Source organism: Larkinella punicea, from assembly GCF_003334855.1.
GTDB lineage: Bacteria > Bacteroidota > Bacteroidia > Cytophagales > Spirosomataceae > Larkinella > Larkinella punicea.
Window position 1 is genome coordinate 1 of record NZ_QOWE01000010.1, and the last position, 57,671, is coordinate 57,671.

50 protein-coding genes (1 of these 50 running past the window's edge) are annotated in these 57,671 nt (G+C 51.1%); 24 read left to right on the plus strand and 26 right to left on the minus strand.

From position 1 onward, the window contains the following. The first annotated feature begins 370 nt into the window (after positions 1 to 370). The 4 genes from DUE52_RS13350 to DUE52_RS13365 all read left to right on the plus strand — a co-directional run bounded on the left by DUE52_RS13350 (position 371) and on the right by DUE52_RS13365 (position 7,025). Positions 371 to 682, plus strand: a complete 312-nt coding sequence (locus DUE52_RS13350; RefSeq protein WP_114406520.1) for a DUF6922 domain-containing protein — start codon at positions 371 to 373, stop codon at positions 680 to 682. 16 nt (positions 683 to 698) lie between these two features. After that, the gene (dnaE, locus tag DUE52_RS13355) at positions 699 to 4,271 is read left to right on the plus strand and encodes a DNA polymerase III subunit alpha (RefSeq protein WP_114406521.1); all 3,573 of its coding nucleotides are present in this window, start codon (positions 699 to 701) and stop codon (positions 4,269 to 4,271) included. A gap of 74 nt (positions 4,272 to 4,345) precedes the next feature. Beyond that, a complete protein-coding gene (trxA, locus tag DUE52_RS13360; protein ID WP_114406522.1) occupies positions 4,346 to 4,666 on the plus strand; it encodes a thioredoxin in 321 nt (106 codons plus the stop codon). Between the two features lie 166 nt (positions 4,667 to 4,832). Further along, positions 4,833 to 7,025 (plus strand): penicillin acylase family protein, encoded by a 2,193-nt coding sequence (locus tag DUE52_RS13365; protein ID WP_114406523.1) that lies wholly within the window; start codon positions 4,833 to 4,835, stop codon positions 7,023 to 7,025. A gap of 42 nt (positions 7,026 to 7,067) precedes the next feature. On the opposite strand, the gene DUE52_RS13370 is transcribed toward DUE52_RS13365, so the two are convergent. From DUE52_RS13370 to DUE52_RS13380, 3 genes are all read right to left on the minus strand, one after another. Next, entirely contained in the window at positions 7,068 to 7,988 is a 921-nt protein-coding gene (locus DUE52_RS13370; protein ID WP_114406524.1) for a DsbA family protein, read from the minus strand. 26 nt (positions 7,989 to 8,014) lie between these two features. Then, positions 8,015 to 10,117, minus strand: coding sequence for an HRDC domain-containing protein (locus tag DUE52_RS13375; protein WP_114406525.1), 2,103 nt, complete (start codon positions 10,115 to 10,117; stop codon positions 8,015 to 8,017). Positions 10,118 to 10,251: 134 nt separating this feature from the next. Continuing rightward, positions 10,252 to 10,731, minus strand: a complete 480-nt coding sequence (locus tag DUE52_RS13380) for a carbonic anhydrase (RefSeq protein ID WP_222930278.1) — start codon at positions 10,729 to 10,731, stop codon at positions 10,252 to 10,254. Positions 10,732 to 10,964: 233 nt separating this feature from the next. Between DUE52_RS13380 and DUE52_RS13385 the strand changes: the two genes are divergently transcribed. The 3 genes from DUE52_RS13385 to DUE52_RS13395 are packed head-to-tail and all read left to right on the plus strand — an operon-like array spanning position 10,965 to position 16,092. Further along, positions 10,965 to 11,639 carry a FadR/GntR family transcriptional regulator gene (locus DUE52_RS13385; protein ID WP_222930279.1) on the plus strand — a complete coding sequence of 225 codons (675 nt, stop codon included), beginning with the start codon at positions 10,965 to 10,967 and terminating at the stop codon, positions 11,637 to 11,639. 48 nt (positions 11,640 to 11,687) lie between these two features. After that, positions 11,688 to 14,975, plus strand: coding sequence for an efflux RND transporter permease subunit (locus DUE52_RS13390; protein ID WP_114406527.1), 3,288 nt, complete (start codon positions 11,688 to 11,690; stop codon positions 14,973 to 14,975). Beyond that, the gene (locus DUE52_RS13395; RefSeq protein ID WP_114406528.1) at positions 14,959 to 16,092 is read left to right on the plus strand and encodes an efflux RND transporter periplasmic adaptor subunit; all 1,134 of its coding nucleotides are present in this window, start codon (positions 14,959 to 14,961) and stop codon (positions 16,090 to 16,092) included. The genes DUE52_RS13390 and DUE52_RS13395 overlap by 17 nt, the downstream gene beginning before the upstream one ends. A gap of 18 nt (positions 16,093 to 16,110) precedes the next feature. Here the strand turns inward: DUE52_RS13395 and DUE52_RS13400 are convergent, their stop codons facing one another. Further along, positions 16,111 to 17,310: an aspartate aminotransferase family protein gene (locus DUE52_RS13400; RefSeq protein WP_374755902.1), complete on the minus strand. Its 1,200-nt coding sequence runs from the start codon at positions 17,308 to 17,310 to the stop codon at positions 16,111 to 16,113. 91 nt (positions 17,311 to 17,401) lie between these two features. Here DUE52_RS13400 and DUE52_RS13405 point away from each other — a divergent pair, with 91 nt between their 5' ends. Then, a complete protein-coding gene (locus DUE52_RS13405; RefSeq protein WP_133299835.1) occupies positions 17,402 to 18,301 on the plus strand; it encodes a hypothetical protein in 900 nt (299 codons plus the stop codon). Positions 18,302 to 18,390: 89 nt separating this feature from the next. Here DUE52_RS13405 and DUE52_RS13410 read toward each other — a convergent pair whose 3' ends face one another. The 6 genes from DUE52_RS13410 to DUE52_RS13435 form a co-directional block, all read right to left on the minus strand. After that, the gene (locus DUE52_RS13410) at positions 18,391 to 19,581 is read right to left on the minus strand and encodes a hypothetical protein (protein WP_114406531.1); all 1,191 of its coding nucleotides are present in this window, start codon (positions 19,579 to 19,581) and stop codon (positions 18,391 to 18,393) included. Positions 19,582 to 19,634: 53 nt separating this feature from the next. After that, positions 19,635 to 20,432, minus strand: a complete 798-nt coding sequence (locus DUE52_RS13415; RefSeq protein ID WP_114406532.1) for a type 1 glutamine amidotransferase — start codon at positions 20,430 to 20,432, stop codon at positions 19,635 to 19,637. 140 nt (positions 20,433 to 20,572) lie between these two features. Beyond that, positions 20,573 to 21,673 carry a carboxylate-amine ligase gene (locus DUE52_RS13420; protein WP_114406533.1) on the minus strand — a complete coding sequence of 367 codons (1,101 nt, stop codon included), beginning with the start codon at positions 21,671 to 21,673 and terminating at the stop codon, positions 20,573 to 20,575. 31 nt (positions 21,674 to 21,704) lie between these two features. Further along, positions 21,705 to 22,733: an ATP-grasp domain-containing protein gene (locus DUE52_RS13425; RefSeq protein ID WP_229312159.1), complete on the minus strand. Its 1,029-nt coding sequence runs from the start codon at positions 22,731 to 22,733 to the stop codon at positions 21,705 to 21,707. A gap of 51 nt (positions 22,734 to 22,784) precedes the next feature. Beyond that, a complete protein-coding gene (locus tag DUE52_RS13430) occupies positions 22,785 to 23,255 on the minus strand; it encodes a DinB family protein (protein WP_114406534.1) in 471 nt (156 codons plus the stop codon). 316 nt (positions 23,256 to 23,571) lie between these two features. Further along, entirely contained in the window at positions 23,572 to 24,276 is a 705-nt protein-coding gene (locus DUE52_RS13435; protein WP_114406722.1) for an esterase family protein, read from the minus strand. Between the two features lie 158 nt (positions 24,277 to 24,434). Between DUE52_RS13435 and DUE52_RS13440 the strand changes: the two genes are divergently transcribed. Then, positions 24,435 to 25,307, plus strand: a complete 873-nt coding sequence (locus DUE52_RS13440; protein ID WP_114406535.1) for an alpha/beta hydrolase — start codon at positions 24,435 to 24,437, stop codon at positions 25,305 to 25,307. A 72-nt stretch (positions 25,308 to 25,379) separates the two neighbouring features. Next, entirely contained in the window at positions 25,380 to 26,177 is a 798-nt protein-coding gene (locus DUE52_RS13445) for a glycoside hydrolase family 16 protein (RefSeq protein ID WP_114406536.1), read from the plus strand. Here DUE52_RS13445 and DUE52_RS13450 read toward each other — a convergent pair. From DUE52_RS13450 to DUE52_RS13460, 3 genes are read right to left on the minus strand one after another with little or no spacing between them, the layout of a single operon-like run. Further along, positions 26,171 to 28,972 (minus strand): CHAT domain-containing protein, encoded by a 2,802-nt coding sequence (locus DUE52_RS13450; protein WP_114406537.1) that lies wholly within the window; start codon positions 28,970 to 28,972, stop codon positions 26,171 to 26,173. The two genes, DUE52_RS13445 and DUE52_RS13450, sit on opposite strands and share 7 nt — an antisense overlap. Before the next feature lie 12 nt (positions 28,973 to 28,984). After that, positions 28,985 to 30,475 carry a S8 family serine peptidase gene (locus DUE52_RS13455; protein WP_114406538.1) on the minus strand — a complete coding sequence of 497 codons (1,491 nt, stop codon included), beginning with the start codon at positions 30,473 to 30,475 and terminating at the stop codon, positions 28,985 to 28,987. Positions 30,476 to 30,494: 19 nt separating this feature from the next. Continuing rightward, positions 30,495 to 31,196: a tetratricopeptide repeat protein gene (locus DUE52_RS13460; protein ID WP_114406539.1), complete on the minus strand. Its 702-nt coding sequence runs from the start codon at positions 31,194 to 31,196 to the stop codon at positions 30,495 to 30,497. Between the two features lie 235 nt (positions 31,197 to 31,431). On the opposite strand from DUE52_RS13460, the gene DUE52_RS13465 reads away from it, so the two are divergent. Next, the gene (locus DUE52_RS13465) at positions 31,432 to 31,806 is read left to right on the plus strand and encodes a response regulator (RefSeq protein WP_114406540.1); all 375 of its coding nucleotides are present in this window, start codon (positions 31,432 to 31,434) and stop codon (positions 31,804 to 31,806) included. A gap of 27 nt (positions 31,807 to 31,833) precedes the next feature. Here the strand turns inward: DUE52_RS13465 and DUE52_RS13470 are convergent, their stop codons facing one another. Together DUE52_RS13470 and DUE52_RS13475 are read right to left on the minus strand one after the other, a co-directional pair. Continuing rightward, positions 31,834 to 32,559: a tetratricopeptide repeat protein gene (locus DUE52_RS13470; RefSeq protein ID WP_114406541.1), complete on the minus strand. Its 726-nt coding sequence runs from the start codon at positions 32,557 to 32,559 to the stop codon at positions 31,834 to 31,836. After that, positions 32,556 to 33,137 (minus strand): RNA polymerase sigma factor, encoded by a 582-nt coding sequence (locus tag DUE52_RS13475; RefSeq protein WP_114406723.1) that lies wholly within the window; start codon positions 33,135 to 33,137, stop codon positions 32,556 to 32,558. The genes DUE52_RS13470 and DUE52_RS13475 overlap by 4 nt, the downstream gene beginning before the upstream one ends. Before the next feature lie 128 nt (positions 33,138 to 33,265). Between DUE52_RS13475 and DUE52_RS13480 the strand changes: the two genes are divergently transcribed. Next, positions 33,266 to 33,997, plus strand: coding sequence for a hypothetical protein (locus tag DUE52_RS13480; protein WP_114406542.1), 732 nt, complete (start codon positions 33,266 to 33,268; stop codon positions 33,995 to 33,997). Between the two features lie 78 nt (positions 33,998 to 34,075). Here the strand turns inward: DUE52_RS13480 and DUE52_RS13485 are convergent, their stop codons facing one another. Next, positions 34,076 to 35,095: an acyl-CoA reductase gene (locus tag DUE52_RS13485; protein WP_114406543.1), complete on the minus strand. Its 1,020-nt coding sequence runs from the start codon at positions 35,093 to 35,095 to the stop codon at positions 34,076 to 34,078. A 184-nt stretch (positions 35,096 to 35,279) separates the two neighbouring features. Between DUE52_RS13485 and DUE52_RS13490 the strand changes: the two genes are divergently transcribed. The 3 genes from DUE52_RS13490 (at position 35,280) to DUE52_RS13500 (ending at position 38,608) form a co-directional block, all read left to right on the plus strand. Continuing rightward, the gene (locus DUE52_RS13490; protein ID WP_114406544.1) at positions 35,280 to 35,633 is read left to right on the plus strand and encodes a 4Fe-4S binding protein; all 354 of its coding nucleotides are present in this window, start codon (positions 35,280 to 35,282) and stop codon (positions 35,631 to 35,633) included. Positions 35,634 to 35,993: 360 nt separating this feature from the next. After that, on the plus strand, positions 35,994 to 37,211 hold the full coding sequence (locus DUE52_RS13495; RefSeq protein ID WP_114406545.1) for a porin: 1,218 nt from the start codon (positions 35,994 to 35,996) through the stop codon (positions 37,209 to 37,211). Positions 37,212 to 37,279: 68 nt separating this feature from the next. Continuing rightward, positions 37,280 to 38,608: an ammonium transporter gene (locus tag DUE52_RS13500; RefSeq protein WP_114406546.1), complete on the plus strand. Its 1,329-nt coding sequence runs from the start codon at positions 37,280 to 37,282 to the stop codon at positions 38,606 to 38,608. 233 nt (positions 38,609 to 38,841) lie between these two features. On the opposite strand, the gene mtaB is transcribed toward DUE52_RS13500, so the two are convergent. Beyond that, positions 38,842 to 40,191, minus strand: coding sequence for a tRNA (N(6)-L-threonylcarbamoyladenosine(37)-C(2))-methylthiotransferase MtaB (mtaB, locus tag DUE52_RS13505; RefSeq protein ID WP_114406547.1), 1,350 nt, complete (start codon positions 40,189 to 40,191; stop codon positions 38,842 to 38,844). Between the two features lie 161 nt (positions 40,192 to 40,352). Then, positions 40,353 to 42,185 (minus strand): LTA synthase family protein, encoded by a 1,833-nt coding sequence (locus DUE52_RS13510; RefSeq protein WP_114406548.1) that lies wholly within the window; start codon positions 42,183 to 42,185, stop codon positions 40,353 to 40,355. 319 nt (positions 42,186 to 42,504) lie between these two features. Between DUE52_RS13510 and DUE52_RS13515 the strand changes: the two genes are divergently transcribed. The 6 genes from DUE52_RS13515 (at position 42,505) to DUE52_RS13540 (ending at position 49,111) form a co-directional block, all read left to right on the plus strand. After that, positions 42,505 to 44,694, plus strand: a complete 2,190-nt coding sequence (locus tag DUE52_RS13515; RefSeq protein ID WP_114406549.1) for a glutamine synthetase III family protein — start codon at positions 42,505 to 42,507, stop codon at positions 44,692 to 44,694. A gap of 214 nt (positions 44,695 to 44,908) precedes the next feature. Next, complete coding sequence (locus tag DUE52_RS13520) at positions 44,909 to 46,105, plus strand: M28 family peptidase (RefSeq protein ID WP_229312160.1); 1,197 nt, start codon at positions 44,909 to 44,911, stop codon at positions 46,103 to 46,105. Between the two features lie 93 nt (positions 46,106 to 46,198). Continuing rightward, positions 46,199 to 46,768: a hypothetical protein gene (locus tag DUE52_RS13525; RefSeq protein WP_114406551.1), complete on the plus strand. Its 570-nt coding sequence runs from the start codon at positions 46,199 to 46,201 to the stop codon at positions 46,766 to 46,768. 29 nt (positions 46,769 to 46,797) lie between these two features. Continuing rightward, positions 46,798 to 47,499 (plus strand): 16S rRNA (uracil(1498)-N(3))-methyltransferase, encoded by a 702-nt coding sequence (locus tag DUE52_RS13530; RefSeq protein WP_114406552.1) that lies wholly within the window; start codon positions 46,798 to 46,800, stop codon positions 47,497 to 47,499. Positions 47,500 to 47,501: 2 nt separating this feature from the next. Beyond that, entirely contained in the window at positions 47,502 to 48,173 is a 672-nt protein-coding gene (locus DUE52_RS13535) for a DUF4159 domain-containing protein (RefSeq protein WP_114406553.1), read from the plus strand. Between the two features lie 125 nt (positions 48,174 to 48,298). Continuing rightward, on the plus strand, positions 48,299 to 49,111 hold the full coding sequence (locus DUE52_RS13540) for an acyl-CoA desaturase (RefSeq protein WP_114406554.1): 813 nt from the start codon (positions 48,299 to 48,301) through the stop codon (positions 49,109 to 49,111). Between the two features lie 167 nt (positions 49,112 to 49,278). On the opposite strand, the gene DUE52_RS13545 is transcribed toward DUE52_RS13540, so the two are convergent. The 4 genes from DUE52_RS13545 to DUE52_RS13560 form a co-directional block, all read right to left on the minus strand. Next, complete coding sequence (locus tag DUE52_RS13545; protein WP_114406555.1) at positions 49,279 to 49,806, minus strand: 5' nucleotidase, NT5C type; 528 nt, start codon at positions 49,804 to 49,806, stop codon at positions 49,279 to 49,281. After that, the gene (locus DUE52_RS13550) at positions 49,803 to 50,420 is read right to left on the minus strand and encodes a hypothetical protein (RefSeq protein ID WP_114406556.1); all 618 of its coding nucleotides are present in this window, start codon (positions 50,418 to 50,420) and stop codon (positions 49,803 to 49,805) included. Before DUE52_RS13550 ends, DUE52_RS13545 begins: the two co-directional genes overlap by 4 nt. A gap of 123 nt (positions 50,421 to 50,543) precedes the next feature. Then, positions 50,544 to 51,869, minus strand: coding sequence for a dihydrolipoamide acetyltransferase family protein (locus tag DUE52_RS13555; RefSeq protein WP_114406557.1), 1,326 nt, complete (start codon positions 51,867 to 51,869; stop codon positions 50,544 to 50,546). Between the two features lie 10 nt (positions 51,870 to 51,879). Beyond that, the gene (locus DUE52_RS13560; RefSeq protein WP_114406558.1) at positions 51,880 to 53,133 is read right to left on the minus strand and encodes a competence/damage-inducible protein A; all 1,254 of its coding nucleotides are present in this window, start codon (positions 53,131 to 53,133) and stop codon (positions 51,880 to 51,882) included. A gap of 194 nt (positions 53,134 to 53,327) precedes the next feature. Between DUE52_RS13560 and DUE52_RS13565 the strand changes: the two genes are divergently transcribed. From DUE52_RS13565 to DUE52_RS13575, 3 genes are all read left to right on the plus strand, one after another. Further along, positions 53,328 to 54,080, plus strand: coding sequence for a DUF4197 domain-containing protein (locus DUE52_RS13565; protein WP_114406559.1), 753 nt, complete (start codon positions 53,328 to 53,330; stop codon positions 54,078 to 54,080). A 202-nt stretch (positions 54,081 to 54,282) separates the two neighbouring features. Beyond that, complete coding sequence (gene gldC, locus DUE52_RS13570; protein ID WP_114406560.1) at positions 54,283 to 54,633, plus strand: gliding motility protein GldC; 351 nt, start codon at positions 54,283 to 54,285, stop codon at positions 54,631 to 54,633. Between the two features lie 90 nt (positions 54,634 to 54,723). Then, complete coding sequence (locus tag DUE52_RS13575; RefSeq protein WP_114406561.1) at positions 54,724 to 55,917, plus strand: thioredoxin domain-containing protein; 1,194 nt, start codon at positions 54,724 to 54,726, stop codon at positions 55,915 to 55,917. Positions 55,918 to 55,920: 3 nt separating this feature from the next. Here DUE52_RS13575 and DUE52_RS13580 read toward each other — a convergent pair whose 3' ends face one another. The 4 genes from DUE52_RS13580 to ispG form a co-directional block, all read right to left on the minus strand. Beyond that, positions 55,921 to 56,469 (minus strand): tetratricopeptide repeat protein, encoded by a 549-nt coding sequence (locus DUE52_RS13580; protein ID WP_114406562.1) that lies wholly within the window; start codon positions 56,467 to 56,469, stop codon positions 55,921 to 55,923. 64 nt (positions 56,470 to 56,533) lie between these two features. Continuing rightward, positions 56,534 to 56,887, minus strand: a complete 354-nt coding sequence (locus tag DUE52_RS13585) for an MmcQ/YjbR family DNA-binding protein (RefSeq protein WP_114406563.1) — start codon at positions 56,885 to 56,887, stop codon at positions 56,534 to 56,536. Then, positions 56,884 to 57,072, minus strand: coding sequence for a DUF6728 family protein (locus DUE52_RS13590; protein ID WP_114406564.1), 189 nt, complete (start codon positions 57,070 to 57,072; stop codon positions 56,884 to 56,886). Before DUE52_RS13590 ends, DUE52_RS13585 begins: the two co-directional genes overlap by 4 nt. A gap of 90 nt (positions 57,073 to 57,162) precedes the next feature. Further along, positions 57,163 to 57,671, minus strand: the end of a protein-coding gene (ispG, locus tag DUE52_RS13595; RefSeq protein ID WP_114406565.1) for a (E)-4-hydroxy-3-methylbut-2-enyl-diphosphate synthase. The gene runs 1,510 nt beyond the window's last position; only the last 509 of its 2,019 coding nucleotides appear in the window; the start codon falls outside the window, past its right edge; the stop codon is at positions 57,163 to 57,165.

Sequence of the window (57,671 nt, forward strand, 5' to 3'; positions counted from 1 at the left end):
CTACTTCAAAAAATCATTTTGCTTTAAAATCACTGCTGACGATGAACGCGATGAAATTGGCGATGCGAGACCTAAACAGTCTCAAAAGTCAATCTACTCTATTGGCTAAGGCTGCGTAACATCAGTTAATAAGCAGTACGGATTGAAATTTGAAACGAATTACCGCGAAGAAAAAATTGCAAATCGCTTATTTATAATTAAATCTCCAATGTTGCCTTCCAATACTTATCAAATATGCCACCCTAATCGACTGCGATTCATGAATGGAGGTTTTACAAAAAATGCAGATGAGATCATACAAGCCATTACTATTGAAGTTCTAAAATAAAGAGGATCTATAACATTGCCAATAGCCAAGAACGCTAAATTGATGAAGCCAGAAATCGGTAAAAACCGCCCCGCTATCTCGCCAACCGCTTTCTGGGATGTCGATTTTGAGCACCTTGACTTCGAAATCAAATCCCGGTTTGTGATTGAGAAAGTATTGAATTATGGCCTCTGGGCGGATATTACCGCTTTATTCCACTACCACGGTTTTGAACGGGTTAAAGCCGAAGTACTCGAAATTGCTTACCTAAAAAAGAAAACGCTTTCGTTTTGTTGCGTTATCTTTGACCTGAAGCCCGAGCAATTTCGATGTTATACACGGCAACAGTCCAGCCCGGTACCCTGGAATTACTAAAGTAACATACATTACCATGCAATTCTCACACCTCCATTGCCACACCCAATATTCGCTGCTCGATGGGCAGGCTGAGATCAAAAAGCTGATTAAAAAAGCCAAATCCGACAACATGCCCGCCGTCGCCATCACCGACCACGGCAACATGTTCGGGGTGTTCGAGTTTGTGGCCGAAGCCGCCAAACAGGGCATCAAACCGATCGTCGGCTGTGAGTTTTACGTCGTTGAAGATCATACCAAAAAGCAGTTTACCAAAGAACAGAAAGACATTCGCTACCACCAACTGCTGCTGGCGAAGAATCCACAGGGCTATAAAAACCTGATCAAACTCTGTTCGCTGGGCTATACGGAAGGACTCTACGGGAAGTACCCCCGGATTACGAAAGAACTGATCGATCAATACAAGGAAGGACTGATTGCGTCCACCTGCTGCATCGGGGCGTCGGTTCCGAAAACCATTCTGAAAAAAGGCGAGGAAGCGGGTGAAAAGGAGTTTCAGTGGTGGCTCGACCGGTTTGGGGAAGATTATTATGTGGAACTGCAACGCCACGAGATTCCCGACCAGATCAAAGTTAACGAAGTGCTGGTCAAGTTCGCCCGGAAATACAACGTCAAAATCATTGCCTCCAACGACTCCCATTACGTCGACCGGGAAGACTGGGTGGCGCACGACATCCTGCTGTGTGTCAATACGAACGAAAAACTGAGTACGCCTTCCGAAAAGGAATTCAATGATGAGGAAGGTTCTAAAAAAGGAACCCGTTTTGCGTTTTTCAGCGACCAGTTTTACTTCAAAAATACCCAGGAAATGTCGACGCTGTTCCGCGATTTGCCGGAAGCGATCGATAACACCAACGAGATTGTCGACAAGGTCGAAACGCTGAAACTGAAGCGTGATATTCTGCTGCCCAACTTCGTGATTCCCGACGGTTTTGCATCCCAGGATGATTATCTCGAATTTTTGACTTTCGAGGGTGCTAAACAACGGTATCGGGTGTTGACGCCCGAAGCCGATGAGCGGTTGCGGTTTGAGCTGGGGGTGATCCGGCAGATGGGTTTTGCGGGCTACTTCCTGATCGTTTCGGATTTCATTCAGGCCGGGCGTGATTTAGGCGTGATGGTGGGGCCGGGCCGGGGCTCGGCGGCAGGTTCGGCGGTGGCCTATTGCATCGGGATTACCAACATCGACCCGATCAAGTACAACCTGCTGTTTGAGCGGTTTTTGAACCCCGACCGGAAGTCAATGCCCGATATTGACACTGACTTTGACGACGAAGGTCGCCAGAAGGTGATCGATTATGTGGTAAAAAAATACGGTAAGCAGCAGGTAGCGCAAATTGTTACCTACGGTACGATGGCGGCCAAATCGGCCATCAAGGATGTGGCCCGCGTGATGGAACTGCCGCTGGCTGAATCGAACGCGCTGGCGAAACTGGTGCCCGACAAGCCGACCTACAACATGACCCTCAAGAAGATTTTTGAGGACTCGATCGATACGCTGGGCATGATGATTCAGCCGGAAGAGGTCGAGAACGTGAAAAAGATGCGGGCCATAGAAGCAGGAAATGACTTGCAGGCAAAAGTGCTGAAACAGGCCCGGAAGCTGGAAGGCAACATCCGGAATACCGGTATTCACGCAGCCGGCATCATCATCGCGCCGGAGGATTTGTCGAACATTGTGCCGGTTTCGACGTCCAAAGAATCCGACCTGATCATTACCCAGTATGAAGGGAAAGTGATTGAGGATGCGGGCGTTATCAAGATGGACTTTCTGGGTCTGCGAAACCTCACGATCATCAAGGAAAGCCTGCGGCTGATCAAGCAAAACCACGGCGGTTTGTTTGTCAACGGGGTCGAAACCGACATTGACGACATTCCGCTCGACGACGAGGAAACGTACAAAACCTTCCAGCGTGGTGAAACGAACGCGATTTTCCAGTTCGAATCCGACGGGATGAAGAAATACATGAAAGACCTCAAACCGGACCGTTTTGAGGACTTGATTGCGATGAACGCCCTCTATCGCCCCGGCCCGATTGCCTACATTCCGAACTTTATCAACCGGAAACACGGGCGCGAAGAAGTCAAATACGACTTGCCCGAAATGGAAGAATATCTGGCGGATACGTATGGCATTACGGTTTATCAGGAGCAATTGATGCTGCTGTCGCAGAAACTGGGCAACTTCACGAAGGGAGATGCCGACGTGTTGCGGAAGGCGATGGGGAAGAAAGACCGCGCAACGCTCGACAAAATGAAGGGCAAGTTTATGGATGGTTGTGCGGCTAACAAGCTGGCCATCAAGACCTGTGAGAAAGTCTGGACCGACTGGGAAGCTTTTGCGTCCTACGCCTTCAACAAGTCCCACTCGACCTGTTACGCCTTTGTTGCGTACCAAACCGCGTATTTAAAAACGCATTACAAGTCGGAATACATGGCTGCGGTTTTGACCAGTTCACTGGGCAACATCGAAAAAATTACCTTCTTCATGGAGGAATGCAAAGCGATCGGCATTCCGGTTTTGGGGCCGGACATCAACGAATCGGAGCGGTTTTTCGGGGTGAACCAGAAAGGAGAAATCCGGTTTGGATTGGGGGCCATCAAGGGCACGGGCGACGCAGCGGTAGATTCCATCATTGAAGAACGCAAAAAAGGCGGGCCGTTTAAAGATGTGTACGATTTCGTGATTCGGATCAATCTGCGAACGGTCAATAAAAAGACGCTGGAAAGTCTGGCCTACGCGGGAGCCTTTGATAATCAGGAGGAATTCCACCGGGCGCAGTATTTTACCCCCGCCGAGGGAGAAACCGCCACGTATATTGAAAAACTGACGCGATACGCCAATAACTACCACGCCGAAAAATCGGCGGCCCAGCAGTCGCTGTTTGGCGGAATTGGCGGAGAACCCAACATTGCCCGGCCTAAACCGCCCGTTGTAGAGCCCTGGAGTGAGATTGAGCGGTTGAAATTTGAAAAAGATGTGGTCGGTTTTTACATCTCCGGTCACCCGCTGGATGAATTTCGGATTGAACTGGAAAGTTTCTGTACGTGTACGCTCGATAAACTGTTCGATGAAGCGAATCAGGGACGGGAAATTACCGTGGGCGGTATTGTGACAACCAAGCAACTCCGGCAGTCGAAAAACGGAAATCCGTTTGTGATTTTCAAGCTGGAAGATTACAACGGAACGGTCGAAATGAGTTTATTCGGGGAGGATTTTGTGCGAATGGGCAATTACATCGAAGAAGGTTTGTTTCTCCATGTAAAAGGTAAACTGCAAAACCGCTGGAACTCCGACGCCTTCGAATTTCGCCCGAATTTTATTCAGTTGCTGACCGAAGTCCGGAAAAAATACAGCAAAGAACTCTGTGTTCAACTCGATTTGAAGCTGATTAACAACGAGTTTGTGGCCAAAATAGCTGATCTGGTGAAGACTTATCCCGGTTCCTGCAACCTGGTGTTGCGGGTAACGGACGATGAAGACCGGGTTGACGTCAGCATGTTGTCGAGGCCGTTTAAAATCTCGCCGGTCAATGAATTACTGAAAGAATTGGACGCGATCGATGGAGTCGGCTATCGTTTGAATTAGTGTTGAACTTTTTTCCAATTCAAAACATTGTACGTACATAAGAGTTAAAGTAGACAAAAAATCGAGATACAATCATGGCAAAAGCGATTGAAATAACCGACGCCAACTTCGCAGAAGTAATCAATTCTGATATACCGGTACTTGTGGATTTTTGGGCTGAATGGTGTGGCCCCTGTAAAATGATCGGACCCGTTGTGGAACAACTGGCTGGCGAATACGAAGGCAAAGCCATCGTGGCGAAAATGGATGTGGACATGAATGCCCAGATTCCGGCCCAATTCGGTATCCGCAGCATTCCGACTTTGATGGTGTTTAAAAACGGAAAAATGGTGGACAAGGTCATTGGTGCCGTTGCCAAATCCGTTCTGGAACAGAAATTAGTAGCCCAATTGTAAGAATTGCGTGCTATTTTATCATAGATTGCCAAAGCCCGACAGCCATGTTGGGCTTTTTTGTTTGCATTTTGGGTGATTGAGTCACAATCTAATTGTCAAAGCTTGCCCGGTTTCGCGTTTTGGCCTATCTTACGAAAGAACGAATACCGTCTTTACACCCAGTACGATGCGATCACTTTTTCTCCTGATTTTTCTCCTGAATTCATTCCCAGCCTGGACGCAGGCTTTCCGTCCCGACGAAGTCAAACGCTGGCAGCAACGGGCGAAAGGCATAACCATCACTCGCGATACCTGGGATATTCCGCATATTTACGGAAAAACCGATGCCGACGTCGTTTTCGGGTTGTTATACACACAATGCGAAGACGATTTTGCGCGGGTAGAAGAAAATTACATCGACGCCATTGGCCGCATGGCTGAGGTCGACGGTGAAGACGCCCTGTACCACGATCTCCGCGCCCGGCTTTTTATGGATACCACGCAGGCCATGGCGATCTACAAAAAATCGCCGGCCTGGATGAAAAAACTGCTGGATGCCTTTGCCGAGGGGACGAACTATTATTTGGCCACACACCCCAATGTCAAACCCCGGTTATTGACCCGGTTTCAGCCCTGGATGCCCCTCATGTTCAGCGAAGGCAGCATCGGCGGGAACCTAAGTGTTATTTCTACGGAGCGGATCAAAGCGTTTTATACCAATTCGAAATGGTCGGCGCAGGCATATGATTTTGAGAAGACCGACCGCGAACCCGTCGGCTCGAACGGTTTTGCCATTGCGCCTTCTAAAACCGCATCGAAAAACGCCATGCTGCTGATTAATCCTCACACCTCGTTCTATTTCCGGTCGGAAGTGCATGTGGTCAGTAAAAAAGGCTTGAATGCGTATGGGGCTGTCACCTGGGGCCAGTTCTTTGTTTATCAGGGGTTTAACCAGAATTGTGGCTGGATGCACACATCGGGTGACGCCGATTCGATGGACGAATACCTGGAAACGGTTGAAAAGAAAGACGGGATTTACCAGTACAAATCCGGTGCGGAATGGCGTCCGGTGAAAACCGAAAAGATCTCGTTGCCCTACAAATCCGGGAATGAAATCAAGCACAAAGACTTTACGATTTACCGCACGCACCACGGTCCGGTGGCGGGTCAGCTCGGTGACAAGTGGATCGCCATTAGCATGATGAACGACCCGCTGAATGCGCTGGCGCAATCGTATCTGCGGACGAAGGCCAAAGATTACAAGAGCTATCAGAACGTCATGAAGCTGAACGGCAATGCGACCAACAACACGGTTTATGCAGACCGCAAAGGAACGATTGCGTACTGGCACGGAAATTTTATCCCGAAACGAAACCCGAAATTCAACTGGAACGAGCCCGTCGATGGGAGCGATCCGGAAACAGACTGGAAAGGCCTGCACGACATCACCGAGATTGTTCAGGTGAAAGATCCGGTCAGCGGCTGGATTCAGAATTGCAATTCAACGCCGTTTTCCGTTTCGGGACCCAGCAGCCCGGCCATCAGCCAGTTTCCGACCTACATGGCACCAGATGCCGAAAATTACCGGGGCGTCAACGCGGTTCAGGTATTGAGCCAGAAGACGGTTTTTACGCTGGACACGCTGATTGTAGCCGCCAACGATCCGCATCTGCCCGGCTTCGACGACCTCATTCCGTCGTTGCTTCAAGCCTACAAAACCGTTTCTGCCAAGTCAGAAGAACCGTCCAAACCACTGGCCGAAGCCATTGACCTGCTAAACAATTGGGATAAAACGTACGGAACAACTTCGGTGGCCACCACGCTGGCGGTTTTCTGGGGTGAAAAGATTCAACGCCTGGCCCGCGCGCAAATCAAAGGTAATCAGCGGTTTGACTTTTTGACGTTTACCGATTACGTCGTGAAAAACACAAGCCCGGAGGATAAAGTGAAGATGCTCGCCGAGGTGCTGGAGGAACTCACACGAGACTTTGGCACCTGGAAAACCCCCTGGGGCGACATCAACCGGTTTCAGCGGCTGACCGGAAAAATTAAAGAAACCTTCGATGATCAGAAGCCCAGCTTTCCGGTCGGGTTCACCTCCGCCACCTGGGGATCGCTGGCGTCGTTTGGGGCAAGGACCTATCCCGGAACGAAAAAAAGATACGGTAGTGTGGGCAATAGTTTTGTCGCTGTCGTGGAGTTTGGCGATCGCGTAAAAGCCCGGACGGTTGTCAACGGTGGCCACAGCAGCGACCCTGCTTCCCCGCATTTCAATGATCAGTCCGCGCTATTCAGCGCCGGAAAATTCAAAGACGTCTGGTTCTACCCGGAAGATATTCAGCAGCATGTTGGCAAAACGTATCACCCGGGAGAAAAATAAATGACATTCCGCCTGCGATCAAAACCGCAGGCGGAATGCTTCCTAATTAACAGAAAGCCACAAAAACCCATTTTTGGAGGACACGCGTTCAATCGAACCCGCTTTTTCCCAATCGGAAAGTATTTTCTCGGCACTTGCGAAATTCTGCCCGGTAATTACCGCAAATTCCTGGGTGGTCAGACTGCGAAATTTGTGAAACAGCTCCATTGCCGGTGACATAAAAGCCGTTTTCTGAATGTCAGGTTTTAGAAAGTGCAGTTCTTCTTCGAACAGGGAGTACGGTTTGAAGCCATAGATTTTGGTTTGTCGGGTAGCCGTTTCGAGAAACAGGGTTGGAAATCCGCGCACACCCAACCGTTTGGCAAAAGCCAGGTCGTCTTCAAAACCGGCTATAGCACTGTGTTCATAATCGAACCGGAACCGTTCCACATCAAGCCCAACCCAGGAGGCTGCCTGAGCGAGATGCTCCCACCTCGTGATATTTTTCTTGTGCAGGAAAACCATTTCACGAATGAGCCGCAGAAACAGGATGGCTTTTTCCGGACTTTGGTACCGGGCTGCTACAAACGCCACGGAGGGCGGATAGGAGGAAGGAAGCGGATCTTCCAGCCAGACATCGCCATCGATGGGCATCTGGTAATGCTGGCTAACTTCGTCCCAGTGGTGGGCCACATCGGCGGGTTTGCTAATGCCGCCACTGTTGTAAACGTCCCACGAAGGCAGCAAACCGCCCATGCGATAGTCGATGGTCAAAGACCGGCCATATTCCAGCTTCAATTTGCGAAGCTGCGGTTCAATGCCCCAACAGGTCGAACAAATCGGATCGGTAAAATACGTAATGTGAATTTGATCGACCGGAGTGCCGTCGGAAACTGAGGCCAATGGTTCATTTCCGGCACTTAACACGTGATCCGGAATTTCGCAGACACCCGAAACCGGGTTGCACAGAAGTGGATTAGTCATTGTATTGATAAACAGGTTGTATGAATCTAGTCGGTAAACTCCCGGATAATGCTCAGGACTTCTTCGCCGATCATTTTGACTTTCGTTTTTCCGAACCCTTTTACGGTTAATAATTCATCCAGCGTTTTGGGCCGGATGCGGCTTAGTTCCAGAATCGTTTTCCGGGGAAGCACCATGTATCCGGCGCTGTCGTTTTCCCCGGCCAGATCGTCCCGCCATTTCGTCAGGGCTTTGTAGAGGCTGGTACCGGCTTTATTGCCGCTGCTTTCGGATGGCTCACCGGCTTTCCGACGGTCCTTCAATTTCCGGTTTGGCTGAAAGACCAGTTCGGATTCGTTCCGGGCTTTCAGATAAGCCAACGCTTCAAAACCGCTCCGGCAACCGTCGAAACAGTGCATTTTGATGAACAGTTCTTTTTCGAGTTCTTCCAGCGATTCGCGCAGTGACTCCTGAACGAGTTTATTATCGGAACCGGTTGGATAATGATAAAGAATGGGTAATAGTTCATTGTTGACCAGGTTGTAGAAGTAAACGCCCGCTTTTCGAATGCGCTCTTGTAACGGCTGGTTATCCTCCGGCAAGAGACTTTCGGCGAAGTAAGCCGGGAGCTGTTGGCGGAACCGTGTGGCCAGACTACCGGCTTTTTCGTGGAAGAGGTTTTTGAAATGACTCAGGATTTGCTCAGCCCCTTCGTCCAGACTGGCCGCATTTTCGACCACCAGCCGAAGCGATTTGTTGATTAAATACTCCGATCGGTCGAATAAAAACAGGTCCAGCAACAGGTTTTCCTGGTTGACTTGTTTCGAATTCCACAACTCCTGTTCGTCGGGCGTTTGCAATTGAACCTGTTCGTGAAATTCCTCCAACATCAGCTCGGTTTTGATGCTGTGGGATGGAATGGGTGCGCGCAGCACCATACCATCCAGCGATTTACAGCGGCTCAGTGCCACATACACCTGCCCGTGGGCAAAAGCCGAAGCCGCATCGATGATCGCTTTTTCGAACGTCAGTCCCTGGCTTTTATGAATCGTAATGGCCCAGGCCAGTTTGAGGGGATATTGAACAAATTTACCGACCGGTTCTTCTTTAATTTCATTCGTAGTCGCATCCAGGGAGTACCGGATATTCGTCCACTCCATTCGATCCACGGCAAGTGTTTCGGTTTCTTTGGGACATTTGACATAAATAAAATCGTCGTCGATGTCAGTTATCCGCCCGATTTTTCCGTTGTAAAACAGTTTTTCGCGGGAAATGTCGTTTTTGACAAACATCACCTGAGCGCCAACTTTCAGTTCCAGACTGGCTTCGGTTGGGTAAGCGTGGGCCGGAAAGTCGCCTTCGATGGTGGCTTCAAAGGTGTGGGAGGACGTCTTTAAAGCCCGCAATTTCTGGTTGTTGATTTGCTGGGCCGCGTTGTTGTGGGTCGTCAGGGTGATGAATCCTTCGCTGTCGTCCGGTGAAAAATCAGCAATGTACCGTTGGTTCAACTCGTCCAATTGCAAACGCGTGACGCGTTTTTCGCGAATGCTGTTCAGGATGTCAATAAAACGCTGGTCGGATTGCCGGTAAATGTGCTGTAGTTCAATGGAAATGTACGGTGTTTTTCGCAGGGCGCGGCTCCCGAAAAAATAGCCGGTTTCGTAATACGGTTTTAGAAAAGCCCAGTCATCGTCCCGAATCACCGGCGGCAACTGCTGCATGTCGCCAATGAGCAGCAACTGCACACCACCGAAGGGTTCCGGGCGGTGGCGGTAGCGTCGCAACACCTCATCGATGCCATCGAGCACATCGGCGCGAACCATGCTGATTTCATCGATAATCAACAGATCCAGTGTCCGGAATAATTTGATTTTTTCCCGGTTTATTTTTTTGGATTCCTGGCCTGCCGTTCCCGGAACCAATGGGCCAAACGGCAATTGAAACAACGAGTGAATGGTGACGCCCCCGGCGTTGATAGCGGCCACGCCGGTGGGAGCAACCACCGCCAGTCGTTTGGATGTCAACTGTTTAATCTCGTGCAAAAACGTCGTTTTTCCCGTGCCCGCTTTTCCCGTCAAAAAGACATTACGATTCGTATGCAGAACGAAGTCGTGCGCAAGTTGGAGCTTTTCGTTAACAATGGTGGGCATAAAGTAACATAATGTAAATTCAAGACCGTCAGAGAGTTACATTAAGTTTTAAGAACTCGCCGGTCATTCCTGAAAGGATCTCAAGATACGAAAAGGAATGATCACAGACTATGCATTTCGGGCCTTTTTGATTTCTATACGTTGGGCGATGCCGGCAGGTATTCGAGTATGGAAACCTCACCCCGCAAGTCCATCAGAAGCGTTCTGACATTCAAGGTATACTGGTGGGCATCACTCCACGAATGAATCCGTTTTGCCAACTCAACCGCATGGATCTTGTGAAGTTCCTGTTCTTTTTTCTGATCTTCCGTTGAATCGTCAAAGGTACCTTCGTCGCCCAGGAATTTCTCGTAAGCCCCGCAATGGCGGTGTTCGAGAATATAGACATCCTGAATACCATGCAGTTCCACTGCCGTTTCGATGTGTTGAAAAAAGACCTCGTTCCAGGCACCATGCAGGTTGGCTCCCAGCGAACTACCGGCTAAAATAAACTGGTCGTACCGATTGGCCAGGTTGTCACGGTGCATAAACCGCACGATGTCGTCCAGCAGCCGCAGATCCATACAACTCAACAAAAGAACATTTTTACGGGGAGCGGGGTAGGTACTGGGCATGATTGACTTTTGCTTAGTATGAGAATGTGAAGTGTAATTTTAAGTGGCCTCCGCCTGCAATATACGGTATTCAAGGTAAACAGGAGGCACTTTTTGGCTTGAATTGTATTTGAAATAGCACTATTCTCTTAACAAGCGTTACTTATCGAATCTGTCGGTTTAATGAAAAAATCATATTGCTTCCATACCTTGCGCTTTTGCCGTATACGACTTATTTTTACTCATCAGATGATATGATGACTACTGATACGATCCTTATCAAGCGCGAAAGTCTGGCCGATGCGGTTGTCAACAAGCTCCAGCACCAAATCGCGTCGAATCACTACAAAATTGGCGAAAAGCTCCCTTCCGAACCTGAACTCATGCAGCAGTTTGGCGTGGGCCGCTCGACCATCCGCGAAGCCATCCGCATCCTGGCCAACAAGGGGTTGATCCGGGTGCAGCAGGGACTGGGTACCTTCGTGGAACTCCAGCAGAACAGCGTCGAACCATTTCACCAGAGTCTGTCGCGGGCCGAGGGCGACGATGTGAACGAGGTTCGTCAGTTGCTGGAACTCAAAATTGCCGAAAAAGCCGCCCTGAACCGGACGCAGGAAGACATCGAACTCATGACCGGTTATCTCGAGAAACGGCACGAGGCCGCCCTGCAAAACCGCCCGGAAGAATGCATCGAAGCGGATATTCAGTTTCACATCCGCCTGGCGATGGCGTCGAAAAATGAAGTTCTCGTGGATCTCTACAGGATCATAGCCAATAAAATGAAGAAGTCGTTCATGGAAGTTTTTATAACGACGGAGACGTTGCTGAGTAAACAGAACATGCACACCTCCCTGCTGCAAAGTGTCGCCGACCGTGATCCTAAAAAAGCATGGTATTGGGCGGCAAAGATTACGGGCCAGATCCGGTAGTGCGTTCGATACCCGTAGATTCCAACTTCTAACCAATACCAGTACGTTATGGATTTAATCCGATCAGCCCTTCGTAAACCCATTACCGTGCTGGTACTGGTTGCGGGATTATTTTATTTCGGTGTCGGTGCCGTTCGCACGATCAAAATCGACATTTTTCCCAATCTGGATTTGCCGGTTATTTATATTTCTCACCCCTTTGGCGGCTACACGCCCAACCAGATGGAGTCGTTTTTCGGGAAACAGTACGTCAATCTGTTGCTCTACGTGTCGGGCGTTAAAAGCATCGAAACCAAGAACATTCAGGGGCTTACGCTGATCAAACTGTCGTTTTACGAAGGCACGAACATGGCCCAGGCGGCCGCTGAAGTGTCGTCGTATACCAACCGGGCGCAGGCTATTTTTCCACCCGGGTCCCAACCACCTTTCATTCTTCGGTTCGATGCGTCGACGCTGCCGGTGGGACAGTTGGTATTGAGCAGCCCGATCCGAACCAACAACGAATTACAGGATTTAGCCAACGTCTATGTCCGGGCGCGGTTCAGTGCCATTCCGGGTCTGGTGGCTCCGGCCCCCTTTGGTGGTAACTCGCGAACGATTGTGATCCGGGCCGATCCGGCACTGCTGCGCTCCCACAACCTGACGCCCGACCAGCTCGTACTGGCTTTGCGGGCCAACAACCAGGCGACGCCGGCGGGTAACGTGCGGGTGGGCGATCTGAATTATTTTACGCCGGCCAACACCACCATCCGGGAGGTGAAAGACTTTGGAAACATTCCGTTGTATACCGGATCAGTTCAGAGTTTGTATCTGAAAGATGTGGCGCAGGTAGAAGACGCGGCTGATATTACGTCGGGTTATGTGCTGGTGAATGGCCGCCGGTCGGTGTATTTGCCCATTACCAAATCGGCGGATGCGTCGACCTGGGAAGTGGTGCAGAATTTGAAAAAAGAGCTGCCTAATTTTCAGTCGTTATTACCCGAAGACGTTACGTTATCGTATGAATTTGACCAGTCAGTTTACGTCATCAATTCGGTCGAAAGTTTGATCACCGAAGGCGTCATTGGGGCGATTTTAACCGGGTTGATGGTCCTGCTTTTCCTGGGCGATCCACGGGGTGCTCTCATCGTGATTATCACCATTCCGATCTGTATTATTTCCGGGGTTTTATTCCTGTCGTTATTCGGGCAAACCATCAACATTATGACGTTGAGCGGTTTGTCATTAGCCATCGGGATTCTCGTGGATGAATCGACGGTAACGATCGAGAATATTCACCAGCACCTGGACATGAAAAAGCCCAAAGCGCTGGCGATCTGGGATGCCTGTCAGGAAATTGCCTTTTCCAAACTGCTGATTCTCTTTTGTATCCTGGCGGTTTTTGCCCCGGCCTTTACCATGAAGGGTATACCAGGGGCTTTGTTTTTACCGCTTTCGCTGGCGATTGCTTTTTCCATGATTACGTCCTACATCATGGCCCAGACGCTGGTGCCGGTATTGGCGAACTGGCTGATGAAAGCACACGTCATCAAAACCAACGGAAAAGCCGGGAAACACGACGCCCAACAGGCCCAGTCGCTTCCGGTAACGGCCCTGTCGTCGGAAGAACGAATCCTGAGCGGAAAACAGAAATTAGCGCACCAGGCTGACCTCAATAACGACGGAAAAATTGGCCGTTTCGAGCGGCTACGGATTAATTTCGTGCGCTTTATTTCGTGGACTCTTCCGTATAAAAAATCCATAACCGTTGGCTATGTAGTGGTCGCACTGGCCAGTACGGCTTTCTTTTTGAGCACCATTGGTCGCGATGTTTTACCGCGCGTCAACGCCGGTCAGTTTCAGGTTCGGCTGCGCGCGCCGGATGGTACCCGACTTGAAAAAACCGAGCTTACCATGTTGAAGGCCATCGATATTTTGCACCAGTTGGTGGGGAAAGAAAATGTCGATATTACCTCCGCCATGGTGGGTATGCACAGCTCCCAGTTTTCAACCAGCCCGATTTATCTCTTCATGGCCGGGCCGCAGGAAGGCGTTTTACAGGCGAGTTTAAAACCCGATTATGACGTCGATCTGGATCAGTTAAAGGACCAGTATCGGGCCAAAATGAAGGAAGCTTTGCCGGATATAAAAATGTCGTTCGAGCCGATTGAACTGACCGATAAAATCCTCAGCCAGGGTTCACCGACGCCCATTGAAGTGAAGGTGATCGGGAAGAACAAACCGCAAAACGAGGAGTATGCCAACAAGGTGATTGCCAGTCTGAAAAAGATCCCGTATCTGCGGGATATTCAAATTGGTCAGGCGGTTAATTATCCGGCCATCGACATCGAAATCGACCGCGTCCGGGCGGCCCAGTTGGGAACGGACATCTCGGCGATTTCGCGTTCGTTGACGGCCTCGACTTCGTCGTCGCGGTTTACCGAAAAAAACGTCTGGATCGATCCGAAAAGTGGTCAGATGTACAGCGTTCAGGTGGTGGTGCCGGAAAGTAAGATGGCGAACCTCAGCGATATTGGCGAAATTCCGGTGACACCCAATGTCAACCGCCCGGTTCTGAGCGATGTGGCAACCATAAAAAAAGGCCGGACCTACGGCGAAAATGATAACATTGGCGCGATACCGGTTTTGTCGGTCACCGCGAATCTGAACGACATGGATTTGGGAACGGCCACGGTTGATGTTAAAAAAGCCATTGCCGATCTGGGGGAATTGCCGCGCGGATTAACCATTGAAACCCGGGGGCTGACGCAGGTGCTAACCGAGACTCTGGACAGTTTACAAACCGGTTTATTAACCGCCATTATCGTGATTTTCCTGATGCTGGCGGCTAACTTCCAGTCGTTTAAAGTGTCGCTGGTCGTTTTGTGTACTGTTCCGGCGGTTTTGGCGGGTTCCCTGGCCTTATTGCTGCTGACGGGCTCAACGCTCAACCTGCAATCGTACATGGGCATGATTATGTCCGTGGGGGTATCCATTTCCAATGCGGTTTTGCTGGTGACCAACGCCGAACAGTTGCGAATGAAAAACCACAATGCCCTGCTGGCGGCCAAAGAAGCCGCTTCGCTGCGGATGCGACCCATTCTGATGACCAGTGTGGCGATGGTGGTGGGCATGCTCCCCATGGCCCTCGGATTTGGTGAAGGCGGTTCGCAAACCGCCCCGCTGGGCCGGGCCGTCATCGGCGGGCTGATCGCTTCAACTTTTGCGGCTTTGCATATTTTGCCGCTGGTATTTGCCTGGGTGCAGGAAAAATCATCGACCCAGTCTGTATCGTTAGACCCTGAAGACAAAGAAAGTAAACATTATATTCCCGGCGTATATGAATCGGTTAATTAACAGAGTAGGGTATTCAGTATTGGCGGTTTTTTCCGGAATTCTGGTGGTCAGTTCGTTGAATGGCTGCCACTCGAGCGAGGGGAAAACAGAAAAGACAGCCGTGGCGGAGGAGCTGCAACCACTGGAAGTTATTGCGTTGCGCAAGGGCAAACTCTCGTCGAGCCTGCAGATTCCCGGTGAACTCGTAGCGTTTCGGGATGTGGATATCTACGCCAAGGTGAGCGGTTTTATCAAGTCCATTCATGCCGATGTGGGGACGGAGGTGAAGGAAGGACAGTTGCTGGCCCTGGCCGAAGCCCCCGAACTGAACGCGCAACTGTCGGCGGCCCAGTCGAGACTGAAGTCGCAGGAAGCGTTGTACATTGCCAGTAAGGCCAATTACGATCGCTACGTGGATGCCGCCAAAACGCCGGGAACCGTCGCTCAGACGATGATTGAACAGACCCTGGCGAAAAAGGAATCGGACATGGCCCAACTGGAAGCCGCCAAATCATCGTACCGGGAAGTGTCCGACATGCGGAAATACCTGGAAATCCGGGCACCTTTCAGCGGGATTATCAGTCTGCGGAATGTCAGCACCGGGGCCTACATCGGGCCGTCGGGCAAAGGGTCGGAGTTTCCGCTGTTTGTGTTGACGGAACAAAAACGGCTGCGGCTGGTCATTGCCGTTCCTGAAGCCTACACGGGGTATGTTGACCTGAACGACGAGGTGACGTTTACCGTGAAAGCCTATCCCGATAAAAAATTCAGCGGAAAGGTGAAACGACTGGCGGGAGCGCTCGATAAACGCCTACGTTCTGAAAGAACCGAAGTGGATGTGGTCAACAACGACCGCAAACTCCTGCCGGGCATGATTGCTGAGGTGACCATTCCGTTGCCGACCAAAAACACGACTTTCGTGGTGCCAAAATCCGCCGTGATCAATGCCACAACGGGTGTTTTCATCGTCAAAGTGATCAATCAGAAGGCCGAATGGGTTCCGGTTCAGAAAGGGCTTGAAGACGGCGACAGCGTCGAGGTGTTTGGCGAAGTGAAAGAAGGCGATCAGATCCTGACCACCGCCACGGAAGAAGTCCGGAACGGTTCGGCCATTCGTTCGGTAAAACAACGGACGTAGTCGCCGGAGAGCCGGTTTTCAGGAATCAATGGCGTTTAAAATAACCGCACAGGCCTCCCGAATCTGCTCCTCGGTAATGATGAGCGGGGGTGCAATGCGCATGGAATTATCGCAGAATAAAAACCAGTCCGTAATCACGCCCTTCGCAATGGCCCGGTCGATAACCGGTTTTAAAACGTCGAACGATTCAAATTCAGCCGCCAGCATCAGCCCTTTGCCCCGGACTGCCTGAATGGCCGGATGAACCAGCAACTGCTTGAACAACTGGCCTTTGGCTTCGGCCTGTTCGTGTAATTTTTCGTCCTGAACAACGCGCAGGGTGGCCAGCGAAGCCGCCGAGCAAACCGGGTGGCCGCCAAACGTCGTGATGTGTCCCAGAATCGGGTTGGTTTTGAAAACGCTCATGATCTCGGCGGAACTGATGAACGCGCCAATCGGCATGCCGCCCCCCATGCCTTTGGCGCAAACCAGCACGTCGGGTACGACCCCAAAATCTTCGAAAGCCCAGAAGGTTCCGGTTCGCCCAAAACCGGTTTGAATTTCATCGAAAACCAGCAATGCGCCCACCTCCGTACACCGCTTCCGCACCGCCTGAAGATACGACGCTTCCGGCCCGCGAACGCCCGCTTCGCCCTGCACCACTTCCATAATGACGGCAGCGGTTTTTTGGGTGATTTTCTCAAGGTGCTGCCAGTCACCGTGCTGGATGTGCCGAATACCGGGGAGGAGGGGGCGGAAGCTTCGTTTGAAATTTTCGCTCCCGGATAAGGAAAGCGCGCCCTGCGTGGCTCCGTGGTAGGCATTGAAACACGAAATGATTTCCCGCCGACCCGTAAACCGTTTGGCCAGTTTCATGGTGCCTTCGATGGCCTCCGTGCCGGAGTTGGTGAAATAGACGCTGGACAGCGGTTCCGGCAGCGTTTGGGCCAGCGCGTGGGCCAGTTCGACCTGGGGTGTCTGCACATATTCGCCATACACCATCAAATGCAGGTATTTGTCCAGTTGCTCCTGAATGGCCGCCAGCACCCGCGGATGGCGGTGACCGACATTGCTCACACCGATACCGGAGATCAAATCGATGTAGCGCTGGCCGGAACCGTACAGATAAATGCCCTCCGCCCGCTCGATTTCGAGCGCCAGGGGAAAGTCGGATGTTTGGGCGACGTGCTGAAAAAACAGTTGCCGATGGGTTACTACTGTGTTGTTCTTCAAGGAAATAGTTAGTTGCCGGTGCAAAAATACACCTATTAAACGCTTGGGCGAAATCGGTAAGTTTATTAACTTTAATCGTTATGAATTTTTCCTGCCTATGAAGCTAATCTACCTGTCTGTTATTCTGGGAATTTTGCTGGTTTCGAAGGGGTGGTCCCAGGACGTTTACTACGAACCAGGTCAGTCGCATATTCCCGGAACGTATGATTTTCTGCTCAAAAATGGCACCACGATACGCGGCCAATTCGTCCGGCGGGATAGCGCTTCGTATCTCATCCGGACCAAAAAGGAGGGCGACCGGCTGTTGGCAGCCCATGAGATTCAGCGCGCCGATCTGGTTGGCGGCACCCTCCGCAGCGGCCCCGACTTTCCGAACGGTTTCCCCTTCCGATTATTTTTGATGCCCACGGCGTATATGCCGGAAAAAAAGAGCCTCTATTTTCAAAGCAGCTACGTTTTATTCAGTCGGCTGGATGTGGGAATCACCAAAAACCTGAGTGTGGGCACAACCTTTCAGACCCTGAATCCGCGGAATTTTCACACGTTTTCGGCCAAATACGGTGCCAAACTGCTGCCCAGAACCCACATCGCGCTGAATGTCCAATATATCGGGATTCGTCTGAACGAACACTTGTTAACCAAACTGGGACTCGCCCAGGGCGTGGTGACCGTGGGCGATGCCGAGCGCAACATAACCGTGGGAGCCGGGGTTACTTTCTCCCGGCAGGGCATTGCTTCGTCGGGTGTCGTCACCATCGGCTACGTCCGCAAACTGACGCCGGACCTGACGTTCATCAATCAGAACAACATTCTGGTGGGAGAGGCCATCGAGCCGCAATATACCTACCTGTCCGGTTTGACCTCGGCGGGCTTGCGTTTCAACCGCCGTCGACACGCGTTCGATACGGCGCTTCTGCTGCCCATCTACAGTTCCAACGGCCTGGTTCGCACCAGCCCACTGCCGTATCTGAGTTATATGGTTCGGATTGGGAAGTGAGTGTAGAATAGAGAGGTGAGACAAGAGAGTAAAGACTAAAAACCGTTAAGGAGGTCTTTACTCTCTTGTCTCACCTCTCTATTCTACACTCACTCTTCAAAAAAACACACCGTTCCGCCCACCCAATCGAAGTCTTTGTTGAACCGAACACCAATCATTTCGCCCCGGCTTAAGCGTGCCAGATTAGTCAGGAGCGTCGGGCGCGGGTCTTTCTCGTGCCAAATGTAGAGCATCCGGATTTCGCACTTCACCAACCCGTCCGGCGACTGAATAACCGGTTCGTATTTGACTTTTTTCTGGAGTAAATAATTCTCTTTGTCAGAAATTGAATCCAGATCTTCCTTTGAAATATTCAGCATAACGCCACTGCCCGCGAAAGAAAAAAGCGGTTTTAAAACGTAATTTTCCAGATCGTCGGGATAGGTTTTTACCTGGTCCAGGTACTGACTGGTCGGCACGTAAGGGCTGTTCAGCAGAGGCAGCGTGTGTTTACTGATGCGGAAAAACCAGTTCGGGTGTCCAATCCATTCAACGTCTACATCGTCCGTCAACGAGAAAGCGGTTTTTAGCTCCGGAAAGTTTTCTAACTCGTCAAATATCAGTCGGTTATAGATGCGTTTGATGTGATAACGCTGTCCGTCTTTTTCGTAAAAAAGCTTCCGTCCTTCCTTCTGTATGTTCGTCAGGCAAACCGCTTCGATGCCCAGCATCTGGTGGGTGATGGCAAAGTCGATGCGGGTTTTCTGTTTTTCCGGGTAAATTTCCAGCAGAATCACCTGCTCCGGCGGCTCCGTTCCGATGATCAGCCGACGCAGATGCTGGCGGTAGGTTTCGTCGGAATCGACATCGAACAGGTGATTGAAACCGTCGGGAATGGGAAAGTAGTTTCTGAAATTACCGGACAAATAAGACTGAAAACCGAATATCGACGGAAAGCCCTGCAATTCGATCAACTGCGGGAGTAAATCGCCGTTTTTATCTTTGCAAATGGCAAAGTCGATGGCTAGAAAAGACGTATGTTCATTCTCATTCGGTACCCGCTGGCCCGGCGGAATGGCGCCTTCCGACCACGCTTTAAACTGCTCATCGGTGATCGTATCAACAATCGAATCGCAGGCTTCCAGAATCCGGTTTTTCAAGGCCAATGGGACAAAAACCGGGGTTTCGGCCACCCGAAAATCCAGTTGTCCCGGATAATCGTGGTGAATCTGATCCAAAAAAGCCCGGTAATTTTCCGGGCTGAATGCTTCATTGTAGGCCTGACGAATCGATTGGATCATAGTGGTTGGACGTGACCCGGATGTCTGAAAACCGGGCCACGTTTTAAAGGTGTTCAGATGGTTTGGCGCAGAAAATCCGGAATCAGTACCGATTCGGTCAGTCCGATTTTTTGAGGGTCCAGTAGCGACTCGACCATTTCGTTGTATTTTTCTTCGCCGTGGTTCTCGACAATCTGCTGTTTCTTCTCGTCTTTCATGAAATACCGCAACATGCCTTCGCCGTCGGCTTCCGGGTGAAACTGGGTTCCAAACACCTCGTCGGTAAACCGGACGGCCATGATCGCCCGTTCGTAGTCGACATGGGGGCGGATTTTTTCCAGACACAACACCTTGGCATCCAGCTCACTGATGCGCTCCCAATTGGGTTCAGTGAGTTGGTAATCCCGCGAATCGACCGCAAAAAACGGATCGGGTAATTTCTGAAACAGCGGATCGGTTTGACCTTCGTCGGTTTTGTGAATCGGGAAAATACCAAAGGAGGTCGACCGCCGTTTGCTGATGGTTCCGATGCCGAGGTGCCGTGATACCAACTGAAACGAATGGCAAATCAGAAATAGATATTTCTTTTGATTGCTCGTCCGGTTGTGCGAAAAAAGCTGGTCGATCAACTCAAAATAAGGTTCTTCCCAGGGCTCATCGCTCGGCAGCGGACTGCCGGGACCCCCACTCGAAATGTAAATATCGTAGTCGAGTCCGGGAATTTCGTTCTTGCCACGGACATCGAAAACCGTATGCGTTAATTCAAGCTGTTCTTTTTCGCTGATGTTCCGGATTAGTTGCAGAATACAGCGCATGCCTTCATTCGGGACATTGTTGTATAGGTCCAGAACGGCCACTTTCATAGTTTCCATTGGGTACGTTTCAAAGCTACAGTAAACCCCCAACCGAAGCGTCGGCCCGGCCCCTGAAGGGGGCTTATCGCACTCAGTATAAGCCCCCTTTAGGGGCCGGGCCGACGCTTCGGTTGAGGGCAATCATATCTAAAAGATAACTATCTCAAACCGTGAGAAGTTTCCTCCACGATGTAATCCACAACACGCTTGAGATCATTGGTTTGCCGAAAAACCGCCAACTGCCGGTCGGCACCGGTACCCATTTCGAGAATGGTTTTGACATATTCGACATCTTTCCGGCTGCCGAGTTCGTCGACCACATCGTCGATGAAATCGAGCAGTTCCTGCGCCAGGGTGTGGTAGGGAACCTCCTCCTGCTTGCCGAAGTCGATCAGTTTTCCTTCAATACCGTACCGGGCCGCCCGCCATTTGTTTTCGTTGATCAGCAGCCGGCGATAGGGCCTGAAATTCAGGTTCTGCTTGTGGAGTTTGTGGATCTTCACCACCAGCGCCTGCATCACGGCCGCCAGACAAATCGTTTCATCGACCCGCATCGGCACGTCACAAATCCGGAATTCGATGGTGTCGAAAAACGGATGGAGCCGGATGTCCCACCAGATTTTCTTGCCGTTGTCGATGCAGTTCGTCTTGACCAGCAGGTTGATGTAATCGTCATATTCGGCCGCCGACGAAAAATAGTCGGGAATGCCCGTTCGCGGAAATTTGTCAAACACCTTGGAACGGTACGACTTGAAACCGGTATTTCGTCCGCACCAAAACGGCGAATTGGTCGACAGGGCATACACATGGGGCAGAAAATACCGCAAAGCGTTCATGATGTGAAGTCCTTCGTTGCGGTTTTCGATGCCGACGTGAACGTGCAGGCCAAAAATCAGGTTCGAGCGGGCCACGTCGCGCATCTCATCGATGAGCTTGTCGTAGCGTTCGTTGTCGGTGATGAGCTGATCCTGCCAGTCGGAAATGGGGTGGGTGCCCGCTGCCGCAATCCGCAGGTTCTGCTTGTCGGCCAGGTCGAGAACCATCTTGCGGAGGTAGGTAACTTCCTCGCGGGCTTCGTGAATGTTCGTGCAGATGTTCGTGCCGACTTCCACCACGGCCTGGTGCATCTCGGCTTTCACCCGTTCCTGCAACTGAATTTGACCGCCCTCCACAATTTTCGACATGTGCGAACGCAATTCGCGCGTGACGGGGTCGATCGTCTGAAATTCTTCTTCGATTCCTAACGTGAATACTGGCATGAAACAGAGTTGGGCTGCGTGAACCGATTCCTTATTTTGCTTTTTTCGCCTTTTTCTTTTCGACGGGTGCTGCCACCGGTTCTTCCACCAGTGTTTCCGGAACAAAAAGCCGACCCTGCGATGAGCTTTGAATATACGAACCCCAGGTCAGGTTGTCTGCCCCCGGTTTTTGGGCTTTCGCCCTTGCAATGGCCATCGTGGCGGCTGCTTCCACAACCCAGTCGAAATTGGCCTGGCCCACCGAATGAATATCGGCGTCCGGGGCCGGGTTGCAGAAGTCAATGGCGTAGGGAATGCCGTCGCGGATGGCAAACTCGACCGTGTTAAAATCGTAACCCAGCGCCCGGTTGAGGGCGATGACGTAGTCTTTAACGGTGGCCATCAATTTTTTGTAGGCATCGCCGGTTACTTTCGGTTCAGCCGCGTAGCGCAGGTGGTGCGGGTTGCGCGGTTCGTAGGGCATAATCCGGACGTCGGTGCCGCCGATGCAGTAGCAGCGGAAATAATCATCGAAAATGATTTCTTCCTGCAACATCATCACCAACTGGGCGGTTTCGGCGTATTTTTCCCACAGATCCTCCGCGTTGTAGATTTTGTAAACACTTTTCCAGCCACCGCCGGAATGCGGTTTCATGTAAGCGGGAAAACCGATGTACTTGAAAATGAACTCCCAATCCATCATTTTCAGGTTGCGGAACGAGTTTTCGTTCGTGTCGTCGGGTCGGTCTTTCGAGGGCAGCAGGACGGTGTTCGGAACCGGCACATTCAGTTTGGTCGCAATCGCATTGTTAAAAAACTTCTCGTCGGCACTCCACCAGAAGGGGTTGTTGATGACGGCGGTTCCGCTCAGGGCTGCGTTTTTGAGGTAGGCCCGGTAAAACGGAACGTCCTGTGAAATCCGGTCGATGATGACGGCGTAGTCGGTGGCTTCGCCCTGAACGACTTTGTCGATGGTCACAAATTCGGCCACGATGTCGGTTTCATTTTTGCTGTTGACGCGGTCGACGAAGGCTTGCGGAAAGGAGTTTTCCTGCCCAAATAGTATTCCAATTTTCTTCATATGCGTTTTATGGGATCAAAATCGGTCGTAACGGAATAAAGGGTTAGCGCACTAAAATTGTTTAAAATGATGCCCCAGATGCGCCACATAATCGTCGATGAGCCACAACAGGGTAACCGTCGGAGAACCATCAGGCGGTATGACCGGCTTTTGAAGGGTTTCCTCCGGTATATTTTCGGTAACATACAAAATTTGTCGGTTCAACGATTGCCAGTACGTCAGTAAATGTTCCAGCGGTAGTTCCTGATAGCGGTTATAGACCACCGACTGGTTCTGGTTATACCGTTGAACCACAAACGGTGGCGGCAGAAACTGCGCGTCAGTAAACCGTTTGAGGTTGTTGAGTCCTGAATCGATCAAATGCCCCAGAATCTCCTTCTTGGACCATTTTCCGGGATTTCGGAAGGTCAATTCCTCCTCACTGAATCCCCGCAAACGCACCGGAACTTCCTCGAGGTACGTTCGAAGTTGTTGCAAAGCCTCCGGCAGCGGGCGCTGGTTTTCGATATAGCCGTATTTCAAAACGGAAGGTGGTTTACGGTTTACAGTTTTCGGTTTACGGTGTGGTTCCCTGACCGGACTGACACATGCCGTATTTTTCTTTCGTTATTCAAAATTCGATGTTCCGTATTCGATTAGGACTTACGTCTGATAATTCTTTATACTTTCGCTTTTTGCCCCTAAATCCCCTAAAGGGGACTTGGACACGGCTTAATCCGGATGCAAAAAGTCCCCTTTAGGGGATTTAGGGGCAAAAGCGAAAGCCCTATCGATATTAAAAATGAACGCGTCAGCCCCCGTAAACCGTAAACCCAAAACCGAATAGCGTAAACCGAATTTACACCTGTGACAGATAATGCGGAAACATTTCACGCCAGACGGGCCAGTCATGCGCGCCCCAGGGACGCACATCGAGCCAGTGGTGAATGCCTTTGCGGTTCAGGATGCCCGACATCGCATAGTTATCCGGTTTGCAGAAATCATGCTCCGATGTCCCCAGAATGATTTTCATATGGTAAAACTGGTCATTGTGGGCGTTCGGAATGTAATCCGGCGGGTTGTTAAAATAGACGTTGTCGTCGTAATACCCACTCATGAACGATTTAATGTCGAACTTGGCACCCATCGACCAGAGGTGCGCCACTTTGTCGGGATGGCGGAATGCGAAGTTGAGCGCCTGAAAACCGCCGAAACTGCACCCGCCCACCGCGATTTTTCCGACCTGACACTCGTGCTGAATCCACGGAACCAGTTCCTCGTTCACCATTTTGTCGTACCAGAGGTGGTTTTGAATCCGGACCGATGGATGCAGGTGTTTGGCATACCAGCTATCCCGGTCGATGCTGTCGATGCAATAAATTTTAACTTTCCGGTTGTCGACAAACCACTGGGCGGATTCGATCAGTTTAAAGTCTTTGGCTTCGTAATAGCGTCCCATCGTGGTGGGGAAAAGGAGTACGGGGTAGCCCCAGTCGCCGTAAACCAGCATTTCAATGTCGCGACCCAGGTGGTGCGAATACCATTTTCTGTAGTGTTCCTGCAAAATATCGGTTGGTTTTTTGTTGATGATTACGGAGGAAAGATAACCATATTTACGAATTTCCACGAAAACTGTCCGTAATTTTGGGGTAATTAGCCGATCCAATCCGGTAAGCCCTTAGCGGAATGAAGGAATGGTGAATGTGTTGTAACGTTCTTATAATGAGTAGAATTGGTGAAATAACTTCGTTTGCCGATGGGGTGACGAGCCACGTTGACACCGGTTTGGTATCCGTTTACCTGAACCGGAGCGTCCGGCTGGATGTCGTTTTGCCGAAAGAATACGCGGGTTCAGATGAGTCTTTTCCGGTCCTGTACCTCAACGATGGGCAGGACCTGGAACGACTCCGTATGATCACGGTTTTGAATTCATTGTATCATCAAAAAGCTATCCAGCCGTTTATTCTGGTTGCCATTCACTGCGGGGACCGGATTCAGGAATACGGCGTGGCTGCAAAGGCCGATTACCTTCACCGGGGGGCCAAAGCGGGCCTTTACGCGGATTTTGTTGTTCACGAATTACTCCCCTACGTACGGAAACAATACCGGGTTTCGACTGATCCTGAGCAGTCGGTTTTTGCCGGTTTTTCGCTCGGTGGCCTGTCGGCTTTCGATCTGGTTTGGCATCGCCCGGAACTGTTTCGAAAAGCCGGCGTGTTTTCGGGTTCGTTCTGGTGGCGGCAACGCGGACTGAACGATGGCTATTCGGATGACAGCGACCGAATTATGCACGCGCAGGTTCGCAAAACGGAGCCACCGGTCGGTTCGGCGTTCTGGTTCCAAACCGGTACGCTGGACGAAACCGACGACCGTGACCACGACGGCATTATCGACTCCATTGCCGACACCCTCGACCTGATTGCTGAAGTAGAACGCCGGGGTTTTCGCTGGGGCCGCGATGTTCAATATGTGGAAGTGAAAGACGGTCGGCACGATCCCGAAACCTGGGGGCAGGTGATGCCGCAATTTTTGACCTGGGCGTTTGCCAGGACTTTAGCGCGTTTGCCCCTAAATCCCCTGAAGGGGACTTCTTAATCCGGTTTAGGCTGCGTCCAAGTCCCCTTTAGGGGAACGGGGCAATTAGTTTATCAACCGATTCCTGAACCCATGAAAATGCTCCTTTCAACCGTCGCGATTGCAACCTTAATCGCCTGCACGTTCCCGGAACCGGGCGTAACCGTGGCCGAACGCAAGCTCGTCTGGTCTGATGAATTCGAGAAGGCCGGTTTGCCCGACCCCGGAAAATGGGCGTACGACGTGGGCGGCAGCGGTTTTGGAAACAACGAATTGCAATTTTACCGCGCATCCCGCCCGGAAAATGCCCGCGTCGAAGACGGTTTTCTGATCATCGAAGCCCGGAAGGAAAAGCACGAAAACCGCGAGTATACCTCCGCCAAACTGATCACGAAAGGGATTGCCGAGTGGAAATACGGACGAATCGACGTACGGGCGAAGCTGCCGAAAGGGCGCGGAACCTGGCCGGCAATCTGGATGCTTAGTGCCAAAACACCGTTGAAATGGCCGCTCGACGGCGAAATCGACATCATGGAACACGTCGGTTTCAACGAAAACCAGATTCACGGCACCATTCATACCGAAGCCTACAACCACACCAAAAATACCCACAAAACTGGCATCAAAGTCATTCCCGGTGCCACGGACGATTTTCATACCTACTCCATCGACTGGACAGCGGAGAAGATTGATTTCCTGATCGACAACGCGACGTATTTCACGATCACCAAAAAAGAAACCGGCAGCAGCTACGAACAATGGCCGCTCGATCAACCTTTTTATCTCATTCTGAATCTGGCCGTTGGCGGCAACTGGGGTGGGCAAAAGGGCGTCGATGAGTCGATCTGGCCCCAGCGGCTAATGGTCGATTACGTCCGCGTGTATCAATAAACCGCTTTCGGTTTCCGGGTTCGCTGGCGGAATCGCCGGGCCATCCCAATCGCCAGGATGACAACAAAACCGCCCCCCAGCCACCACCAGGCCGTTTGGGACGCGGGTAGCGGGTCGGCGTTGCCCACCAGAACGAGTCCGGCCCAGCGGTAGGGCAACTGGTCGGCGCGGGAAGCGCTTTCCAGCCAGTCGAGCTTCGCTTGCCGAAGCGCCTGATCTTTCGGAAGTCCCTCGCTCAAATGGTAATAAAACCGCTCCGTTAGCTTGTAGGTAGCCTGATCCTCCACACTCCAGAGTGTGGTCAGGACGCTGGGAATCCCGAGCGTGGCGAATCCGCGCGCCAGACTGAAAATGCCCTCGCCCTGCTGGTTGACACCCAGACTGGTTTTACAGGCCGATAAAACGATGAGCTGCGTCTGGTAGGGGCCATCATCACTAAGTTCCGACAACCGCAGGGTCGAGTCGGCGAAATACAGCAGCGGTTCGCGGCCAATGCTGTCGGCTTCGGCGTGCGTAAACAACTGAACGACACGGTAATGCGGAGCCATCGTCCGGAATGCCCGGCGGGTCGCGGCCTGGTCGGTCAAAACCGTCGGATGACTGAACCGATCACCAATTTTGGCCAGCACCTGACCGGAGCCGACGAGCGTGGCCTGCTGGAGCGTCTGGTTGAAATGCACCGGAGCCATACCCAGAAATTCCGAACTCTCAGAAGTGGAACGTTCCGCTTCTTTCAGCAAAACCGTGGCCGAATAACCGTAACTGAACGCGTGGTGTTTGATGAGAAAGTCGGGTTGATTGGCGGATTTACTGAGGGTTTCAAATGGGATGAAGTGGTAATCGGGAGAAACAATGATACGTTCCGTGTTCAGGTTCAGCGGTTTAAGAAGTTGGTTGTAAACCTGATTGCTCAGCGTTACGAATCGCCCGAACTGCCGGTTTTGCTGGTCGGTGGCACAGAGCGGCAGAAATTCGCCCACCACCTTTTGATAATCCTGAACGGACTGCCGCAACAACCGGGTGCCGGATGGCCCAACGGCCAGACTATACAGAGCACTGTCGCCGACGAAATACGAAACCAGCGTCGATTTCCGGTCGTTCAGCCAGTTCTGAAGACGCGCCAGGGACGGAACCGTATTGTCGAATTTGTAGCGGTAATACGTGGGGTTTTCCTGCTCCAGTTTTTTGAGAAACGCATCCAGTTTTTCCTGTTCGGTCAGCAGAACCGTTCGCGTTGAATCGGAGGAACGGCTACCGGGTTTCAACGCCGAGAGCGCATTTTGCATCGTGTTGATCCGCTGGCGAAAATCCTGTTCCTGCTGAGCCTGTTGCGGAGGCAATTCCTGCCTGGCGCCCAGTTCGTTGAGTTTGTCGCTCAGCAAAACCGCCCGGCTTTTTTCAAAAAAGTGGAACGCCATTTGGTTGTTATTCAGTCGGTAAGCGGTTTCTATGGCCCGTTCATACATGCTGTGGGTTTTCTGCCGCCAGTAGAGTTTCGACTGCTGACCCGCCTGCTCAAACCGCATGATGTCGATCATCTGGTCGGCAATCTGGTAGCGTTTCAGGGCTTCCTGAAAAAAAGCACGATGGTTTCGGGGCCTGCTTTTGGCGTAGTCGAGCCAGGTATCGGCTTTGTTCTGAATCACCGTCAGCAGGTACTCTTTGTAGGGCGTCAGCCGGATGGTCCGGGTCAGTTCTGCCGGTTTTTGCCGGTCATCGAAGTGCAGCGTGTCGAGGGCCGTCTGGAAATAGTTCAGGGCGGTTGGGTAGTGCTTTTTTCGCCAGTAAACTTCACCAATGTTGCTCAGGATTCGTACGCGACCGTATTGGTCGTTGCCGATGGTTTTCAGGGCCTTACGGTAATACAGGAGTGCTTTGTCGTAGTCTTTCAGGTAGTTGTCGTACAGAAAACCGATGTTGGAGGTCACTTCCGACTGGCCGGTTGGGTTCTGGATTTGCACATGAACGGAATAGGCTTTTTCGTATGCTTCGAGGGCTTCACCAAATCGGTGCAAACGACCCAACACACTGGCCTGGGACGAATATGCATTGGCCAGCTTAACCGACGGTTCGGGCGAAGGGCCAAACAAAAGGATGATCTGATTGACGATTTGTAAAGCCTGTTCGTTGTCGCCGATTTCTTTCAGGCAGTTGGCTTTTTCGGTGAGATTAGCCGCCATCAATTCGGCATTACCGATCCGTTCGGCGAACGAAACCCCTAATTCAGCCTGGCGGATGCCTTTCTGGTAGTCAGACTCTTTAAAAAACAGATTGGCTAAATGCCAGTAGGCCAGTCCCACCAGTTCATACCGTTCGGGATAGCGGCTTCCCATCGTGACAAACTGCTGAAAAACCAGTCGGGCCGTCCGAAAATCCTGCCAGTCCAGGTAGATATTGCCCAGGTTGAAGTAGCTTTTGGTTAGGAATGAGGGGCTGACATCGGTTCGTTTCCGGGAATTCAGCCGGATGGCACGGCGGGTGTAGTCGATTGCGGTTGGATAGTCCTTTTTAAGATAAGCCAGGGTGCCCAGCCGGTGCCAGATCTTGGCATAGGTCGAGTCGCGGTTGAGCTGACAGCGGTCGCAGATCCGAACCAGCGCAGGAAAGCCCAGGGCCTGTTGGCTGTTATCCAATGTCATCAGGCTATCATACCGCAACCGGATCATTCCGGGCTGTGGACACTGGCCCAGGCTGTCGAAAAACAGGAAAAAACCGATCAGAATGCCACAAAACCGCCATCCTGCCCGGCGTGTTCGGAATAGGATGGTCGTTTTGGCAAAACCGCCTGGCGTCATGGGTTGGATTCGTTAGGGTTCATGGCGAAGCACATAGTGATCTTTTAGCTGATTGTTCAGGCTGGGATCCGTTTTAAGCGTTGTCGGAGAAAGTGTGCGCATTTTGGTGTACAGTCCCGCCCGTTTGTGACCAGGCCAGTCTGGTCCGAGTTTGTTGACCAGTTTGCCCGTCACCACCGGAGCCGCGAATGAACTCCCCGATTTTGTCCCTCCATTAGCGGCTGTAATGTCGAGCACCTCACAGCCCGGGATGATCGGGCCGGTTACTTTCAGGTTGAGGTTATTCAATACGCCGATATTGACCGCCTGACGCGAATAGTTCTGGTTGGGGCAAACAGCAAACGGCCCCTCCGGTAAAACGGCGGGATTGGCTTTGACTTCTTTTGTACTGGAATGAATGGTCGTAACCGCAATGACATTTTCACGGGTCGCACTGAATGCCGCCGGCCAGAAAGGATTGGTGTCCAGATTCCGGTAGATTCCCGTCAGCCACCCGAGCGGGTTTCTCTCCAGACTTTCGATTTTATTGCCGGCGGCTGCCACCAGCGTAATCCCGGTGGTGTCCAGTTGTTGGATGAAATGATCCAGCAGTTTGCTTTCCTGCTGGCTGTAAAATCCCCAACTGGCATTGATCATTTTTGCGTTCATTTGCCGGGCATACGACAGGGCGCAGAGGTTATCGAAGAGTGTGCCCTGGCCGCTGGCACCAAAGGTTTTGAGGTGCATAAAGCGGACCTTGCCCGCGGCCCAGGCGTTGTTTCTGAGCTGTTCATGAATCAGCGAAGTCACCAGCGTTCCGTGGTTATTGTCGTCGTACGGGAAACTGGCATTGTTCACAAAATCATAGCCAAACTGGTCACCCACTAACCCATTGTGATCGCGGTCGGCTTCGGGGACTTCGGCCGTGTTGACCCAAAACGAATTGGAGGCTGGTGTGTAAAGTGAACCATCAAAGCCCGTATCCAGTATCGCTATGATAAAAGGTTGATCGGTTGGATTCGTCGTCGGAAGAATTACCTTAACCACCTTTCCCGGCTCATTAACAGGGCCGTAAGGCAATGAAAGCCGGTAGTTTTTAGAACCCGGTTCGTCCAGTTGTGGCCAGTTCAGACTGCCATCGGGATTCAATTTAATGCCATACGGAGGCTCTCCACTGACGCCACTGCCACCCCCGGTACTGGACGCCATTTCTTTTCCGCTAATGATCAACTGGTCCAGCCGTTTTCCTTCCAGCAACACAAGGGCGCTATCGCAGGGGCACCAGTGCTTGATTTTTATGGTCTCCTTCCCGTTTCTTAAAAGCACTTTATTGACTGAATCGACACTCTCTTTTTGTTTAGCAACCGGCATGGAAACTTTTGTTCCTTTCACATCGATGAGGGAAAAGAGAACGATGTTCTGGTCGGGTACATGCTCGGATTCCGGGTACGAGCGAATCGAATTGCAGGATAGCAGGGCCAGAAAAGCCACAGAGAGGATGAGCAGGCTGGTAAAAATACGCATGGGGATATGAAAAATTTAGTTAGTTGAACTTGATCTTCTCTACCAACTGCCCGGCTTCTTTCTTTCCTTCCAAATTGCCTTGAATAACAGTCAGTAACAACTTTTTAGCCCGGTTTTTATCCATCGGTTGTCCGCGCTTCAACCGGGCGAGTGCTTCCAGAAAAATACCCGGGTTGGCATACAGATCGGTTTGCTGGCCCAGCCGCTGAAACCGTTCGATGGCTTGGTCGTATTGATTGAGCCGGAGGGAAACAAGACCGGCCCGTTTTAACGCTTCCGGATGCGTGGGCTCCCGCTGGAGCATGCTTTCAAAAACCGTTTCCGCCTTTCTGAATTCCCCCATATTGTAGAATTGAGAACCGGTTTTCAGGCTGTCGCTCTGGCCATCGAGCGAAACCGGCAGTTGACCATAGCGTTCTGAGAGATACTGGTCGGCTACTTCGCGGACCGACGGGGGCGTTTGCCAAACCGTCAGGAAGCCCAGCACCAGAAGCAGGCAGGCGGCTACGGCTACCAGCATGCGCACCGGCAGTCGGCGAACCGGCAGCGGTTTCAGCATCCGCCGGGCTTCCTGACGGGCGGTTTGGCGGGCCAGCAGGTAAAAGGCCACGGAGCGGGCCAGGGCCGGATTATGGGGCAGGGTGGCTTCAAAACGATCCCGGTCAGCGGGTGACAGCCGCCCTGCAAAGTAATCGTCGATTCGTTCAAGTTCCTTCATCATGGGCGAAGTGTTTGCATCCTGAGTTGGTATGGAATGCGTCCACCCCTTAGTCGTTTTTTTGCCGCATTAGGCTAACATCTTGTCTGGAAATTCGGGAGGGTTTACGGTTTACAGTTTACAGTGCGCTAGCCCCGGTGGAGAACTGCACCGAATACCGTAAACCGAATACCGTAAACTTGTTTCCCTCTCTCCGGTTTCTGCCGACTAAGGAAATGAACCCAACGCAAGGAAATGTATGGCTGTCCGTATTGTGATTTATGAGCGGGATTGTGGTTTTCGAAAAGCCCTGTCCAGCCAGATTGCCGTCACGGCGGGCTATGTCCTGCTGGGCGCATTTTCGGATACGATAGAACTGGAAAACCAACTCCGTGGGTTGAATCCGCAGGTGATTCTGCTGGATATTGAACTCTCCATGGAACTCGGAAAAACTGCCAACGGTCAACTGCATCGCGAATTTCCGGAGGTCGATGTGTTGTTGCTGACCAGCGATGACCTGGACGAACGGGTGATGGAAGGGATTTGCGCGGGTGCTTCGGGGTATTTACTCAAAAAAATACCGCCCGACCGGATTCTACGAGCCATTTGCGAGATTTACGACCGATCGCAATAACCGAAAAACCGTTTGGCAAAACCGGTTCTATAGTTTTTCAATCAGCACTTCGGCTTCGGTCTTGCCCTCCAGATTCTGCTCGATGACGGTTTTTAACAGCGTTTCGGCTTCCCGAAGATCGTCGGGTTGTCCGCGTTTGAGTCGGGTCAGGGCTTCCAGAAACAGACCGGGGTTGGCAAACAGGTCGGTGCGTTCACTCAGCCGGTGGAAATGGTCGATGGCCTGGTTGTACTGTCCGGTTCGGAGCGCGACGAGTCCGGCCAGCTTCCGGGCACGGTCGTCGGCGGGGTTGCGTTGCAGCAAATCATTGAAAATCGCCCCGGCTTCCGGTAGTTCCCCTTTGTTGTAGCGGGCAATTCCGGCTTGAAGGCTGTCGGTTTGCCCGTTCATTTGAGTAGGCAACTGGCTGAAATTCTGATGAATATACTGGTCGGCCATTTCAGCAGCCGACGGCGTCTGACGCTGGAACAGCCAGTAGCCTCCCAGTCCGAGGATGAGCATTGCGCTCGCTGCCATCGCCAGCCAGGCGCGAGCCGGCAACTGACGAACCGGCCCCGATTCTTCCCGCAACGTTTCAAAGCGCGCTTTCCGGTCGGCGCGGGCTTCGTTTTGGGCCGCTTGTCGGGCGGTCAGGTAGAAAGCGACGGCTTCGGCCAGCGCGGAATCGGTTTCCAGCGACGATTCAAACCGCGCCCGTTCCTCCACCGGCAGGCGGCCCGAAAAATAGTCATCGATGCGTTCCAGGTCGTTCATTTGTATAAGTCCCTCAAACGTTCTAAACACCGCAACCGGCTGGTTTTGGCAACTGCCGCCGTGTTGTAATTCAATTGCCGGGCAATTTCCTCGTCAGAATACCCTTCGCCCCAGGCCAGAATCATCTCCCGGCATTTCTCACCGAGCGTACCAATCAGTTTACGCAGATGCTCGACATCGCTCTGGGCAATGAGTTGTTGCACAACCGAGCGGGCCGAATCGGGCAGTTGCAGCAGCGAATCATCCAGCGAAATGGCATCATGAACCCGATCCCGCTGCGTAGATTTTTTCCGAATCAGGTCGATACACTTGTTGGTGAAAATCTGATAAATATACGTTTTCAGTTCCGCCCGTCCTTCAAACCGACCCGCGAGGATATTCTCGATGACGGTGAGAATCGTATCGGAATAGGCACTGGCGCAGTCGTCTTCCCCCAAACGGTGTTTACGGGCGCCGTCGGCAATTAGATAGGCGTATTTCTGGTACAGACGATCTTCACATTGTCTGCGCTGAACACTACCGGCTTCTAGTCCGGCAATCAGGTCTGAATCGGTTGGCTGGCGAGCAAAAAACCGCATGAGTAGGAGGGTCTGCTGGAACCAAATATGCCGAAAAAAGCGCGCTTTCCAATTTTTTCTGCGCAAGATGTTACCAATGTGGGGAAAGTGTGCGACTAAGATGTCAGAACAAAACTTCTGCACACACCATGAAAACAATTTTTAGTAGTTCACTCCTCTGCCTGCTTTCTGTTGGGACCTTACTCGCACAAACGAAGTCTTCTACCGAAGACGTTACGCCAATCGACCGTCCCGGTTATTGGGAGGTCTCGACTGATTACCGCACCAACGGAACGGCCATCCGGTATTTCAATGCCGACAAGCAATTGATTCACCAGGAAATTCATTCCAACAAACTGGTCAAACTGACGAAGAACAACGTACGACGGTTGAATGCCACCATGACGGAAGTGACCCGGAATCAGTTGCAATCCTCCAACGTCAAAACGGTGAGTCTGCCGACCAACAACGAAGACCCGAGAATTGTCCACGACCGCAAGCGACTGATGACTGCGGAACGCCGGGCCTCGACCGCGGACCTCATGGCACGGGTTGTGCCTGCAGCCGTTGGGCATGAAGCCTTCCTGAAGGTGTTTATTTACAACCCGCACGAAGAACGATTGCGGATCGAAATTCTCAACTCGAAGGGCTATTCGGTTTGTCAGGAGTTTAGCAACAGTTACCAGCGGTATTATCGTTTCAACCTGAGCAGTATGCCCGCCGGTGACTATCGGGTTCAGATCTACAAGGCGTCGGAAAGAAAGCCCAGTTTCGAAAACCTGGTTTCATTGAGCCGCAAACCCTCACAGACCTTATTTTCGATGAAACCCGAACTGCCGGTGGGCGCAAAAACCGACTCGCTCATTTCGGAAAAAGACTGACCATTCTGATAGGTAATGAATCGGATTCCGGGAAGACACGCTGTTTTCCCGGAATTTTCTTTGGTTAAACCGCTAAAATTAGATGGTTTGCAAAAAGGCCATCGTATCGACCCCGTCCGCATAATCGCTCAGGCCGGGGCGCTGTGTATGGCCGAGGGGAACGCTGCCCGGATAAAAACCGTCTTTCGAGGCCACGCACTGAATTCGGTCGGAAAGGGTATTCAGTTTGCCTGTCAGGGTTTCCGGGTCGGCGTAGGTTTGGTAATAGAGCGTTGAAATGGGTGAGACCAGGCCTTCGTTTTCAGTTACCAGCAAAAAACCGTTGTCGAAGTGTGGCACACCGTTGATGAGGTAAATCGACTTGTTGTAGTCGTAGTTGTTGTTGTATTTGTGGTGGCTCGTGAATTGAAAAGCGAGCGGATCCAGCCGTTGCAGGAACGGAATGAAATCATAGTGTTCCGGAACGAACAGCGTGGAGACGTTGCGGCAGCCCAGACCAAAATAGTCGAGGGCGTCGTGGCCCAGTTTGTCCAGGTCACCGGTCGTTTCTTCGCCGGTCAGGATGGCGACGGATGAGCGGTTTCGGCGGATAATGTGCGGTTTTTTGGAGAAATAATACGCAAAGTACCGCGCCGAATTGGAACTGCCGGTGGCGATGAACGCGTCGGCCTGGTTCAAACGCTCACTAATGAGGATACGATCCGCAAATTTGGGGTTGATTTCAATGATTTTTTGTATTAAATAATTGATAAGTACAAAATCGGGCGTACTTAGCTTGGCCAGCAGGTGATGGCCACTCAGCAATACACACAACAAATCATGAAAACCGACGGCGGGGATATTGCCCGCCATGACAACGCCCACATTTTTAGGGGTTTCAGTGGTGACGTTATAACCTTTTATCCATGCCGATAACTTTTCTTCATTCAGGTATTCATCGGCAATGGCCAGGAGGGCTTTCAAGCTGTTTTCCGGCGTAAACCAGTGGTTGGAATAAAAGGCTTTTTCGGCGATTTCAGGCAATTCAGACGTGTTTTGGGCTTCTTTCAGAAAAATTCCCAACTGGACAAAAGTGGCAATGCGTTCGCTTAAATTCATTCTGATTCGGGATACTGGACGGACTATTGAACGGGCAAAATTAAATTATAGTTTGGTGTCAAACTTTAAATAATTATATTTGTTGATTAATTAACATTCACAATTAACCAGCAACTGTTTCGAAAGGTACGATTCTTTCCCGGAAGAAGACGTTCCCCACGAATCATTAACTTTCTACCTGCAAATGGCAATCATGATCACAGATGAGTGCATCAATTGTGGTGCCTGCGAACCCGAATGTCCGAACACGGCCATCTACGAAGGTGGTGTCGAATGGACCTGGGGCGGAGGAACCGAATTGGATGTTGTCGATTTTGGTGATGGTACGGTAGTCAACGGTAAAGATCCGCAAACCCCGGTATCCGACGAATTTTATTACATCGTTTCTGATAAATGTACGGAATGTGTTGGTTTCCATGAGGAACCACAGTGTGCAGCCGTTTGTCCGGTCGACTGTTGTGTACCCGATCCGGACAATGTGGAAGAAGAAGATACGCTTCTGGCCAAAAAATCCTGGCTCCATGCCGAAGCGGCCTGATTGACTCACCAGATACCCCAAAAAAATCCCGGATCACCGATCCGGGATTTTTTTTGCCCCACAGTTTTGAAATTGTAAACTATAATAGGATTATTTAAATAATTAATTGAATGACATGTTAAGGTTGAACTTGTATATTATTCCAAAATAACGTCAGTTTACAAAATATGCTATATTGGCACATTTCATTTAAAAACACTCAATATGGCTCTAGTTTTAAGTGACTTTTGGCAATTTAAGTCCATTTTTAAGGGAAATTGGATTAAATTTTAGCAAATACTTGCAAATTAGGTATTGAGTAATAATATTTGTGCGTCAATTTAATTAATCAGCTAATTCTCGAACAAACCAAAGAAAATTATGAAAAAAACTGTTTTACTGGTATGTTGTTCGTTTTCCATCTTATTGTCCAAAGCTCAGGACGCCACGACGACTACTTCTAAGCCGCAAGAAGTAGCCGCGACAGAGCCTGAAGCCGAAAACAAGGGTAAATTTTCTTTCTCAGGCTACATCGATTCGTTTTACAGCGGTAATCTCAATAATCCTCTATCACGCAGCAACCTCGGGGCTGCCGGTACTGCCCGCGTTTTTGATCAGCGGGCTGGTCAAATTTCTCTGGGTCTTATTCAAACCAAAATCGGGTACAGCACTGACAAGGTCGATGCCGTACTTGACCTGACCTTTGGTCCGAATGCTGATCTGGGTAACTATGGTAACGTGATCGGACCCGTATCGGGCGGTACGTCCCTGGCTGCCATCAAGCAGGCCTACATCAACTGGAAGACGTCCGACAAATTCTCGATTATGGTGGGTCAGTTCGGTACCCACATCGGGTATGAAGTAATCGATGCGCCGGTCAACTACAATTATTCTTTATCGAACCTGTTCAACAACGGGCCTTTCTACCACACCGGTATCAAGGGTACCTATGCTTTCAGCGACAAGGCGTCGTTGATGCTGGGTATTGTGAACAACGTCGATAGCTGGAGAGACAACAACAAGGCGAAAGGCATCATTGGTCAATTGTTTTTTGCACCGGTTTCGGGCTGGAACGTCTACCTGAATGGAATTGTGAGCAACGAAGCCAACCCGGATTCGACGGGAAAAGCCGTAAAGGGGATGTATTCCGTATTTGATTTGACGACGACGTACCAGATCACGGAGAAATTCTATCTGGGTTTGAATGCCGCCATCGGTTCACAGAAAGAAGATTTTCAAGGCTATGCACCAGTTAAAACGGGTACTTCGACCTGGAGCGGGGTTGCCGTTTATACGAACTATGCTTTTACGGGCAAATTTGGCCTGGGCGCCCGCTACGAATATTTTGACAACAAAGACGGCGCGCGCGGTTTGCGTAATTTCAATGGCGAGGGAACGAGTGTCAACTCCATCACCATCACGGGCAACATTACGGCGGCCGACGGCAACCTGCTGATCAAACCGGAGTTCCGGCTCGACAGCTACGCCAAACCTGGTGGCAGCAACACGGCTGAATCCCAGCAGTTTGAAGACAGCGACGGCGCTTACACCAAATCCTCGCAATCGACGCTGGGACTGGCCTTTATCTACAAGTTTTAGTACGCAACCCCACACTGGTCTTTCGGGACCTTTCTCAACCTAATGTACAACTAAACCGTTCAAGTATCATGCAAAAACCATCTTACTTACCGCTTGCCCTACTGCTGATAGTCAGTGTATTGGGTGTGATTTTTCCAGCCGTTCCGAAGGGAATTGTCACCGAAGGCATCAATTCGGGAGATACGGCCTGGATGCTCGTTTCCGCTGCGCTGGTCTTGTTGATGACCCCCGGTCTGGCCTACTTCTACGGAGGTATGGTGAACAACAAAAACGTCATCTCGACGATGCTGCAAAGCTTCATTGCGATGGGTGTCATCAGTATTCTCTGGGTGGTAGTCGGTTTTAGTCTGGCTTTTGGCGAAAGCATCGGGGGTTTCATCGGAAACCCAACCACATTTTTCATGTTCAATGGCGTACTGGATGGCAAACCGTGGCCGTTGGCAGCAACAGTTCCCCTGGTCGTTTTCGCATTCTTTCAGTTAAAGTTTGCCATGATTACCCCGGCTCTCGTAACCGGTTCGATGGCAGAACGCGTCAATTTCAAATCCTACGTGTTGTTCATGATCCTGTTCAGCCTGATTGTGTACACACCCCTGGCTCACATGACCTGGCACCCGGACGGTTTCCTGTTTAAACTGGGTGTTCTGGACTTTGCCGGTGGTACCGTGGTTCACATGTCGGCCGGTTGGGCTGCTCTGGCGGGTGCTTTGTACCTGAAACGCCGTAAATCACACATGGAAGCCAGCTACTTCCCACCAGCCAACATTCCGTTCGTGCTGTTGGGTACGGGTTTACTGTGGTTCGGCTGGTTCGGGTTCAACGCTGGTTCGGCAGTAGGCGCATCGCCCCTGGCTGCTTCGGCTTTCGCTACCACCAACACGGCTGCGGCTGCGGCTGGTTTGGGCTGGGTGTTGTTCGATGCTGCTAAAGGCAAAAAAGTATCCGGTTTAGGATTTGCCATCGGTGCGGTTGTCGGTCTGGTTGCCATCACCCCGGCGGCTGGTTTCGTAACGATCCCAACGTCGATCTTTATCGGAACGGTTGCTTCACTGGTTAGTAATACGGTGGCTCACCTGCGTACGAAATCAAGACTGGATGATACGCTGGATGTGTTCCCTTGCCACGGTGTAGGTGGTATGGTCGGGATGCTGATGACGGGTATTTTCGCTTCAAAAGGCGTTAACTCGGCGGTTGTCGACGAAGGTCTGGCTTTTGGAGATACCAAACTGTTCTTCATCCACCTGATGGCCCTGGTGATCGTATCGGTTTTCGCTTTCGGTGCTTCATACCTGCTGCTGATCATCACCAACGCCATTCTGCCACTGCGGGTTAGCGAAGAAGACGAGAAAGTGGGTCTGGATGTTAGCCAGCACGACGAATTCTTAGTAGACGCTTAGTTCCAAGATATACTGACAGAGCCACAGGGGTTGCCTGTGGTTTTGTTGTACTCGATGAAGGTATCTGTCTTTGACGGATACCTTCTTTTTTTGGGGAAAGGAATTAATCATAAATGTAAAATGGTGAATGCTAAATGCTAAATGTAAAAGGAAGGATCGCATCCTCAAACCCTTTTACATTTAGCATTTAGCATTCACCATTTTACATTTATAATTCCCTTAAAAGAAATCCCTCAATGAAGATGTAAGACGGCCGGTTCCGAAATGCTTTCCGTCACTTCCATTAACCCGGCGCTGTTCAGGCCCGTCAGCAGAACGTGTTTGGTTTCGTTGATGAGCAGCGGATCGTAGGTAGCCGTAACCCGAACGTAGTTTTCGGTGAAGCCCAGCATCTGACCGTTTTCAACATCTTCTTCAAACAGAACAGAGGCTTCCCGGCCGACTTGCTGTTCGTAGAAAAACCGCCTTTTTTTGTCGGAGAGGCTGTGTAGCATTTTCGAGCGGTCGGCCCGTTTAGACGGATTGACCACCGGTTTTAGGTTCAGGGCGTGCGTGTTGGGGCGCTCGGAATACGTAAAAACGTGCAGATACGAGACTGGAAGTTCGTTCAGAAAGTGGAAGGTTTCCAAAAAAGCCTCGTCCGTTTCGCCGGGGTGGCCCACAATCACATCGACACCGATGCAGGCATGCGGCATCAACTCCTTGATTTTTGCCACCCGTTCGGCATAGAGTTCGCGCTTGTAGCGACGGCGCATCAACGCCAGCACGGCATTGGAACCCGACTGGAGCGGAACGTGGAAGTGGGGGACAAACCGCTTCGATCGGGCGACGAACGCAATGATGTCGTCGGTCAGCAAATTGGGTTCAATGGACGAAATCCGGAACCGTTCGATGCCTTCTACCTCATCCAGGGCCTGAATCAGTTGCAGGAATGTTTCTTTCGGCTGAAGATCAAGCCCGGTTTTGGGTTGCTGCCCAAAATCGCCGATGTTGACCCCGGTCAACACAATTTCCTTCACGTTGCGGGCGGCAATTTCGCGGGCGGCCCGCACCACATTGGCAATCGTGTCGCTCCGGCTGTTGCCCCGGGCGAGCGGAATGGTGCAGTAGGCGCAGGGGTAATCGCAGCCGTCCTGCACCTTCAGAAATGTGCGGGTGCGGTCGTTGAGTGAATAGGACGCGTGGTAATCGACAGCTTCCTCGATAGGCGAATTGTAAACGGCGGTTTTTCCGGACGGTTCCTTGACAAAATCGCCCAGCAATTCGGCCAGCCGGAATTTTTCGGAAGCTCCCAAAACCGCATCCACACCGGGAATGGTGGCAATTTCGGTGGGTTTCAGTTGCGCGTAGCAGCCCACAATGGCCACATAGCCATCGGGGTTGATGTGTTGTGCTTCCCGAACAATTTTTCGGCATTTCTTGTCCGCATTGTCCGTAACCGAGCAGGTATTGATAATAAAAATATCGGGCTTTTGATTAAATTCTACGCGCTCATATCCCTTTTGCTCCAGGATGCGGGCCAGGGTGGAGGTTTCGGAGAAGTTGAGTTTGCAGCCGAGTGTATAAAAAGCAATTTTTTTCATTTGACTGCAAAATTACAAAACTATTCGGTACAGCCGAATCAAACCGATAAGGTGGTGGAACGAAACCCGCAAGGTTTTGAAAACCTTGCGGGTTTATTAGGCTTTCGAAAACCCGAAACCTGTTAGGTCTTCAAGACCTAACAGGTTTCGGGTTTTTAAGATTACTTATTCAGAAAATCCTGATAGGATTCTTCTTCGTAGGCTTCGCCCAGTTCGATATCCTGTTTTTGAATGACCCCATTCGAGGAAATGAGTTGGCGGCTGGTGTTGTCGAACAGCAGATGCCGGTTGGGCTGGACGACGCCAAAACCGTTGTTAAACGCGAAATAAGCAAACGGGCGGTTTTGGGGGTTGAGTAAATCCCGGCTCCATTTAAAATCGGTAGCGTCTACCTTCAATTGGTGTAACAAGGTGGCCGCCAGATCAGTTTGGGAGCCGATGCGGTCGATGACCTGCGGTTTGGCTTTCAAAGCGCCCCCCAGCCACAACATGGGAATGTGGAAATCCCGCACGCGGTCGGTCGACAAAACCGGCAGCCGGTGTCCGTGATCCGCCGTAATCACAATGAGCGTGTTTGCCCACCACGGCTGCTTTTTGGCCTGGGCGATAAACTCGCCCAAACTGCGGTCGGCATAATACATCGAATTCAGAAACAACGATTCTTCATCCGTACCGGAAAACACCGTCGGCATCGGGACTTCAAACGGTTCGTGACTGCTTAAGGTGAACAGCGATACAAAAAAAGGCTGCTTTGCACCGCTCAGATCCGACAGAATCCGGCTGTACACCACATGGTCATGGGCGCCCCATTTGGAATTCCAGTCGCTGGATTTAAAATCCGGTTTGGAAATGATCCGGCCAAACTGGTTGTGGTAGAGGTACGATTTGATGTTGGCAAATTCGGTTTCACCACCGTAATAGAACGACGTTTCGTAACCGGCTTTTCTGAATTTTTCGCCCAGTGTTGGCAATTTCGCCGATTTGGTCGGTAAAGTCATGATGGAAGCCGTGGCCTGCGCCGGAAAACCGCTCAAAAGCGCAATCAACCCTTTTTCACTGCGGTCGCCACTGGCGAAAAGCTGGTTGAACAGGATGCCTTCGTGGCTGAGCTTTTCAAATTCTGGGGTAACACCGGCCCGCCCGCCCAAACCGGCAACGGTTTTGGCTGTAAAACTTTCCCAGACGATGAGAATGACATTCGGCTTTGGGTTGGTTAGCAACGACTGCTGGTTGCGAACCGGTTGAAAAAGAGGCTTTAATGTCCGGCTAGCCTGTCCTTTTGGGAAAAAGGAGAAGGGGTTTTTGCCATATTTATTCCGTTCCAGAACAGAATGCATAAAATTCCATTGGGGGGTTACGGCGGCATAGTTGGCAAAAGCTACCGGTGAGAAGTAAACGGCGCTGACATTCATGGGTGCTAATTGGAGTCCCCCCCGAATTGGGATAACCAGAGCCGCCGTTGCGGTCAGCAGCAGGGGCGTTGCAACCCACCACCGAATCGGATTCAGCCGAAGCAGCAGGGGGTGAATCAGCCGTTTAAAATAATAGTCGCCCACGAGTAACATTCCCACAAAGAGCGTAGTCAGCGATAAAATCGGCGAAGCCGCCACCGACGCGGCTGCTTCCCGCGGTGATGTTAAATAATGTAAGGGGGTGATATCCAGGTGAAAACCCCAGGTGCGAAACACCTCCAGATCGGCAACCGTAATCAGGGAAACGACGATCAGTTCGATGAGGGTGATGATTCGCAGGGACCGCGCGAGTTTCGGGGAAGACCAGTTGGGCAATAACGTGATGAGCAGGGCGGGAATCATGGTGAGGTACCCGGCCGTTGAAAGGTCCATCCGCAGCCCATTGGCAAAAACACCCGCTATAGCCGCGGGATTCAACTGGCTGGTTTGGGATTGATAGATCAAAAAAAGAACGCGGCTCACCAGCAACCAGCCGGTCCAGCCCGTCAAATACGCCATGAGAATAAGCAAACGACTCTTCATTATTTTTGTAAATACAATGACCAGGGGGCCGCAAAGGTAACACGATTCCGGGCTCGATAATGCCTTATTATGTAAACGGTTATAGAATTGTGGTTTACTTTATCTTTTGTAGATGCAATTTGTTCTGGTGTAGATGCAAAATTTGGATGAAATAGGTATTTTCTCAGATGAAGGAATTTCAATGATCAAAAACCAGTTTTTGTGATTTTTAGCAATTTCTCGTGAAAAATAGGTTAAAACGGATGTTATTTCTTGGAAATTACAACAAATAATCAGTATTTTTGGGTGTTTTTAATCCAAAAACCACCTCGAACCTAATATGTCAAACTTTCGGTTTAAAGCTCTCGAAATTGCACAAAGTCGGCAAGCCCTCTCTGTTCCACCTCCGGCAGAACGTGTAACGGAATACTATGGCTCCTACACATTTAACAACGAGGTTATGCGTTCCCTGCTGTCGCCGGAAGCATATCTGAAAATCACCCAGGCCATTGATACCGGCGGTAAAATCGACCGCGACATTGCCGACGAAGTGGCAAATGCCATGAAAGCCTGGGCAACGGCGAAAGGTGCAACCCATTATACGCACTGGTTTCAGCCATTAACGGGAGCAACAGCCGAAAAACACGACGCTTTCTTCGACGTGACGATGGACGGAAAAGCCATCGAAAAATTCAAAGGGGGCGCCTTGGTTCAGCAGGAACCGGATGCATCCTCGTTTCCAAGCGGTGGTCTGCGGAACACCTTCGAAGCACGCGGTTACACCGGTTGGGACCCCAGCTCGCCGGCTTTTTTGATGGACAACGGTGCGGGTGGAAAAACCCTTTGTATTCCCTCCGTATTTATATCGTATACCGGCGAAGCGCTTGACTACAAAACGCCTTTGTTGAAAGCCCTGCTGGAAGTTGACAAAGCCGCAACGGCGGTTTGTCAGTATTTCGACCGGAATGTAACCAAAGTAACCCCAACCCTGGGTGTCGAGCAGGAGTATTTTGTCGTTGACAAAGCCCTGTTCTATGCGCGTCCGGATTTGGTAATGGCCGGTCGCAGTGTTTTCGGACATTCTCCGGCGCGTGGTCAGCAATTGGAAGACCACTATTTTGGCACGATTCCGCCCCGGGTGAATGCCTACATGGTTGACTTTGAGTTTGAAGCCATGAAATTGGGCATGCCGGTTCGGACGCGTCACAACGAGGTGGCTCCGGGTCAGTTCGAGGTAGCGCCAACGTTTGAAGAAGTGAACCTGGCCATCGACCACAACGCCCTGTTGATGGATTTGATGGAAAAAGTGGCCGAAAGACACAACTTCAAAGTGTTGTTCCACGAAAAACCGTTTGCCGGTATCAACGGTAGCGGGAAGCACAACAACTGGTCGCTGGGAACCAACACCGGCGTTAACCTGCTGTCTCCCAGCTCGAAACCAAAAGAAAGCCTGCGGTTTCTGACGTTCCTGGTCAACGTGGTAAAAGCCGTTCACGATCACGCGGATCTGCTGCGTGCCAGCATTGCCTCTGCGGGTAACGAATACCGTCTGGGTGCCAACGAAGCGCCCCCGGCCATTGTATCGGTGTTCCTGGGTGAGTCGCTGACGAAAGCCCTGGAAGACCTCGAAACGAAGTCGGAAGTGATTGTCAACAAAGGCGATAACGTCTATTACAAACTGGGAATCAACCGCATTCCGTCACTGCTGAGGGACAACACTGACCGGAACCGGACCTCACCGTTTGCCTTTACCGGAAACAAGTTCGAATTCCGCGCTGTGGGTGGTGGCGCCAACTCGGCGTCTACCATGACGGTTCTGAACACGATTGTTGCCGCTCAGTTGGTTACTTTCAAACAGGAACTGGATGCCCGTCTGGCCAATGGCGAGAAGAAAGAACTGGCCATCGTCGAGATTCTGAAAGAATACTACAAGTCGTCAAAACGGATTCTGTTCGAAGGAAACGGCTATTCGGATGAGTGGGTTGAAGAAGCCGCCAAACGGGGTCTGTCGAACATCAAATCGACACCGGAAGCACTGGGCGTATACCTGAAACCCGAATCGCTGGAATTGTTCGAGCGCGTGGGTGTCCTGAGCCATGCCGAAGTCGAATCACGCTACGAAATCGAACTGGAGAAGTACATCAAAAAAGTACAGATCGAGTCGCGGGTAGTGGGTGATCTGGCGATGAATCACATCGTTTCAACGGCGCTGAAATACCTGAACAAACTGGCAGAAACCGCCAAAGCGCTGGTTGACCTGGGCATGACTGACCAAGCCGAGCCGATCAAAGACTTGATCAAGGAGATTTCGGCCCGCGTAATTGCCATCAAGAAAAACGTCGAAGAAATGACGGAAACCCGCAAGAAAGCGAACAATTTGACTGATACGGCCGAAATGGCGAAGCTATACGCTACGGAAGTAAAAGACTTCTTTGACGTTATTCGTTACGAAGTTGACAAGCTGGAGCTCATCATCGATGATGAAGACTGGCCTCTGGTAAAATACCGCGAGTTACTTTTCGTCAAGTAATAGTAATTTTCCAACCATATCGTTACATAAAGCCTGCGCCAATTGGTGCAGGCTTTTGTTTTGCACGGCACCAGGCTTTTTTTTAATCCTATTAATCGGTTTTGACAACAATCAGTGGTTTATTTACATTTCTGCCTGCCAAACCAAAAAACCGGTTTTGCACGTTTAGAAAGTAAAGGCCCAACCTCTAACCGAACTAGTAATGCCGTTTTCGATGGACACTTTGCTGCGCGATTTAAGCCGCCTGCCACACCGGGGGGCGGCCACGGTTTTCGAAGCGTCTGCGATTGAACGGTTGTCATTGGCCCTCCGGGAACTGCAGGCCACCGTAACGGTCGAACCCTTCCGGACGCCCCGTACCTATGTGACGGTGATTTACTGGCTAATCGCCGGCATCGTTACCGGGTTGTTGACGGCACCCTGGCTCGGCTGGCTGGCGGTGCTCTGGACGTGGGGCTGGGTAACGTTGGCCTGGTTGTTTTTCAACTGGCGGTTTTCGCCCGTCACCCGGCTTCCTCCGCAGGTAACCTCCCACAATATCATTGGCCGATGGCGTGAAACCGGGTTTGGGTATGCCGGTGACCAGGAAAAACCGGTGATGAAAGTCATTTTGATGGCGCATTACGATACGGCGCCCATCTCGCTCTTATACCGAACCGGCACCGTGAACAGTTTCCATACCACCCTTGTTCTGTCGCTGGTGCTGATGCTGGGGGCCGGGCTGTTGGTACTCTTTGAACAACTGGGCGTAAACAGCGACTGGATGCCGTGGATTCGCTATGGCCTAATTGCCTATTTTGTTCTCCAGGCGCTGCTCGGAACACTCGGATATTGGCTCTATGGCTACACCAACGGAGCAAGCGACAACGCAACGGGGGTTGCGGCCGCCATCGCCACCGCCGAACGGCTAAAGCAATTGTATATGCCCGGACTGGAAACCGAGGTGGTGCTGACCGGAGCGGAGGAAGCGGGTATGATTGGCTCCCGGGCCTATCTGGACAAACACATCGACAGTTGGCCCAAAGGCCGGACGGTGGTGGTCAATTTCGATACGCTGGGCAATGGATCGCTGCGGATCATTAAACATACCGGAACGGTTGAAGTTATTGAATATACCAACGAGCTGATGAAAACGGCGGAGCGTTTGCTGGAAGAAAAACCGTTCCGCGGGGTGGTCAAACCCGGGCGCTGGCACACGGCCGATTTCGACAGCGTCTGGTTTGTGCGCCGGAAAATTCCGGTGATGACCCTGACGGCGATGGACGCCAAAGGCCGAATGCCCAACATTCACCGCCCGGAAGATCAGTTGCTGGTGACGGATGTCAGTGCCATTCCAACGGCGGTCGATTTTGCCATTCAGACGCTTGTACGGCATTACCAGACGTATGAAATCACCGCCGAGCGGTTGTGAATTGAACGGTCTGCCGGTTTTAGATGTTGAATTTTACGGGCGGGTTTGTAGATTTGCCCAATCGATTACACGCAAATTTTAACAATTACTGCAATGGGTACGTATAAAAACGAGGGATTTGAACCCGCAACGATTCAACTTCTGAAAGAGGAATGCCAGGAGGAAGGAAGTTCATTCGTCTATGTGGAAGATGAAGATGATGATCTGGAGGTTCTGAATTCAGGCGAATGCGTTCACATTCAGTTTGTTGGTAAACACAAGGAAAGCGAAGTTATCTACGACGCCATTATTTATACGTTGCGGCTTCACCACAGCAGCCTGGTGTATGAAATGGCCATGGAAAAGGTCAAGAAATCGTTTCCCCAGTATATCCCGGTGGAGGAACGGAAGCCCGATTACCGGATCGATGCGGAACTGGAAGAGGAAATCGAGTTGTTCTTAACCGAGTTGATCGAGGAAATCGAGGAGACCGAAGCGGTAAAAGTGCAGGAACACATTGAGATCGATCACGAGTTTGAATACGGAATCAGTCTGGATGTTTGCCTGAATGTCGAAGAAATTTCGGAAGAGGTCATCGAAGATTTTATCGCTCAGTTCAACAGCAACACGCTGAAACTGGACAAGACGATGTATTCCTTTACCAACGACGAACCCGAAGAGTAAGCGCAAATTTCGACGGTTGGTCCGTATTTATGCACCTGTTTTATCAGCCCGAAGCGGAAACAAACGCTTTTCTGAGCGAAGAAGAATCCCGGCATTGCGTCAAAACGCTGCGACTGGCCAAAGGAGCAGCAATCGATGTGACCGATGGTCGCGGCAAACGTCACAACTGTGTCATTGAAACCGCCGACCCGCGCCGGTGTATTTTTCGGATTGTTGACACGTACCGCCAGGCTCCGCGGCCATACCGGATTCACCTGGCCGTGGCGCCGACCAAAAACATGGACCGAATCGAATGGCTCGTGGAAAAAGCGGTGGAACTGGGCGTCGATCAGTTTAGTTTTTTTGTCAGTCAGCATTCCGAACGCCGGATGCTCAAAACCGACCGGCTGGAGAAGATTGCTGTTGCGGCCATGAAGCAATCCCTGCAGTTGTTTATGCCGGTGATCGAACCGGTGCTGGATTTCAAAACCGTGCTTGCCCAGGCTGCCGACGATCGGTTCATTGCGCATCTTCCTGAAAACGAACCTGCGGTGTCTTTGCTGAAAGCCGCCAAACCGGAGCGGACAACCCTGGTGCTGATTGGTCCCGAGGGCGATTTTTCGGAGCGTGAAATGCAACAGGCAATTGAAAATGGATTCAAAATGGTTAAATTAGGGGAGACCCGGCTGCGTACCGAAACGGCGGCTCTGGCGGCTTGTCATACCATTCATCTGATTAATACGACAACCTGAACATGAAGCGACTTACTGGAATTTCTTTGGCGGTTTTGGTTTTAGCCTTGACGACGGCCTTGTCGGTACAGGCGCAGTATTCGTATAAAATTGCCAAATTGAAGTACAATGGCGGGGGCGACTGGTATGCCAACAAAACGTCGATTCCCAACCTGATCAAGTTTTGCAATGCCAACCTGCGGATGAATATTTTTCCGGAAGAAGACATTGTGGAAGTGGGCAGTCCCGAATTATTTTCGTATCCCTTCGTTCATATGACAGGCCACGGGAACGTCGTTTTTTCGGATGCCGAAGCCCAAAACATGCGCCGGTATCTGATGTCGGGCGGTTTTCTGCATATTGATGACAATTACGGGCTGGATAAATTCATCCGGCGCGAGATGAAAAAGGTATTTCCGGAACTGTCGTTTATCGAATTGCCGTACAATCATCCGGTTTACCACCAGAAATTCAACTTCACCAACGGCCTGCCGAAAGTGCATGAACACGATGGAAAGGCACCGCAGGGATTTGGATTAATCTGGGAAGGGCGTTTAATCTGTTTTTACAGTTTTGAGTGTGATTTGGGGAATGGCTGGGAAGACCAATCGGTCTATAATGACCCGGAAGAGGCTCGTCAGCAAGCTTTACGCATGGGAGCCAACCTGTTACAGTATTCGACAACCGCTTTTTGAGAAAATAAATAAAAAATAAAAATTTGTCTTATTCGGTTAACTATCGACGTTATTGTTGTAGATTTGTAGAATCTAATTGCACTGAAGTTGGTTTTTAGCCATTCACCTTTAACAAATTTAATCCCGTGGTAATAATCCTTATTGCCTTTGTTGTTCACTGGTACGTATCGCTTTTCTGCCAGACATTTTTTCTGCACCGGTATTCGGCTCACAAAATGTTCACGATGAGCAAGGTATGGGAACGCTTTTTCTTTTTCCTGACCTATCTCTCACAAGGGTCCTCGTATTTGAGTCCTCGCGCTTACGCCGTTCTGCACCGGATGCACCATGCGTTCAGTGATACACCCAAAGACCCGCACTCTCCACACCACACGAAAAACGTGTTTACGATGATGTGGAAAACGAAAGATCTGTACAATGCCGTCCTGAACCGGGTGCGGCCGATTGAAGCTAAATTTGACCGCAACTACCCGGAATGGTATGCGCTGGAAAAAATCGGTGATTCCTGGATTTCCCGCGTAGCCTGGGGAACGGTGTATTCATTGTTCTACATCTTCGCCTTCGTTTACCTGGATATGCACTGGGCGTTTTTCTTCCTGCTGCCGATTCACTTCCTGATGGGACCGATCCACGGAGCGATTGTGAACTGGAGCGGACACAAGTACGGTTACGCCAACTTCGACAACCACGACCGGTCTAAAAACTCGATGTTTTTTGATTGGCTGATGATGGGCGAGTTGTTCCAGAACAACCACCACAAACGTCCGAATGCTGCTAATTTCGGTGCGCGTTGGTTCGAACTCGATCCGACCTACCCGGTTATCCGGCTGCTGTCGGCGTTGGGAATCATTAAAATGCGCCCCGCGAAAGTAACGACCAACGAATTCGAAACCGGACACGACCGTCTGGTGGAACATAACGAGAAAATGTCGGCTTAACGGCCTACACATCCAAACCAAAAATGCCCGCCAGTCAGACTGGCGGGCATTTTTGGTTTGGAGAAGAAAGAGGTTAGACAAGAGAGTAAAGACTTTTATCAGATCGGACTTGTCTTTATTCTCTTGTCTAACCTCTTTACTCCCTTCTCTAACCTCTTTACTCTTTTTCACAACAACTCCTTCGCCACTTCATCCCACGAAAGGACCCGTTGGAAGATGGTGTTGTCACGGTTGTGGGGGGCGTCGAACAGGAGACCTTTCCCCTGAAAACTGACCAGATTATACGGCATGTCGTCAATCATGATGTCGGCCCGCAGAATGCTCTTGTCACCGCAGAAGACCCGGTTTTTCCAGTGAATGTGCGGAAAATGCTGATCGAGCCAGTCGTATTTTTCCGAAAGGGAATTGCGAAACTCCATGGCCGCCGACGTAACGAACAGGTCGTACTTTTCTGAAAGCGCCTGTGTCACTTCAATGGCTCCGGGCATAACGAGAATGTCGGCAAAGAAACCCGGTTCGTGAACATAATCCGTCAGGCGCTTGTAAACGTCCTTTTCCAGCAGCTCATGAAACGAATTGTCCCGGAATACGGTGGGCAATGCCGTTGTATCGAAATCACGGCGGTAGATGGCAATAAACTTGCCGACGGTGTCCGCCAGCACATCATCCATGTCAATGGCAATACGTGGTTTCATTCTTTAAATTTTATGCCAATGGCTCTTTTGCCGCTTGAATAGACAATGGCGTCGATGGGCCTCTTGGCTTCGGTTGCTTCTTTTTTTACACGGCGAACAAATTGTTCGATATCTTCTTCAATGGAGTTGTTCACAATGCCACCGGTAAAGTAGGATTTGGCTTTCACACCCCCGGAAGCATCGACTACGGTTTCGTAATCCAGAACGGGCTCGTTCATGACGTAAACAGCCAACCCATCAATTTTTCGAACCTTCGCGAGCCCTTTATTAGCCCCGGCTTCTTCTTTGAATTTAACGGCGATGGCGGTTTTTGAGCCCGAAATGACGACGGCATCGAACGCTTTGTTGTCTTTTTTGCCATCCTTACTAGCCCGACGGACAAACTGGGCGGCTTTTTCGGAAACCCCTTCATTCACGACCCCGCCGGTAAACAGGGATGCGGCTTTGGCACCGGATGCGATTTCGAACACGGTTTCGTACGCGCGCAGCGGTTCGCACATCACGTACGTTTCAATGCCCTGAATTTTTTCAACCCGTGCGTTCGTTTGCGCGAAAACGGTGGTAAAACTAAGGATGGTACAAAAAATAGCGGGAAAAACCAGTTTCAATTTCATGAGTATAGTATGTTGTTTGAGTAAGATGACCCGAAACTACAACTGTGGCAGACCCAAAACCCGTACGAAATGCTTCGCATGGCATTTTTGAGACCTGAAAGGCATAAATGCCGGGATGAACGGTTAGACAATTTTTCGGTCCGGATCGAACTCTTCCAGGTAATCTGAAACGCGCTTGACAAACTGCCCGCCCAGCGAACCATCGACCACCCGGTGATCGTAGCTGTGGGAGATGAACATCTTTTGCCGAACCCCAATCAGATCGCCCTGGGGGGTTTCGATGACCGCCGGTTTTTTCTCAATGGCCCCAAAAGCCATGATGGCCACCTGCGGCTGCACGATGATGGGCGTTCCCATGACGTTGCCGAACGTGCCGATGTTGGAAACCGTGTAAGTACCGTTGGCCAGATCGTCGGCGGTGAGTTTATTTTCTCTCGCGCGCCGGCTCAGGTCGTTCACTTTCCGGGTCAATCCAACCAGATTATATTGATCGGCGTTGTGAATGACCGGGACAATCAGATTGCCGCTCGGCAGCGCCACGGCCATGCCAATATTGATGGCTTTTTTAACAATGATCGTATCGCCATTCACCGAAATATTGATCATCGGAAAATCGCGGATGGCCTTCACGACGGCTTCGATCAGGAGGGGCGTGTAGGTAATATTTTCGCCGTACTGTTGCTGAAATGCCTTCTTGTTGCGTTCGCGCCACTGCACCAGAACCGTCATGTCGGTTTCGACAAACGAAGATACGTGGGGCGCAATCCGCTTCGATTCGACCATTCGTTCGGCGATCATCTTCCGCATCCGGTCCATCTGAATGATGTCGTTCTGGCCGGTAATGGAAGCGGCTTTCGGAAACGAAGAACCCGTCGAAACCGGCTCGGATTTTCGTTTTTCGACGTAGGCCAGAATATCGTTTTTGGTGATGCGGTTTTCAGCACCGGTGCCCTTGATCGACGCCAGTTCAGCCTGAGAAATCCCTTCGGCCTTGACAATGCTCAGCACCAGGGGCGAATAGAAACGGTTGTTTTCGGCCACACCGGTTTCGGCATCAGTCCGGATTTCCGGATTGCGCGACGAAATCTGCGATAGGTCGTCTTCCAGTTTGGCCGCAACGCTGGCCACATCCTGCTCCTCGGTTTCTCCGAATGGGAGAGAGTCCGGCGTCGGGGATGCCGGCTGATCCTCCGCAATTCCTTCGACCTGTTCGACTTCAATCCGGGCTACCGGGCTACCAATGGCCACAACGTCGCCATCGTTCACCAGAATTTCTTTGAGAATACCGGCATGGGACGATGGCACCTCGGTGTCCACCTTGTCGGTGGCCACTTCCAGAATCGAGTCGTCGGCTTCAATGCGGTCACCGGGCTTTTTGAGCCAGGAGATAATCGTACATTCTACAATACTTTCGCCCATCTTGGGCATAACCATGTCAACAAGTGCCATTGGCAGGAGTTTATTTTTCGTCCAGCAACGTTTGCCGGAGGAGGTTTAAGATTTGAACAGTCGTGTTCTGAATATTCTGCTCGCGGTAAGGCCCCAGTTTCAGCAAGCGGGCGACGGTCTGTTTTTCGGTCGAACAAGCAATCCAGATGGTGCCGACCGGTTTTTCGGGGGTTCCGCCGTTGGGGCCGGCAATGCCGCTGGTGGCAATGCCCACGTTGGCCCCCAGCTTCATTCGGACGCCTTCTGCCATCTCCCGCACGGTTTGTTCACTGACCGCGCCGAACTGGCTCAGGGTCTCCGGTTGAACACCCAACTGATTGACCTTGACAGTATTGCTGTAGCTGACTACCCCGCCGACAAAATACCGCGATGAACCGGCGTATTTGGTGATTTGACTTGCCACGAAACCGCCCGTGCAGCTTTCGGCGGTCGCCAGCATCCAGTTCCGTTCAGATAACAACTGCGCGACTTTCGTTTCCAGTTCATCGTCGTCATACCCAAACACAAAAGGCTGGATCAACGGAAGAACGGCTTCGACCTGTTCGTCGATTTCCTGTTTCAGCACCACCGGATCGCTACCGGTTCCGGTGAGCCGGAGCCGCACCTGGCCGAAATGGGGCAGATAGGCCAGTTTGATGTGCGCGGGCAGTGCATCTTCCCAGTTGGCAATCGTTTCGGCCAGAAAGGATTCGCCGATTCCCACCGTGCGAATCATCTTATGAACGATCGTCGGCGTTTCAAACTGCTTTTGCAACAGCGGAATGATCCGGTATTGCATGAGGTTCTTCATTTCAAACGGTACGCCCGGCAGGGAGACATAGATGGTTTCATTTTCGTTGAACCACATGCCCGGCGCGGTTCCCCAGTCATTCGGCACGTAGGTGCAATTGAGGGGCAGGTCGGCCTGTTTGGCGTTTATTTCGGTAATCGGACGGCCCCGGCTTTCAAAAAACTTCGTCACAAACGCCAGCGCTTCGGGGTTTCGTTCAAGGGTGGTATTAAAATACTCGCAGATCGTGACTTTCGTAATGTCATCCTTGGTGGGGCCGAGACCACCGGTCAGAATGACCAGATCGGCGCGTTCGGTGGCTTCTTTCAGAATGGCCAGAATCGCGTCCTTCTGATCGCCAACCGACGATTTCCGGACGGTCCGGATTCCGATTTTCGTTAGTTCCGCCCCGATCCATTGGGTGTTCGTATCGGTAATTTGTCCAAACAGTATTTCGTCACCAATCGTTATAATTTCGGCCAGGATGGGTTTCATGAAAAAAAATCTACAAGTTTTTGTGGCTCGACCCTTTACTTTTTGTCAGTTTTGCTGTCTTATAGAGAAAGGCCGATTGACAAACTAACATCAGAATGGTGTCTTTCGAGCCAAAAATACGTAAAAAAACGGTTTATCTTTTGCCGACAAACCATCGGCGAACGTTTCACAAGGAGAATCAACCTGAAAAGCACATGAAAAAAACAGTCCTTTTTGCCCTCCTGCTCGCCGGTTATTCCGGTGCCGCAATTGCCCAGTCCGATTCGACCCAACCAAAAAAGAAGGGTATTTTCGGACAAATTCTGGATAAAGTAGGCGATGTCGCTTCGGGCGGAAGCTCATCCAATGACGAAATTGCCAATGGATTGAAAGAAGCCCTCCGGATCGGGATCAGCAAAGGCTCCGATCAGGCTTCGGCCGTAGACGGATATTACAAAAACACGCTGATTAAGATACTGATGCCGCCGGAAGCCCAGAAGGTGGAATCGGCTTTGCGTAAATTGGGCATGGGAAAACAGGTCGACCAGTTCATCATGTCGCTCAACCGCTCGGCAGAAGATGCCGCCAAGAAGGCCAAGCCGATCTTTTTGAACGCCCTCACGTCTATGACCATTCAGGATGCCGTCGGTATTTTGCGGGGGCAGGACAATGCGGCCACGCAGTATCTGAAGCGCACCACGTCGGATCAGTTGATGGCGGCTTTTACGCCGGTGATCGACAGTACGCTGAAAAAAAACAATGCCACCCGGTATTACGGGGATCTGGTTCGCACCTACAATAAATTGCCCATTGCCACCACCAAAGTCAATCCTGACCTGACCAATTATGCCGCCACGAAAGCCGTCGACGGTATTTTTACGCTGGTTGCCCAGGAAGAGAAACAAATCCGCGAAAACCCGGCGGCCCGCGTCAATGATTTGCTGAAGAAAGTATTTGGTCAGCAGTAAACCGCCGAAAGACTGGTTTTTGCTTTTGAATCGTCGGGGCAGGATTGCAAATCCGTCCCACAAATGGTTACCTTTGAAGTCTTAAAACTCCGGTTAACTGCCCCCAACCCTCTAAAGGGGGCTATAAATACAACTAGTTTGAGCCCCCTTTAGGGGGTTGGGGGAGTCTAAGCGGAGTCTTTACTGTACTGAAAAGCAAACGATGAAAAAATCAGAAATCAATTTTGCGGTTGAATTAGACGACCACAATATCCCCGAAAAAATTTTCTGGAACGCGACGGACAACCCCAATGAAGGACTGAGTGATACCAAAGCGGTGGTGGTGTCGGTATGGGATCATTACAACCAGGGTACGCTACGCTTGAATCTGTGGACCAAAGACATGGCCGTGACCGACATGAAGCGGTTTTGCGTTGAAGTGCTCGGCAGCCTCGCCGACACCATCGTGACGGCCACGGGCGACCAATCCATGGCCGACCAGATCGACAACCTCTGCCGGGCCTTGAGCAAAAAGGTGGAGGAAGAATACCGCGAGCAGCAGAAGCAGGCATAACCATCCTTGTATTCGGTTTACGGTTTACGGTGGCTGACGCAAGCTGCGGATTGGATGCGTCAGCCACCGTAAACCGTAAACCCTTTACTGATGAAGATACTGAGTTTAGTCGTGATCGTTGTTTGGCTGACGGTCGGTATGGCCGTGGGGCAGGGGGTACAATTTCGGAAGGAGCCGTTGACGGCGGTTTTGAGTGCGGCCCGGAAAGCTAAAAAGCCGGTTTTTATCGAAGTGTATTCGGAAACCTGCCACATTTGCCAAAGTTTTATTCCCACGTTTGCGAACAAAACGGTGGGGAAATTCTACAATACCCGTTTTATCAGCACCAAAATCGATATTTCCAGCAAGAGTACCATCGCTTTTCTGGACAAAAACCGCCTGTTTGTTCCCTCCTTACCACTGTTTTTGTATTTTAATTCGCAGGGAGATCTGATTCACATGGCGATGAGTAACAACTCCACGGATGAGGTGATTCGGCACGGAACCACGGCGCTGAATCCGGAAATCCGGTCGTCGGCCATGCGCAAACGGTTTGAAGACGGGGAGCGCTCCACGAATTTCCTGATCGATTACGGGATGTATGCACGGGTGACGCGCGATACGGTGACGAACATCCGGGTGATGAACGAGTATGCCACCCGGCAAGCGGCCAATACCTTTGCCAGTCCGACCAACTGGCTCGTATTGCAAAAACTGATTCTGGACGTCGACAACCCGCTTTTTCAGTATATGATCGGCCACCTCGATCAGTTTATCAAGCCCAATGGCGCGGAGCAGGTCAAAACGGTAGCGGAGAATATTCTGATGTCTTCGCTCTACAGCAGCCGGGGAAATCAGTATCCGGCCGCAAAAATCATTACCATCCGTAACCAGCTTCAGCAAGTTGGCATCGACGGACGCGTCGCCAGTAATCGGACGCTGCTTCCCGAAATAAACGCTTATTTTCGGGCGGGTCAGGCCACCAAAGCCGCTTCCCGAATGGACGATCACATTGCTCAGAACCAGTTCTCAACACCGGAATACCTGTACGTGATTCGGTTATTCAACCGGAAAAGCCCCGATGCCAGCGATGCGCCGACGGTAGCCCGTTGGGCCAACAAAGCCATCCCGCAGGCAAAAAGCCCCGCCGAACAGGCTGATTTGTATTTTGAACTGGCGGAAGTGTATCGCCGGGGTGGAAAAACCGCCGAGGGCTTGAAAGCCGCGCAAAAGTCGCTGGAGATGGCGAAAGCCGCTAAAATCGATACGAAGCGGAATACAGAGCAGATTGGCCGATTGAAGTGATTTTCAAGAATAAATGACGTTCGAGAACGGCGGTTGTTTCAGCAGGTACGCCGAATTTTCATCGCCCAGTTCGATGGCCCGGATCAAGTCTTTCTGGGCCGGACCGTACTGGTCTAGTTGCATCCGGGCCATTGCCCGCCAGCGGATGGCGTCGGGCTGTTGCCCCCGGAAATACCAGACGGCTTTGTCAAACTCCTTGAAGGCTTCACCGAATTGGTTCAGTTGGTAGAGGGCAATGCCTTTATCGAGGTATGAATCGGGAATGGTATTGTCGAGGCTCAGGGCAACTGTCAGATCGAAAAGGGCCGAATATGCATTTTCATTCCGCAGGTGGCATTTTCCCCGGTAGGCAAACGCCAGGGACGATTTGGGGTTTTGTTTGATGGCCTGGTCGAAATAGGCGAAAGCTTCATCGTAGCGATGAAACTGGACGAGCGTGATGCCCTCGGCAAACCGAAGCCGGTCTTTTTCCGCCTGCGTGTCGTGGTCGATCACGAAATACCGGACAACCAGGTAGAAAATAAAGAAGAATCCTATCAGCGCAACTTCCATAACCTGAAGTTTTCAGAAAACTACTGTAAACTAGCTGAAAAACCGGGCATTTGCAACCCGTATCCTATTTTTCCAGTTCTTGGCGAACCGCTTTGGGTAAACTGGCAACGATCAATTCGTAGGAATGGTCGATCCATTTTTTTAGATCACTTTCCCGAATTGTTCCGTCAATAATAACGGTATTCCAGTGAACTTTATTCATGTGATAACCGGGCCGAACGGCGTCATATTGCTCCCGTAATTCAACGGCCAGTTCCGGGTTGCATTTCAGATTGACCGACAGCGGGCGAGCATCCATCGACGTCAAGGCAAACACCTTGCCGCCAACCTTGAAAACCAGCGTGTCTTCACCAAACGGAAACGACTCGTTGGCACCAGGTTTGCTCAGGCAGTAATTTCGCAACGTTTCGATGTTCATCGCATAATGGCTCTGACAATCATCACAATTAGACAGAACAGGAACATGATGATGGAAATCCGGTTGATTCCGTGCATCATGCGAATGTTGGTGTTTGTCGGGCGACTGGGGTCTGGTTTCTGAAAAACCCGGTAGAAATACCGGAAGACGTCGCCCAACTTGAAATAATCTCCGATTTTGGACATAATGAGTTAAGAGTTAAGAGTTAAAAATTGAGAGTTAAATCGGTGAGAGAATGCAGAGTGGATAACTCTTCACTTTTAACTCTTAATTCATCACTCAGATTCCGGTTCATTCCAGCGACCGTCTTCTTTAATCAATTCAATCAGTTCATCGACGGCGTGTTCGGCGGTGACCGACTTTTTGATCACTTGCTGACCCCGGTACAACGAAATTTTGTCTTTGCCGATTCCAACGTAGCCATAATCGGCGTCGGCCATTTCGCCGGGTCCGTTGACGATGCAGCCCATGATTCCGATTTTGATGCCTTTCAGGTGGTCGGTGCGTTTGCGAATCGTTGCCGTGGTTTCCTGCAAATCGAACAACGTTCGTCCGCAGGAAGGACAGGAGATGTACTCGGTTTTCGACATCCGGGTTCGGGCGGCCTGCAAAATGCCAAATGCCGTCGAGTTGTACCGGTTTGCCGTCGCCAGGCGCTCTTCGGATGACAGGTCGGGAAGCTGATCGGTGGCCAGCCAGGCTCCGTCGCCCAGGCCATCGACCAGCAATCCGCCGATGTCCGTTGCCGCGTAGAGTTGCAGGGAATCGCCCTGACTGTCCGGAA

What these genes read in the sequence shown, in the direction of transcription:
- DUE52_RS13350 (WP_114406520.1), top strand. Translation starts at nt 371, where the DNA reads ATGAAGCCAGAAATCGGTAAAAACCGCCCCGCTATCTCGCCAACCGCT.
- dnaE (WP_114406521.1), top strand. Translation starts at nt 699, where the DNA reads ATGCAATTCTCACACCTCCATTGCCACACCCAATATTCGCTGCTCGAT.
- trxA (WP_114406522.1), top strand. Translation starts at nt 4,346, where the DNA reads ATGGCAAAAGCGATTGAAATAACCGACGCCAACTTCGCAGAAGTAATC.
- DUE52_RS13365 (WP_114406523.1), top strand. Translation starts at nt 4,833, where the DNA reads ATGCGATCACTTTTTCTCCTGATTTTTCTCCTGAATTCATTCCCAGCC.
- DUE52_RS13370 (WP_114406524.1), bottom strand. Translation starts at nt 7,988, where the DNA reads ATGACTAATCCACTTCTGTGCAACCCGGTTTCGGGTGTCTGCGAAATT.
- DUE52_RS13375 (WP_114406525.1), bottom strand. Translation starts at nt 10,117, where the DNA reads ATGCCCACCATTGTTAACGAAAAGCTCCAACTTGCGCACGACTTCGTT.
- DUE52_RS13380 (WP_222930278.1), bottom strand. Translation starts at nt 10,731, where the DNA reads ATGCCCAGTACCTACCCCGCTCCCCGTAAAAATGTTCTTTTGTTGAGT.
- DUE52_RS13385 (WP_222930279.1), top strand. Translation starts at nt 10,965, where the DNA reads ATGATGACTACTGATACGATCCTTATCAAGCGCGAAAGTCTGGCCGAT.
- DUE52_RS13390 (WP_114406527.1), top strand. Translation starts at nt 11,688, where the DNA reads ATGGATTTAATCCGATCAGCCCTTCGTAAACCCATTACCGTGCTGGTA.
- DUE52_RS13395 (WP_114406528.1), top strand. Translation starts at nt 14,959, where the DNA reads ATGAATCGGTTAATTAACAGAGTAGGGTATTCAGTATTGGCGGTTTTT.
- DUE52_RS13405 (WP_133299835.1), top strand. Translation starts at nt 17,402, where the DNA reads ATGAAGCTAATCTACCTGTCTGTTATTCTGGGAATTTTGCTGGTTTCG.
- DUE52_RS13410 (WP_114406531.1), bottom strand. Translation starts at nt 19,581, where the DNA reads ATGATCCAATCGATTCGTCAGGCCTACAATGAAGCATTCAGCCCGGAA.
- DUE52_RS13415 (WP_114406532.1), bottom strand. Translation starts at nt 20,432, where the DNA reads ATGGAAACTATGAAAGTGGCCGTTCTGGACCTATACAACAATGTCCCG.
- DUE52_RS13420 (WP_114406533.1), bottom strand. Translation starts at nt 21,673, where the DNA reads ATGCCAGTATTCACGTTAGGAATCGAAGAAGAATTTCAGACGATCGAC.
- DUE52_RS13425 (WP_229312159.1), bottom strand. Translation starts at nt 22,733, where the DNA reads ATGAAGAAAATTGGAATACTATTTGGGCAGGAAAACTCCTTTCCGCAA.
- DUE52_RS13440 (WP_114406535.1), top strand. Translation starts at nt 24,435, where the DNA reads ATGAGTAGAATTGGTGAAATAACTTCGTTTGCCGATGGGGTGACGAGC.
- DUE52_RS13445 (WP_114406536.1), top strand. Translation starts at nt 25,380, where the DNA reads ATGAAAATGCTCCTTTCAACCGTCGCGATTGCAACCTTAATCGCCTGC.
- DUE52_RS13450 (WP_114406537.1), bottom strand. Translation starts at nt 28,972, where the DNA reads ATGACGCCAGGCGGTTTTGCCAAAACGACCATCCTATTCCGAACACGC.
- DUE52_RS13455 (WP_114406538.1), bottom strand. Translation starts at nt 30,475, where the DNA reads ATGCGTATTTTTACCAGCCTGCTCATCCTCTCTGTGGCTTTTCTGGCC.
- DUE52_RS13460 (WP_114406539.1), bottom strand. Translation starts at nt 31,196, where the DNA reads ATGATGAAGGAACTTGAACGAATCGACGATTACTTTGCAGGGCGGCTG.
- DUE52_RS13465 (WP_114406540.1), top strand. Translation starts at nt 31,432, where the DNA reads ATGGCTGTCCGTATTGTGATTTATGAGCGGGATTGTGGTTTTCGAAAA.
- DUE52_RS13470 (WP_114406541.1), bottom strand. Translation starts at nt 32,559, where the DNA reads ATGAACGACCTGGAACGCATCGATGACTATTTTTCGGGCCGCCTGCCG.
- DUE52_RS13475 (WP_114406723.1), bottom strand. Translation starts at nt 33,137, where the DNA reads ATGCGGTTTTTTGCTCGCCAGCCAACCGATTCAGACCTGATTGCCGGA.
- DUE52_RS13480 (WP_114406542.1), top strand. Translation starts at nt 33,266, where the DNA reads ATGAAAACAATTTTTAGTAGTTCACTCCTCTGCCTGCTTTCTGTTGGG.
- DUE52_RS13485 (WP_114406543.1), bottom strand. Translation starts at nt 35,095, where the DNA reads ATGAATTTAAGCGAACGCATTGCCACTTTTGTCCAGTTGGGAATTTTT.
- DUE52_RS13490 (WP_114406544.1), top strand. Translation starts at nt 35,280, where the DNA reads ATGGCAATCATGATCACAGATGAGTGCATCAATTGTGGTGCCTGCGAA.
- DUE52_RS13495 (WP_114406545.1), top strand. Translation starts at nt 35,994, where the DNA reads ATGAAAAAAACTGTTTTACTGGTATGTTGTTCGTTTTCCATCTTATTG.
- DUE52_RS13500 (WP_114406546.1), top strand. Translation starts at nt 37,280, where the DNA reads ATGCAAAAACCATCTTACTTACCGCTTGCCCTACTGCTGATAGTCAGT.
- mtaB (WP_114406547.1), bottom strand. Translation starts at nt 40,191, where the DNA reads ATGAAAAAAATTGCTTTTTATACACTCGGCTGCAAACTCAACTTCTCC.
- DUE52_RS13510 (WP_114406548.1), bottom strand. Translation starts at nt 42,185, where the DNA reads ATGAAGAGTCGTTTGCTTATTCTCATGGCGTATTTGACGGGCTGGACC.
- DUE52_RS13515 (WP_114406549.1), top strand. Translation starts at nt 42,505, where the DNA reads ATGTCAAACTTTCGGTTTAAAGCTCTCGAAATTGCACAAAGTCGGCAA.
- DUE52_RS13520 (WP_229312160.1), top strand. Translation starts at nt 44,909, where the DNA reads ATGGACACTTTGCTGCGCGATTTAAGCCGCCTGCCACACCGGGGGGCG.
- DUE52_RS13525 (WP_114406551.1), top strand. Translation starts at nt 46,199, where the DNA reads ATGGGTACGTATAAAAACGAGGGATTTGAACCCGCAACGATTCAACTT.
- DUE52_RS13530 (WP_114406552.1), top strand. Translation starts at nt 46,798, where the DNA reads ATGCACCTGTTTTATCAGCCCGAAGCGGAAACAAACGCTTTTCTGAGC.
- DUE52_RS13535 (WP_114406553.1), top strand. Translation starts at nt 47,502, where the DNA reads ATGAAGCGACTTACTGGAATTTCTTTGGCGGTTTTGGTTTTAGCCTTG.
- DUE52_RS13545 (WP_114406555.1), bottom strand. Translation starts at nt 49,806, where the DNA reads ATGAAACCACGTATTGCCATTGACATGGATGATGTGCTGGCGGACACC.
- DUE52_RS13550 (WP_114406556.1), bottom strand. Translation starts at nt 50,420, where the DNA reads ATGAAATTGAAACTGGTTTTTCCCGCTATTTTTTGTACCATCCTTAGT.
- DUE52_RS13555 (WP_114406557.1), bottom strand. Translation starts at nt 51,869, where the DNA reads ATGGCACTTGTTGACATGGTTATGCCCAAGATGGGCGAAAGTATTGTA.
- DUE52_RS13560 (WP_114406558.1), bottom strand. Translation starts at nt 53,133, where the DNA reads ATGAAACCCATCCTGGCCGAAATTATAACGATTGGTGACGAAATACTG.
- DUE52_RS13565 (WP_114406559.1), top strand. Translation starts at nt 53,328, where the DNA reads ATGAAAAAAACAGTCCTTTTTGCCCTCCTGCTCGCCGGTTATTCCGGT.
- gldC (WP_114406560.1), top strand. Translation starts at nt 54,283, where the DNA reads ATGAAAAAATCAGAAATCAATTTTGCGGTTGAATTAGACGACCACAAT.
- DUE52_RS13575 (WP_114406561.1), top strand. Translation starts at nt 54,724, where the DNA reads ATGAAGATACTGAGTTTAGTCGTGATCGTTGTTTGGCTGACGGTCGGT.
- DUE52_RS13580 (WP_114406562.1), bottom strand. Translation starts at nt 56,469, where the DNA reads ATGGAAGTTGCGCTGATAGGATTCTTCTTTATTTTCTACCTGGTTGTC.
- DUE52_RS13585 (WP_114406563.1), bottom strand. Translation starts at nt 56,887, where the DNA reads ATGAACATCGAAACGTTGCGAAATTACTGCCTGAGCAAACCTGGTGCC.
- DUE52_RS13590 (WP_114406564.1), bottom strand. Translation starts at nt 57,072, where the DNA reads ATGTCCAAAATCGGAGATTATTTCAAGTTGGGCGACGTCTTCCGGTAT.